Genomic DNA, 57,671 nt, shown 5'->3' with positions numbered 1-57,671 from the left:
TACCACTGGGCGTGCTCGACCTCGTCCCGATCAGTGCGGGCGAGAGCGTCGCGGACGCGCTGCGCAACAGCATCGGCCTGGCCCGGCACATCGACCGGCTCGGCTACCACCGGTACTGGGTCACCGAGCACCATGTGAACCCGAGCACAGCCGGGCTCTCCTCGACCCTGCTGACCGCCCTGGTGGCCGACGCCACCACCCGCGTCCGGGTCGGCTCCGGCTCGTTGCAGCTGGGCCATCGCACCGCGCTGTCCGTAGCGGAGGAGTGGGGCCTGCTCGACACGCTCCACCCGGGCCGGCTGGACCTGGGCCTGGGCCGCGCCGGCTGGCATCCCCCGGCACCCGCCGCCGGCCACACGGAGACCACCGGCGACACCCCGGCCGGACCGGACGTCCCGGCCGGACCGGCCCCCGTCGAGCCGGACGAGCCGCCCGCGCCGTACCCCCGGCTGCGCGGCTCGGACCTGTTCGCCCTGCACCGGCTGCTGCTGCCGCTCAACCCGCTCAACAGCCCCGACTACCTCGACCAGGTGACCGAGGTGGTGGCCCTGCTCGACGGCACCCGCCGCGCCGGTGACCTGCGGGTCCACGCCGTCCCCGGCCACCGGGCCGAGGTGGCGGTCTGGGTTCTCGGCCGCACCGCCGGTGAGAGCGCGGAGGTCGCCGGCCAGCTGGGCCTGCCCTACGCGACGAACTACCACGCGAGCCCGTCCACCACGGCGGACTCCGTCGCGGCCTACCGGAAGGCGTTCCGCGCGTCGGAGAGCCTGGCCCGCCCCTACGTGATCGTCACGGCGGACGTGGTCGTCGGACCCGACGACGAGTCCGCCCGGCGGGCGGCCGTCGGCCACGACCAGTGGAGCCTGGCCAACCGCGTCGGCGAGCCGACCGTGTTCCCCTCGCCCGAGGAGACGTCCGCCTTCCCGTGGGAGCCGGCGGACCGCGAGCTGGTCGCCGACCTGGGACGGAGCCGGCTGGTCGGGACGGCGGAACACGTCGCCGCCGGGCTGCGCGAGCTGCGCGACCGCTTCGACGCCGACGAACTGCTGGTCACGACCACGACCTTCGCCCAGGCCGACCGGCTGCGCTCCTACGAGCTGCTCGCCGACCAGTGGCGCCTCCCGCGAGCCGACTGAGCCCCGGCCCGCTCAGCCCCGGCCCGCGTCGAGCCCCGGCCCGCCGAGCCCCGGCCCGCCGGGGCGCCCGCCCCACCCACCCCACAGATCACCCACGATCACCTTGAGCACCCGGAGCAGTTGAGCCATGAGACGCGGACGCCCGCCAAGACCCCTCCGATCGTTCTGGTCCGCCCGGCGGTTGCGGACCGCGGCGGCCGCCGCGCTGGCCGCGCTGGCGGTCAGCACGGTCGCCGCCTGCGGCGGTTCCACGGCCGCCGACGGGACCGCGCCGGCCGCACAGAGCGGCGGGACCCTCACCGTCCTGTGGCCCGCCGAACCACTCGACCTGTCCACCGACAGCGGCTTCGGGCTACAGATGATCTCCGGGGCGATCGAGCGCCTCGCCGTCTACGACGCCCTGGTCGCGATCACCCCGGCCGCCGAGCTGGACTACCGCCTGGCGAGGTCCCTCGACTCCGACGACTCGCTGACCTGGACGCTGCGGCTGCGGGACGGTCTGAAGTTCAGCGACGGCACCCCGCTGGACGCCGCCGCGGTCCGGGACAACTGGACCCTGCTGGCCGATCCGGCCCGCAAGTCGCCCAGCGCCAAGATCGCGCAGCGGATCGGGTCGTTCACCGTCGTGGACCCGACGACCCTGCGGATCACGCTGAAGGAGGCCGACGGCCAGTTCCCCCGGCTGGTCGCGCAGACCCCGCTGACCTTCATCGGCTCCCCCACCGCGCTGCGCGCCCAGGGCGACGGGTTCAAGACCGCGCCGGTCGGCGCCGGGTCGTTCACCGTCAAGGAGTGGCTGCGCAACGACCACCTGACGCTGGTCCGCAACCCGGCCTCGTCGGTCCAGGCGCACTACGACACGATCGTCGTCAAGTCCGTCCCGGACGAGACGCAGCGTTACAACACCCTGCTCGCGGGGGGCGCCGACATCGCCTTCTCCGCGAACCTGCGTACCGGCATCACCGCGGCCGCGGCCGGGCTGGTCACCGAGAAGGCGTTCAGCGACGGCGGGCTCAACCTGCTGTTCAACGTCACCAAGGCCCCCTTCGACGACATCCGGGCCCGCCGGGCGGTCTCCTACGCCCTCGACGCGCAGGCACTGAACAAGGCCCTGTTCGACGGGACCGCCGCCGTGCCGTCCAGCTTCCTGCGCGACGACTCGCCGCTGCACAGCGACGTGCCGCTGCCCCGCCCGGACCGGGCGAAGGCCCAGGCCCTGTTCGACGAGCTCGCCGCCGCGGGCAAGCCGGTGCAGTTCACCATCATCTCGCCGCTGAACTTCAGCAACGTCGCCGAATGGATCCAGTCCAGCCTCGGCGGCTTCCGGAACGTCAGCGTGAAGGTCGACGCGATGGCCCAGACGCTGCCCGTGCTCCAGGGCGGCTTCCAGGCCACGCTCACCGGCACCCCCCGGTTCGTGGACCCCTACCCGCAGCTGGCCCTGAACCTGGGCACCGGCGGCTCGAGCAACTACGGCAAGTTCTCCGACCCGGCCCTCGACGCCGCGCTGCGGGAGGGGCAGCAGTCCCGGGACACCGCCGACCGGGTTCGGGCCTACGAGACCGCGCAGCGGATCATCGCCGAACAGCTGCCGCTGGCCGGCCCGCTGTACCGCCTGCCGGGGCAGTACCTGCACTCGTCCAAGGTCTTCGGCGAGGGCAAGCTCCCGATCATCAACGACGGCGTGCTCGACATCACCAAGCTGACCGGGGCTGGGTGATCGGATGAGTCAGCGCCGCGGCGGCACGGCCGTCCAGCTGGTCGTGCCGAGACTGCTGCGGGCCGCCGCGGTGCTGCTCCTGGTCGGCCTGGGGGTCTCGCTGCTGCTCGAACTGACCCCCGGCGACCCGGCCTTCGCCCTGCTGGGCGATCAGGCCAGCGCCGACCAGATCTCCGCCGTCCACCGGGCACTGCACCTCGACGACCCGTTCGCCACCCGTTACTGGCACTGGATGAGCGGGGTGGTGCGCGGCGACTTCGGCACCTCGTACCTGACCGGCGAGCCCGTCCTCACCTCGGTGGGGCAGCGGATGCAGGTGACCGGCGAGCTGGTGCTGCTCGCCCTCGCCGTGGCGCTGGTCATCTCGGTGCCGGTCGGGGTGCTCACCGCGCACCGGGCGGACGGTTGGGCGGACCGCTCCTGGTCGATGGCCTCCTCCGCGCTGATCTCGACCCCGCCGTTCGTGCTGGCGCTGTTCCTGGTCTACCTGCTCGCGCTGCAGGTCGGCGGGCTGCCCGCCACCGGCTGGGTGGCGCCCGCGGACAGCCTGGGCGAGAACCTGCGGCACGCCGTCCTGCCGGTGACCACGCTGGCCCTCGCCCTGGTGCCCACCTACTCGCGGATGCTTCGCGCGGACATGATCGCCACCCTCCAGGAGGACTTCATCCTCACCGCCCGCTCCCGGGGGCTGCCCGTCCGCCGCATCCTGTTCCGGCACGCGCTGCGGCCCTCGTCGTTCTCCCTGGTCACCCTGACCGGCCTCAGTGTCGGGCAGCTGATCAGCGGGGCGGTGGTCGTGGAGGTCCTCTTCGCGCTGCCCGGGATCGGCCAGCTCGTCGTCACCAGCGTCGTCGCGAAGGACGTGCCGGTGGTCCAGGGCGTCGTGATGTTCATGGCGGTCGTGTACTGCGTGGCCACCGCGGTCACCGACGTGCTCTACGGCCTGCTCGACCCGCGGGTCCGGGTGCGGCCCGCATGACCGACACCAGCGCGGACCTCACCGGTGCGGGTGTCATTGGTGCGGACCTCACCGGTGCGGGCGTCACCGGTGCGGCCACGGCCGGCGCCGGCCCGGGGGCGGTCGGACCGGCCGGCTCCCGCCGGGACGTCTCCCTCGTGCTCGCCCTCGCCTGGATCGCCCTCGTCGTGGCCGCCGCGGCGCTCGCCGACGTGCTGCCGCTGCGCCCGTACGGGGCGATCGTCCCCGGCCTCGACGCGCGGACGCCGCCCGGCTGGGCCGCGGAGTTTCTGGGCACCGACGCCATCGGCCGCAGTGTGGCGTCCCGGGTGGTCCACGGCGCGCGGGAGTCGCTGATCGTCGGGGTGGGATCGACCGCACTGGCGATGGCCGCCGGGCTGATGGCCGGGCTCGCCGCCGGCTTCTTCCGGCGCTGGCTGGACACCGCGATCAGCCTGGTCCTCGACGCCCTGCTCGCGGTGCCCGCCCTGGTGCTGCTGCTGGCGGTCGCCTCCGTCGGACGGCGCGGCACCGGCACCGTCGTCCTCGGCCTCGCGCTCGTGGGGATGCCGAGCTTCGCCCGGCTGGCCCGCGCGAGCACGCTGGCGTTCGTCGACCGCCCGCACGTCGAGGCGGCGCGGGCACTGGGCGCGGGACCGCTGCGCATCCTGCGCCGCGACCTGCTACCGGAGGTCGTCCTGCGGGTCGCGCCGTTCGCCTTCGTGTACCTGGCGTTCGCGGTCGTGGCCGAGGCGTCGCTGAGCTTCCTGGGCCTGGGCGTGCCCCCGCCGACCCCGAGCTGGGGCGGGATGATCAACGATGGCCGACCGTACCTGCAGGGCGAGCCGTTCCTGGTGTTCGTCCCCGCCACCTGCGTGTTCCTGACGGTGGCCGCGTTCACGACCGTCGGGGACCGGGCCCGCCGCCGCTTCGACACCGGCGTCTCGGGGCTGCGATGACACTGCTGACCGCCCGGGACGTCACCACCACGCTGCCGACGCCGGCCGGCCGGCTGCGCGCCGTCGACGGGGTCTCCTTCACCCTCGCCCCCGGGGAGGCCCTCGGGATCGTGGGCGAGTCCGGCTCGGGCAAGTCGATGCTGGCCCGCACGCTGATGGGCCTGGCCCCGCCGAGCGCCCACACGACCGGCTCGGTGTCCTTCGCCGGCCGTGACCTGCTCACCGCCGGTCCCGCGGAGCTGCGGGAGGTGCTCGGCTCCGGCATCGCGATGGTGTTCCAGGACTCGGCGACGTCCCTGAACCCGGTGACCCGGATCGGGCGGCAACTCACCGAGACGCTGCGGCTGCGCCGCGGGCTGGACCGCCGCCGGGCCCGTGAGCAGGCCGTCGACCTGCTCCGCCGGGTCGGCATACCCGACCCGGCCCGGCGGGCCCGCAGCTACCCGCACGAGCTGTCCGGCGGGATGCGCCAGCGGGCCTGCATCGCGCTCGCCATCGCCTGCGGACCGCGGGTGCTGCTCGCCGACGAGCCGACCACCGCCCTGGACGTCACCGTCCAGCGCCAGATCCTCGACCTGCTCGCCGGCCTGCGGCGCGGCGCGGGCATGGGACTGGTCCTCATCACCCACGACCTCGCGCTGGTCGCCGGCCGGACCGAACGGCTCCTGGTCATGTACGCCGGACGGGTCGTGGAGACCGGGCCGACCCGGGCGGTCATCCGCGGCCCGCGCCACCCGTACACCGCCGCGCTGCTCGCCTCGATCCCCCGCCTGGACCGGCCGGGCCACAGCCGGCTGGCCACGATCCCCGGCCGGCCCGCCGCGGCCGTGGACCCCCGCCCCGGCTGCCGGTTCGCGCCGCGCTGCCCCCGGGCTCAGGCCCGCTGCCGGCGGGAGGACCCCGACCTCGGGTCCGCGGGTCCGGACCCGGGGTCCGCAGACCCCGGGGGGCACCGCGCGGTCGCCTGTTTCCACCCCCTCGACCCCCTCGACAGCCCGCCGCCCGGGCCGGACATCCCGCAGGAGTCGTCGTGACCGAACCGGACGTCCTGCTGCGGGTCCGTGACCTCATGGTGGAGTACCGCGCGCCGGGCCGGGGAACCGTGCGGGCCGTGAGCGGGGTCAGCTTCGACGTGCGGCGCGGGGAGACCCTCGGGCTCGTCGGGGAGTCCGGCTGCGGCAAGTCGTCGACCGCGCGGGCCGTGCTGATGCTGCGCCGCCCGAGCGCCGGGCAGGTCGAGTTCGACGGGCAGGAGCTGACCGGGCTGTCGGCCCGGCGACTGCGCCAGGTCCGCCCGCACCTACAGATGATCTTCCAGGACCCGGCGTCCTCGCTGAGCCCCCGCCGCACCGTCGGCGAGATCGTCGCCGAGGGCCTGGCGGTCCACCGGGTCCCGCGCCCCTGGGACCGGCTGGTCGAGGAGGCCCTGTCCTCCGTCGGCCTCGACCCGGCGGCCGTCGCCCGGCGCCGGCCCGCCGAGCTGTCCGGCGGCCAGTGCCAACGGGTCGCGCTCGCGCGCGCCCTCGTGCTCTCCCCCTCGCTGCTCGTCTGCGACGAGCCGGTGTCGGCGCTCGACGTCTCGGTGCAGGCCCAGATCCTCAACCTGCTGGAGGACACCCGGGCCGAGCGCCGGCTCAGCCTGCTGTTCATCGCGCACGACCTCGCGGTGGTCAGGCAGGTCAGCGACCGGGTCGGGGTCATGTACCTGGGCCGGATCTGCGAGCTGGCCCCGGCCGACGACCTCTACGCCCGGCCCCGGCACCCCTACACCCGCATGCTGCTCGCGGCCGTCCCCTCGCTCGACGGCCCGGTGGAGGAGACCGACGGGCCGGAGCCCGGCGAGCTCCCCTCCCCGCTGCGACCGCCGAGCGGCTGCCGGTTCCGCACCCGCTGCCCGCGGGCCCAGTCCCGGTGCGCGGCGGAGCGACCCGCCCTGCGCCCGGTCACCCCCGATCACCAGGTCGCCTGCCACTACCCGGACTGACTCCCGGCCACCCCTGCAGCCCCCCGGAGAAATCACGGGATTAGCCGGCTTTTAGAAGTCGACACAATGCTGAGCTCCCCATCAGCTACCCGGACGCCCGCGGGTGGCGTCGAGCCAGTTTCAGGGGACTTCCTCGACGCCGCTCCGCCGGGCCGTGAAAGGCACGTGATACGCGCATGCGTCACACCCCTTCGGTGCCTGTACTGCCCTCACTGACCGGCATCCGGGCTCCGGCCGCGCTGCTGGTCTTCCTCTTCCACGCCCAGTGGGAGAACCATTACATCGGCGGCGACACCGGTGACACCATCTCCGACATCATCGACCGCGGCGGAACATGGGGGCTGGGCCTCTTCTTCGCGCTGAGCGGCTTCGTCCTCGCCTGGACGGCGAGCGCGAACGACACCGTGGTGGGCTTCTGGCGCCGGCGCGTCGTCAAGGTCTTCCCGAACCACCTGGTGACCTACGCCCTGGCCCTGGTCATCGTGCTCTCCAGCTCGCAGTCCGTCCCGCTGGACCACTGGCTGCCCAACCTGTTCCTGGTCCAGACCTGGGTACCGGACGTCGCCCGGGTGGTGTCGCTGAACGGCGTCTCCTGGTCGCTGTCCGCCGAGCTCTTCTTCTACCTCTCGTTCCCGTTCCTGCTGGCGGCCATCAACCGGATCCGGGACGAGCGGCTCTGGCTCAGCACCGGCGTCGTGGCCGCGCTGATCATCGGGGCGACCTTCTTCTCGTACTACGTGATCTCCGATCAGCCGCGGCTGATCGGGTTCGGCGGCGACGACTACTCCTACAACCAGATCTGGTTCATCTGGTTCTTCCCGCCGGTCCGGGGACTGGAGTTCGTCCTCGGCGTGCTGCTCGCGAAGCTCGTGCTCGCCGGCCGCTGGCGCCCGATCGGCCTGCCGGCCGCGGTGGGGTTCTCCGTCGCGGGCTACCTCGTGTCGACGTTCGCGGTGCCCTACCTGTTCGGGGTCAGCGGGGTCGCGACCCTGTGGACCGCCCCGCTGCTCGCCGAGCTCGCCCTGGCCGACGTCGAGAAGAAGCGCTCGTGGGTACGTCACCCGGTGCTGGTCTGGTTCGGTAATCTCTCCTTCGCCTTCTACATGATCCACTGGCTGGTCATCGGCCGGGCGACCCACTGGGCCAAGCCCGACCCCTCCCGGTCGGTCGTGGACGGCCTCGGGCTGATCCTGCTGACGTTCGTGGTCTCGCTGTTCCTGGCCTGGGTACTGCACAACTACGTCGAGATGCCCGCGGTCCGGCGCTTCAGCGGCGCCCGCCCGCGGTCCGTGGCGATACGGGCGTACCCGCACGTCACGGTGCCCGCACCGAGCATCCCGGCGCCCGGCACGGCGGTCCCGAACGCACCGGTCCCGAACGGCACGGCTCCGGGTGCCCCGGTGGAGTCGACCGGCATCGCCTGACCGCGACCGCGTCGCCGTGGCCGGTGTGGCGCCCGACCCGTGGGTCGGGCGCCACACCGGCCCTGACAAGGTCCCGTCAGTCGGCGGCGAGGCCGTGCCGCAGCGCCCAGACCTGCTCCTCCTGGGCCCGGCGCGCGGTGTCGAGGTCCAGGTCGCGGAAACCGTGCGCCGCGCCCGCGTAGGCGTGCAGATCGACCGGCACCCCAGCCTGCATGAGCCGCAGCGCGAAGAGAATCCCCTCGTCGCGCAGCGGGTCCTCGCCGCCCACGGCGAGGTAGGTCGGGGGCAGCCCGGTGAGGTCCTCGGCCCGGTTGGGAGCCGCGTAACGGTCCGCCTCGGCCACGCCCTCGCCGAGGTAGAGCCGCCAGCACTGGACGGCGAGCGGGCGGTTCCAGACCGGGGTGTCGACGGCGTCCCGCATGGAGGGCGTGTCCAGCCGGTCGTCCGTGGTGGGCATGACCACGCTCTGGAAACGCACCGCCGGCCCGCCCCGGTCACGGGTGAGCAGCGCCACCCCCAACGCCAGGGTCGCCCCCGCGCTGACCCCGGCCAGGCCGATCCGGGCCGGGTCGGCGCCCAGCTCCTCGGCATGCGCCGCGGCCCACTCCAGGGCGCTGTAGGAGTCGTTGAGACCGGCGGGGAAAGGGTGCTCGGGAGCGAGCCGGTACCCGACCGACACGATCACCGCCCCGGTACCGAGAGCCAGGTGCGCGACGCCCTCGTGAACCATGTCGAGGCTGCCGAGCACGAAGGCGCCCCCGTGCATGTACACGACCAGCGGCAACGGGGACGGCCGGCCTTCGGGGCGGTAGACACGCACCCGGACCTTCACGTCGTCCTCGGAACCGGGAACGAGATGGTCCGTGATGGTGAGCCCGGGGATCGGCGGCAGTTCGTCGATGTGAATCGCCACCCGCCCGAGGCGTTCCTGCCTGACCGCGGCCTCCAGGTCGGTGATGGTTCCCTTGTTCGGCGCCGGCGCCGACGTCCTCGTCATTCCGCGCTCCTCGTTCCCTGTTTTTCGATCCGCCTGGTGATGGCCCGACCCGGCGCCAGAATCAATCGACGCCCACCGCGGGACAAACGTCGATGTCGACCGCCGTCCCGACTGCATGCCGCCCCGGCTCCGCGCCGCCCCGACTTCACGGCAGCCTGTTTTCCGGGACTTCCACCTTATCGCGGACGGCATATGCACCGTTCTGGAACAGAGTTGATTACGCGTCGCCGGCTCGGTGGTCGGGGCCGGGCAGGTCTATTTCGAAGTAGTACGAGTCCGTGCCCGGGCCGCGGCGTTCGTGCCGGTCGAAGCCGACACTCTCGTACAGCGCGACCGCGGCGACGTCGGCGTTGGTCGTCGTCAGGTCCATGTACGTCGCCCCACGCCGGCTCGCGTGCTCCATCGTCGCCGTGAGCAGGATCCGACCCAGCCCGCGTCCCCGCAGCTCGGGCCGGATGTACAGCTCGGCCAGGTAGCACTCGTCGGCGTCGTCCCACAGCGAGGGCCGGAACCGGGCCAGGGCGAACCCGGCCGCGTCGTCCCGGGCCACGTCGTCCCGGGCCGTGTCATCCCAGGTCGTGGACGCCTCGACGAGCAGCACCGCCGTCGCGCCCTGCCCGAGCAGGAGCGCGACCCGGTCCGCGAGCCAGCCCTGTTCGGGCGCCGGCTCGTCGTACTCCGCGTTGAACGCCCGGAGCAGCCGCGCGATCTGCTCCGTGTCGGCGACCTGAGCGACACGGACGCGCGGCGGGCCGCTCGTCGTCATGCCCACCAGGCTATCGACGCGGGCGAGGTCGGCATGGTGGCCGAGCGTCAGCGGGACAGCTGACTCACCGTCTTCAGAGCTGGCCGTGGTTGGGGGGCGGCACGTCGTTGAGGAGGAAGTTCCCGACGTGGTGGTACTTCCAGTCCACCGGGTCGTGGCTGGCGTGGGTGCGGGCGTTGCGCCAGTGCCGGCTCAGGTCATGGCGTTCGTCGGCGGCGCTGGCGCCGGACAGCGCGAACAGATCGCTGGCCACCTCGGCGGCGACCTCGCTGGCGAACGCCTTCGCCTGGGCCACCGCGAGCGAACCGTCGGCTGCCTGCCGCGCGTCCCGCGGGGATCTTCCGATCTCGTGCAACCGGTCGGCGGCCCACCGCAGCAGTTCCTCCGCGGCCCGGACCCGGGTGGCCAGCCGGCCGTAACGCAGAATCGTGTGGGGGTCCTGCGCGGCTGATTCGGCCCAGCCGCCACGCGCGGCCTCGAAGAACGGCCGGGCCCGGGTACGGACGAACTCACCGGCGTCCCGCAGCGCACCGCCGGCGATCCCGACCTGGATCGCGGCGTGCACCAGCTGGGCCCGAGCCCCCAACTGCTGGGGAACCTCGAAGGCACGGTGGTAGGGGACGACCAGCGCGGGGTCGACCAACACGGCCCGCAGGGTCGTCGTGCCACTCACCGTGGCGCGCTGCCCCATGACGTCCCAGTCGTCGTCCACCGAGACGCCGGGGGCGTCGCGCTCGACGAACGCCAGCACCAGGCGGTCAGCCTCGTCGAGCGCGCTCACGCCGATCCACCGCGCGGTGATCGAGCCGGTGCTGTAGTACTTCGTCCCGTCGAGCCGCAGCCCGGCGCCGTCCGGACGGAGCCTGGTGCCGAGTTCCTGTGCGTGTCGACCGCCGCGCTCGGCCAGTCCGCTGCCGAACCGGGCACCGGCGAGGATCTCCGCGAACAGCCGCCGCTGTTGCGGCACCGTTCCCCAGACCGTCAGCACGTCGACGAACAGGAAGTGCCCCTGGGGAACCTGCGCGATGGCCGGATCGACCGCGGCGATCGTGCGGATGACCTCGGCGAGGGTCCCCGGTGGCACCTCCGCGCCGCCGTGCTCGGCCGGCACCGTGATGCCGAGCAGGCCGCTGGCGTCCAGCGCCGCCAGGGCCGCCACCGGCACGGCCGCCGAACGGTCCCGTTCGATCACCGTGTCGGCGATCGACTCGGCGTAGCGCCGCGCCGCGGCGATCGCCTCCGCGCCCGATGTGATCACCGGGATGGCCGTCGTCTCGGCCGCCGGGCCGGTCACCTGGGGCCACCGTCTAAGCCAAGATCCATAAATTTCCTCGATTTCGATGGAGAAAGTTAGAGACAGCATCATGTCACCAATATTATCGATCTTGCAACCGCCCCGTCACCAGCTGCCGGCAGGCCCGGGCCTGCCGGCGGCCAGGCCGGCGCCGAATATCAGCGGTCGCCGGCGAACTTGACACCCAGGTCGTCTGTACGCCCCCGACCCCGCGGTCCTGTGCGGGGCGTGGTCACCGCCGGCAGTGCGGAAGGCCGCCAGCCGCCCGGGCTGACGGATCCCACCGACGTGCTGGAGATCGAGCCTCCCAGGCGTCGGCCCCCGGCAGGATCGTTGTCGTGACGGATCTGCGCACCCGAATTCTCGCCCGTCTGGATCAGCTCGAACAGACCGCTCGCGACGTTCCCGGGGCGTCGATCTGGAACGCCCGGCAGGTCGCGGGCATGACCCGGGTCGCGCCCGCGGTCGCCGAGCACATCGCCCAGTGGAGCCCGGCTCGCGTCCTGCCCTGGACCAGCGGCGCCCGCGAACTCACCGGGCTGCATCACGACGTCGACGGGCGCTGCGCCACCTGCCTCGATGCGTATCCCTGCCCGACCCTGTCGGTGGTCGCCCGCACCCTCGGCATCATCCCGAGTGGTTCAGGCGGCGTGGTCGTGTAGGAGTGCGCGGACCGATTCGGTGAGGTGGAACGGGCCGCCGTCGCGGGTGGTGATCGCGTCGGGGGCCACGTGCCGGGTGGTCTGGGTGAGGTCCGTGGTGGGCTGGGCTCCGGGGTTGAGGGGTGGTGGAGGTGGAGCATGCCGTCGTCGTCGGTGCGCCAGGTGACCCGCCGGGCGGCCTGTGTTCGGGTGCGGTCGTTTGGGTCGGCGGTGGCCTGGCGGAGGCTGCGGGCGAGGCGTTCGAGCTGGCCCGCGGTGCAGTGCAGGGCGTGCTCGAGCCAGAGACGCTCGGTGGCGGGGTCGGCGATCCGNNTGATCGCCCGGACCTTCGAGTAGGAGATCATGCCGTCGGCGAACGCCGCCCGCACCGCGGGGAGGTGTTCGAGGGCGCGGGCGGTGGCGAGGTGTTCGCGGGCGGCACGTAGTCCGATCCCGCAGCGCCAGGACAGCCAGTGCGCGCACGAGCGCAGCCCGACCCCCGACCAGCCGCCGCGTTGGTCGAAGGCAGCGACCAGAACCAGCCAACCGCAGGTCGCGGCGGCGAGCCGGCCCGCCCACCCGCAGATCGCGGCCTCCAGCTCAGCCAGTGGCGCGGTCTGAGCGTCCAGGCCTGGCGGCATGGGATCCAGGCCGGGTGTCGGGCCGGGGGCGGGGAGGGTGTCGGGGGTTGGTGGGGAAGTGGGTGTTGTTCGGTCATGGTGGTCACCGGGCCAGGGGCGTGATCGATCAGCGGACACGGGCAGGCTCGCATCGACCACCGACAGTTCCCGTTCCCCCTGGTCAGAGACCCGCAGGACGGCGGGGCGCCACCGACACCGTCGAGGCCTCCGACATCGGCGATCAGGACGTCACTGATGATCATGGTGTTCCGCGGCGCCGCGGAACATGCGACACCCCGCGAGGCGCTGCTGCCGGTTCCGGTCGATGTTCAGGCGGAGGCGTCGTCCCATCCGCGGGACCGATCCGCGGCTCTTGGTCGAACGTCGTGCGCGGCCTGCCGGAGTCCGGCAGAAACGGCGGTCACGAGGCCCGCCGTGGATGCTTGGGCCCCGGGTGCGGGGCTCTCGGGCACGCGGGGCGCCTGGGTCAACGGTGCGGTGGGCGGCTGACGGAGATCACCGCCGCCGGGGGGATGACCATGGCGACCACCATCATCCCCAGCGCCGCTGGGACGGAGAACAGCCGGACGACCGTCCCCGCCAGAACGAACAGCAGCAGACACACGGCCATGGCGAGGAGGTAGCGGCGCCGCTCCCGCGCGTCCGGGTGGGGAACACCGTCACCGGCCCGGCTGACCGGCCGGCTCGGCGCGGCCGCGGCCCCGGCCGTAGGCGTAGGCGCGGCCGAGCGCGCGAGGCCCAGGTCGTAGGCACGCCGACGGGCGGGATCGCCCAGAACCCGGTAGGCGGCGTGGACCCGCTGGAACGACCGGGGCGAACCGCCCGTGTCCGGATGGGCGTGCCGGGCCGCGCGGCGGTACGCGGCCCGGATCTCGGCGTCGGTCGCGGTGGGGGCGATCCCGAGCGTTTCGTACAACGATCCCTCGTGCACCGTCCACCTCGCCAGACACAGCGGCATCCCGGAGCAGGCTCTACCCACGGTAGACCGCCGGAGGCTTCGAGTGACGGCCGCGATCTGGTCCACGGGTAGGGTTCTGCCCAGATATGCGGCATGTACGGGGGTGCGTGGATGGTGGTCAGCCGGGGGACGCCGCTGCGGGCGGCTGATCCCCGGTCCATCGGAGCGCACGTCCTGGACAATGTCCTCGGCAGCGGTGGGATGGGCCGGGTGTACCTGGCCCACTCGCCGGACGGCCGTCCCGTCGCCGTCAAGATCATTCACGAGCATCTGGCCCGTGACGAGCGGTATCTGGCCCGGTTCCAGCGGGAGGCCAGGATCGCGTGCAGCGTGGCGCCGTTCTGCACCGCGGAGGTGCTGGACTTCGGGGTGTTCGACGGGCGGCCCTACATCGTCACCGAGTTCCTGGACGGGCCGACGCTCGCGAGCGCGGTCGACGAGCACGGGCCGCTGTCCACCACCGACCTGCACCAGCTCGCCGTGGCGATCGCGGCCGCGCTCACCTCGATCCACAGCGCCGGCCTCGTCCACCGGGACATCAAGCCCGACAACGTGCTGCTGTCGAAGACCGGGCCGCGGGTCATCGACTTCGGCGTGGCGCTGTCGCTGGAGTCCGGCTCGCTGCTGACCAGTGCCTCCGACACCGTCGGCACGCCCGCCTTCATGGCACCCGAACAGGCCACGCACGAGACGACGACCGCGGCCGCCGACGTGTTCGCGTGGGGTGGCGTCGTCGCCTTCGCCGGGACGGGTAAGCCACCGTTCGGGATCGCCGCCATACCGGTCGTCATGCACCGGGTGGTGTACGACGAGCCAGGCCTCGACGGCCTGGATCCCCGGCTGCTCCCGCTCGTGCGCGCCGCGATGAGCAAGGATCCGGCCGGCCGGCCGAGCGCCGCCGAGCTGCTCGGCGAGCTGACCGGATCGACGACCCGCCCGATGGCCGAGGTGCTGGCGGCCCGATCGCTCGCGGAGGAGTCGGCGCAGGAGTCACGGGCCGTGGCCCCGGTCCTGACCGTCGCCGGTCTCGGACCGCCCGCGGAGCCACCGCCCGCGGCGTCCCTCGCGTCCTTACGGTCGGCGGCCGTTCAGCCGGCGGGCCCGCAGCGGCACCGCGGGACAGGCCGGCGCGGGAGGGGCCGGCGCCGCGCAGCGGCCGCCGCGGCGGCGACAGCGATGACACTCGGTGTCGCGAGCGTGGCCCTGGCCGTCGTCTACCACCCGACGGACTCCGACCGGGCCACGCCACCGCCCGCCGCCGTGGCCGGAGCAGCTTCGACGGCCACGGTGCCGTCGGCGCCCGGCGTACCGGTCGGCACCCCCACAGCGGTGGGCGTGCCCCCGCAGCCCACCCCGGGTGGCACCGCGTCCGGCGCGCCCTCCCCGCAGGCTTCCGGCGTGGTCGTCGTCACCACGCCCGCGCCGGTGGGTGCCGGCCTCCAGCCATCTGCGGACCCGTCCCGCGCGCAGTACTGGATCGGTGTTCTCGCCACGCTCGACCAGGCCCGGGTGGCCGCCTACGAAACCGTGGACGTCGGCCTGCTGGCCGGGGTGTACACCGCCGGCAGCAGCGCACGGGCCGACGACGAGACCGCGATCCGGTCCATGGCCGCGATCGGCGGGCACGGGCAGGGCGGCCGGCAGGTCATCGAGGCGGTGACGGTGCTGACCGAGACCTCGTCCATCGCGGTTCTGCACTTCCGGTCGCACATGACGCCGTTCGCCGTCGTCGGCGCGAGCGGCGGCGTGGTGAGCCGGCAGCCGGCCACCGGTTCGGTGGTGCAGGAGATCAACCTCGTCGGCACGCCGGACGGCTGGCGGGTCTCACAGGTGACGCCGGTCTGACGGCCTGGTCAGGTGGTCCAGCTGACCACGGCCAGCTCGTCCGCGGCCGTCACGACGAGCCCGTTGCCGCCGCAGGACGGGCACGGGTCGAGCCGGGCGCCGTCATACTCGTGGCCGCAGGCGAAGCAGCGCAGCCGGTCCGCCGCGTGCTCCCAGGAAAGCCGGGTGTTCTCCAGGCAGGTCCCGACGGCGGCGGACCGCCACGCGGCGGTGGCCGAGGCGATGTCGACCCCGGCCGCCGCGGCGAGCACCACCGTCCGTACCGGGGTTCCCGCGCTGGCCTCCGCGATGGCGCTGACCGCGGAGCGGGCGAGGCCGGCCTCATGCATGTCGGGGTACCTGCGCCTTCTCTCCGGTGAGCACGGACTTTCCCGTAGGCACGGACTCTTCGGTACGCACGGACTCTTCGGCCGGCACGGACCAGTCGGCGAGGACGGAGCGGGCCGCGTCGACCAGGGCGTCCACCCGGGATTCGAGCAGGGAGCTCAGGCCCCAGCGTTCGGTGACGGATTCGGGCACGATGCCCACCAGGGCGACGTGCCGGGGGGCGAAGCCGGCGAGCTCGGTGGCGGCCAGCGCGTCGACGAGGCCGATGTCGTGGGCGGTGGCGCGCACGCCGTGGCCGCGGCGGACGTCCCCGTCGGGGATGACGACGACGTCGCCGGGCCGGCCGTGGGCGGTGGAGACGGCGTCGAGGACGAGGACCGCGTGCCGGCCGGCGAGGTAGGGCATGAGCATCAGCCCGAGTGTCCCGCCGTCGAGGACGTCGACCCCGGGGATCGGCGGCGCGCCGAGCCGCCGGGCGGCGACCACGCCGACGCCGTCGTCGCCGAGCAGCTCGTTGCCGATCCCGAGGACCAGGACCGGGGCGCCCGTCGAGGTGGTGCTGTCCCGGAGGTCGGCCGGCCCGGTCACAGATGGTCCTTCGGCAGGTGGTCCTTCGGGAGGAACTTGTGACCGGAGAAGATCGAGGTCAGGACGCCGGTGCCCTCCACCCGGTCGACCAGGATGGCGCTGTAGAGATGGTGGATCATGAAACCCCAGGTGAGCCACATGATCAGGTGATGGACCAGCCGGAGCGTCGGCAGCGACACCACGTGGAGCAGCCAGCCGGTGAGCCAGGCCGCCCAGCCGGTGCCCTCCACCCCCCACAGCACCAGGCCGGTGACGATCTCGACTCCGAACATCGTGTAGAGCACGGTGTAGGTGAGGCCGGCGAGCGGGTTGTGGCCGATGACCGGGGGCGCCTCCCGGGAGAGGAACGTGTAGAAGCGCACCGACGGGACGATCTGGCCCAGCCGTTCCCGGGTGCTCGGTATCCACTCCGTCCACCGGGACCAGAGGTTGGGCGAGCGGAGGTGCCAGATGACCCGGGCCAGGATGAGCGCGATGAAGACGTACGCGGCGACCTTGTGGATGCTCCTCGTCCAGCTCACCCAGTAGACGTGGCCGCCCGGGTGGATGTCCGGGTTCCCGATGAGGTAGCCGGTGACGGACAGCGTGACGAGGTCCAGCACCAGCAGCCAGTGGATGAGGCGGACCGGAAGATCCCAGACCCGGAACCGGACGAGCTCCGCGGGGCCGGTGTGGCCGGCCGGCTCGGCGTGCCCGGTCCGCGGGACGGGGGCGGTCGTGCTCACTGGACCCGCACCTCGATGATGTCGCGGCCCTCGGCGTCGTAGAGGTGCGCCGCGCAGGCCATGCAGGGGTCGAAGGAGTGCAGGGTGCGCAGGATCTCCAGCGGCCGTTGCGGATCGGCGACGGGCGTGCCGACCAGCGCGGCCTCGTAGGCGCCGGGATTGCCGGCCGCGTCGCGGGGGCTGGCGTTCCAGGTGGTGGGCACCACGGCCTGGTAGTTGCGGATCCGGCCGCCCTCGATGACGACCCAGTGCGACAGCGATCCGCGGGGGGCCTCGTGGAAGCCGACACCGAGCAGGGTGCCCTCCGGCCAGGAGGTCGGGCGCCAGCGCCCGGTGTCGGCGACGGCCAGGTCACCGCCGGCGACGTTGTCACGCAGCCGGTTGACCAGTTCCAGGGAGTACTGCGCCATCAGCCTGGTCTCCAGGCCGCGGGCCAGCACCCGGCCGAGGGTGGACATCAGCGCCTCGGGCGGCAGGCGCAGGGCGTCGAGCGCGCCCTGCACGAGCGGGCGGATGCGGGCGTCCCCGGAGGTGTAGCCGACGAGCATGCGGGCCACCGGGCCGACCTCCATGGCCGCCCCCTGGTAGCGCGGCGCCTTCAGCCAGGTGTACTTCCCGGCGACGTCGAGCTGCTCGAAAGGGGGTTCGGGACCGGTGTACTGCGGGGTCGTCTCACCCTTCCAGGGGGGCAGCGCGGCACCCGGGTCGTCGTAGCGGAACCACGAATGGGCGACGGACTCGGCGATCCCGGACGGGTCGAAGGGTTCCGGCTTCGCCGCCAGGTTCCCGTTCCGGATTATCCCGCCGGGGAAAAGGCCGTCCCGGGGTGGCCGGGCGATACCCGGCGGCGACAGGGAATAGTCCCCGAACACCATGTAGGAGCCCAGGCCCCGACCGTAGGTCGTCCACTCGGGATAGGCGGCGCCGATCGCCTGCAGGTCGGGCAGGAAGACCTGTTCGACGAAGTCGAGGCCCCGCTGCAGGATCTGCGCCACCTCCTGCAGCGTGTTCGCGTTGATGGCGTCCTGGCTGTTGAGGTCGATCGGGGACGCCATTCCGCCGACCACGTAGGTCTGCGGGTGCGGGTTCTTTCCACCGAGCAGGGCGTGCACCCGGATGTACTCCCGCTGGAAGTCCAGCGCGTCGAGATAGTGGCTGAACGCGATCAGGTTCAGCTCCGGGCTCAGCCGGTAGGCCGGATGGCCCCAGTAGCCGTTGGTGAACGGCCCGATCTTCCCGCTTTCGAGAAAGACCTTGAGCCGGGTCTGCACCGAGGCGAACAGGCCGGCGGTGGACCGCGGATAGTCGGAGATGGACTGGGCCAGCGCCGCGGCGCGGGCCGGGTCGGCGGCGAGCGCCGCGGTCGGGTCGACCCAGTCCAGGGCCTGCAGGTGGTAGAAGTGGACCACATGGTCGTGCACGCACAGTGATGTGGCGATCAGATCCCGCAGCAGCCGGGCGTTCAGCGGCGGGACGGCGCCGACCGCGTCCTCCACCGCCCGCACCGAGGCCAGCGCGTGCACCGAGGTGCACACCCCGCAGATCCGCTGCGCGAACAGCCAGGCGTCCCGGGGGTCCCGGCCGGTCAGGATCGTCTCGATGCCGCGCCACATCGTCGAGGACGCGTAGGCCTCGGTGACCTGACCGCCGTCCACCTGCACCTCGACCCGCAGGTGGCCCTCGATCCGCGACACCGGGTCGATGACAAGCCGACTCATTCCGCTTCGCCCGTCTCTGCGTCGGTGTGTGCCTTGCCGATGGGCGCTTCGTGGTCGGCTGTGGCCGCCGTGTCGGCCGTGGCCGCCGTGTCGGCCGTGGCCGCCGTGTCGGCCGTGGCCGCCGTGTCGGCCGCGTCTGCCGCCCGGTCCCGCGCGGCCTGCTTCTCGTGGTGCGCGGCGACCCGGTGCTGGACGACCTTGCCGACGCCGTGCGCCGCGAAGCCGGTCGCGGTGGCCGCCAGCACCCCGACGCCGATCTTGTCGGCGGTGAGGTCGAAACCGGAGGTCGCCACGTGCGGCAGCCGGTCGTAGAAGGGGGACATCGTGTCCCAGAAGCCCGGTTCGGAGCAGCCCACGCAGCCGTGCCCGGCCGCCACCGGCCAGGACGTCCCCCCGTTGAACCGGACGCTGGGGCAGTTGTGGAAGGTGCTCGGCCCCTTGCAGCCCAGCCGGTACAGGCACCAGCCCTTGCGGTGGCCGGCGTCACCCCACTGCTCGGCGAACTCGCCGGCGTCGAAGTGGCCGCGGCGCTGGCAGGTGTCGTGGATGCGCTCGCCGTAGGCGAACAGCGGCCGGCCGAACCTGTCCCGCGCCGGGAACTCACCGAAGGTGAGCTGGTGGACGATGGTGGCGGTCAGGTTGTCCGCGTTGACCGGGCAGCCGGTCAGGTTCACCACCGGGACCCCGCCGACGACGTCCTCGACCCGGACCGCGCCGGTCGGGTTCGGCCCGGCCGCCGGAATCCCGCCGAAGGCCGAACAGGTCCCGACATTGATGATGCCGGCCGCACCACGGACCGCCGCGCGCAGGATTTCCTCGGCCGACTTTCCGCCGACCGTGCACGCCCCGGGAATTCCGGTCGGAATGGAGCCCTCGACGACGACGAGGTGCCCGCCCTTCGCCACCGCGTCGTCGCGGGCCTTCTCCGCGGCCGTGCCGGAGGCCGCCATCACCGTCTCGTGGTAATCGAGCGAGATCATGCCCAGAATCAGGTCCGCGGCCGACGGATTACGCGAGCGCAGGAATGCCTCGCTGTCACCGGCGCAGTCCTGGAATTCCAGCCAGATCACGGTGGGACGGTCGACCTTGTCCAACGCGTAGGCGACCTTGGGCGCCAACTGGGCCGGCAACGCGAGCGTCGCGGTGATGCCCGCGCAGAATTTCAGGAAGGACCGCCGGTCGACCCCCGCGTCCGCCAGCCGGGCGGACAACGGCCGGCCGGTTTCGCTCGTCATGCGAGTGGACGTTAGTGCGCGCCTTGGTGCCGGACGGCAGCCTCATCGCCTCGGCCGCGGGAGTCCGTACGAGCCGATCGGACGGGCCGGACGTCCCTTGCCGCACCTGACCGTCGCACCGGAGACTGGCCCAGCATGTGCCTCGGGATACCCGGCCGGATCGTGGCGACCGTCGACGTCGCCGGCCTGCTCATGGGCACGGTCGACTTCGACGGGCTCACCCGCGAGGTCTGCCTCGCCTACGTCCCCGACGCGCGGGTCGGGAACTACGTCATCGTGCACGTGGGGTTCGCCATCAGCCTGGTCGACGAGGCCGAGGCGCACCGCACCCTGGAGATGCTCCGTTCGATGGGCGCCTCGCTGGAGGCCGAGCTGTGAGATACCTCGACGAGTACCGTGACCCCGCCCTCGCCCGGCGGCTGCTCGACGAGATCCACACGACGGCCATCCGGCCCTGGACCCTGATGGAGGTCTGCGGCGGCCAGACGCACACCATCGTCCGTCAGGGCATCGACACCCTGCTGCCGGCGGGCCTGCGGATGATCCACGGGCCGGGCTGCCCGGTGTGCGTGACCCCGCTCGAGCTCATCGACAAGGCGCTGGCCGTCGCCGCCCGGCCCGAGGTCGTCTTCACCTCCTACGGCGACATGCTGCGGGTACCCGGAACGGGGACCGACCTGTTGGCTCTGCGTGCCCGCAGCTGCGACGTCCGCGTCGTCTACTCCCCGCTGGACGCGGTCCGGCTGGCCGAACGGCACCCGGACCGCCAGGTGGTCTTCTTCGCGGTCGGCTTCGAGACGACCGCGCCGGCGAACGCCATGGCGGTGCTGCGCGCCCACCAGCTCCGGCTGCCCAACTTCAGCGTCCTGGTCAGCCACGTGCTCGTCCCGCCGGCCATGACGGCGCTGCTCGACGCGCCCGACCGCCGGGTCCAGGGCTTCCTCGCCGCCGGCCACGTCTGCGCCGTCATGGGCTGGACGGAGTACGAGCCCATCGCGCACCGCTACCAGGTGCCCGTCGTCGTGACCGGCTTCGAGCCGCTCGACCTGCTCGAGGGCGTCCTGATGGCCGTCCGCCAGCTCGAGGCGGGCCACGCGCGGGTGGAGAACCAGTACGCCCGGGCCGTGCACCGCGACGGCAACGTTCGCGCGCGGGAGGCCATCCGCCGGGTGTTCCGGGTGTGCGACCGCGCCTGGCGCGGCATCGGCACCATCCCGGACAGCGGCCTGGCCCTGGCCGACGAGTTCGCCCGTTACGACGCCGAGACCCGCTTCGACGTCGCCGGTCTGACCGCCCGGGAGCATCCGGCCTGCATCGCCGGTGACATCCTCACCGGCGCCCGCGAGCCGACCGACTGCACCGCCTACGGGGCGGCCTGCACCCCGCGCACCCCGCTCGGCGCGCCGATGGTCTCCACCGAGGGCACCTGCGCCGCCTACCACTCCGCCGGCCGTGCGGCCGGCCCGTTCCCCGTCGTGCTCCCCGCCCCCGTGAGGTCGTCGTGACCACCGTTGACCCCGCCTTCGCCAGCTGCGCGCTGCCCCGCGTCGAGACCGAGCGGGTGACGCTCGGGCATGGCAGCGGCGGCCAGCTGTCCGCCGAGCTGCTCCGGGACGTCCTGCTGCCCGCGCTCGGCGCGGGCTCGGCCCTGGGCGCGCCGGGCGCGGGCCGGCCCTCCGGCGGGGTGCTCGAGGACGCCGCCGTGCTCGACGTCGACGGCGTCGCCCTGGTCACCAGCACCGACGGGTTCGTGGTGAGCCCGCTGTTCTTCCCCGGCGGGGACATCGGCACGCTCGCCGTCCACGGCACCGTCAACGACCTGGCCATGATGGGCGCCACGCCGCTCGCCCTCACCGTCGCCTACATCATCGAGGAGGGCTTTCCCCTCGACGACCTGCGGCGGATCATCACCTCGGTCGGTGCGGCCGCGGCCGCCGCCGGGGTCCCGGTCGTGACCGGTGACACCAAGGTCGTGCCGCGCGGCGCCGCCGACGGCATCTTCGTGACGACGTCCGGCATCGGCCGCCGGCTGGCCGCCGCGCGGGTCTCGGCCGCCTTCGCCCGCCCCGGCGACACGGTGCTCGTCTCCGGGCCTATCGGCGCGCACGGCACCACCGTGCTCTCCGCGCGGGAGGCCCTCGGCTTCGAGGCCGACATCGCCTCCGACACCCGCCCGCTGCACCGTCTCGTCCAGGCCATGGTGGAGCGTCGCGGCGGCGACCTCCACGTGATGCGCGACCCGACCCGCGGTGGGGTGGCGTCGGCGCTCAACGAGATCGCCGCGGCGTCCGGTGTCGGTGTCGAGATCGACGAGGCGGCGCTGCCCGTGCCGCCGCTGGTCGCCGCCGCCTGTGACCTGCTGGGCCTCGACCCACTGCACGTCGCCAACGAGGGCTGCCTGGTCGCCGTCGTCGCGCCCGAGGCCGCCGACGAGATCCTGGCCGTCATGCGCTCGCGCCCCGAGGGCCGGCACGCCACCCGCCTGGGCGACGTCGTCGCCGGCCACCCCGGCCGGGTGGTCCTGCGCACGCTGCTGGGCGGCACCCGGCTCGTCGACATGCTCATCGGCGAGCAACTCCCCCGCATCTGCTGACCTGCGGCGTCACGTTTCCGTGGCGGAGTCAACATCTATCTCCACTGGGAAGAATCTGGTATCACCCTCGAAAGAGCAGCGCTCCCCTCGTGGCGAACCGTTGTTCTCCCTGGGGGGCGGTCCTGGTGCCGGACAGGCGGAGGGGCCGTCGTGACATGCGCGCGGGCCGGCAGGCCCACGCACAGAGCACACGGAGGACCAGATGTACCCAGCCGACTTCGCGACGCTGACCCCGGACAAGCCCGCTGTGATTCTCGCCGGTGGTCCCCACGGGCAGGAGAGGATCCTGACCTACCGTGAGCTCGTCGAGGGCTCCAACCGGCTGGCCCGGTTACTCGTCGACTCGGGCCTGCGCCCGGGTGACCGCCTGGCGATCCTCGCCGAGAACCACCTGCGCTACTTCGAACTGGTGTGGGCCGGCCTCAACTGCGGCCTCTACATCACCCCGGTGAACTCGCACCTCACCCCGCCCGAGGTCGCCTACCTGATCAACGACAGCGGGGCTCGGGCGCTGATCAGCAGCCGGGCACTCGCCGAGGTCGCCGAGGCCGTGGTCCCCGAGACCCCCGGGGTCGCCCGGCGGCTGATGCTCGACGGGGGCTCCGAGCACTACGAGGATCTCGACGCCGCCACCGCCGGCTTCTCCGCCGAGCCCAGGAACGACGAGATCCGGGGCACCTTCATGCTCTACAGCTCCGGAACGACCGGCCGGCCCAAGGGAATCCAGTTCCCGCTGCCGGACTGGCCCGCCAGCGAGGGCGACGCCCCGCTCCTCCCCGGCGCCCGCGGGGCCTTCGGCTTCGACGCCGAGGCGGTCTACATCTCCCCCGCGCCGCTTTACCATGCCGCCCCGCTGCGGGTGTCCGCGCTGATGCACAGCGTCGGCGGGACGGTCGTCGTCCTGCCGAAGTTCGACGCCGAGGGGGCCCTGCACGCGATCGAGCGGTACCGGGTGACCACCTCCCAGTGGGTCCCGACGATGTTCGTCCGGATGCTCAAGCTGCCCCCCGAGGTCCGCGACCGCTACGACCTGTCGAGCCTGCGGATCGCCGTCCACGCGGCCGCGCCGTGCCCGGTCGAGGTCAAGCGGCAGATGATCGAGTGGTGGGGCCCGATCATCTTCGAGTACTACTCCGGCTCGGAGAACGTCGGCAGCACCGGGCTGACCAGCGAGGAGTGGCTGGCGCACCCGGGGTCGGTCGGCCGCCCGCAGGGCGGCGTGCTGCACATCTGCGGCGAGGACGGCGCGGAGCTCCCGGCCGGCCAGGACGGCGCGGTCTACTTCGAGGCCAAGGGCGCGGGCTTCAGCTACCACAACGACCCGGAGCGGACCAGAGCCGTCAGCCACCCCGACCACCCGGGCTGGCGCACCCTGGGCGACATCGGCCACGTCGACGAGGACGGCTACCTCTACCTCAGCGACCGCAAGGACTTCACGATCATCGCGGGCGGGGTCAACATCTACCCGCGCGAGATCGAGGACGTCCTGGTGGTGCACGACGAGGTGGTGGACGTCGCCGTGTTCGGCGTGCCGCACCCCGAGCTCGGCGAGCAGGTCAAGGCCGTCGTCCAGCCGGTGCGGATGGCCGACGCCGGCGACGAGCTGGCCGCCCGGCTGCTGGAGCACTGCCGCACCAGGCTCGCGCCGTTCAAGTGGCCACGGTCGATCGACTTCGTGCCCGAACTGCCCCGCCTCGACAACGGAAAGCTCTACAAGAGGCCGCTGCGCGACGCCTACTGGGCCGCCGAGTCGTCCCCCGCCACGCGTTAGCCCGGTGTCGGCCGCGCTCCGGCCCTACCTCGACAGCATCACCATCCGCACATCGAACGACCCGGGCCAGCGGTACAACACACTGATCAGCGGCGGCGCCGACGTGGTCATCGACATGGTCGTCTGGTCGGCGAACTTCATCGACCCGGACCCACGGCTGTGGACGGCGTTCCGCGGCGACTCCCGCGGTCTTCACCGTCCGCGCGAACCCGAGCGTCATGGCCGCCGAGAACGTCGGCGGCCTCAGACGCGTGAGCCCGACCTCAGGCACCTGAGGTGGACGTCACCGCGGGCTGGGCCGCCTGCGGCGACGTCCGGCGCGGTTCCGGGACCGTGACGGCCGCCTTCGCCGCCGCCCGGCCGGGGATGCCGAGAGCCAGCAGGCCGGCGACCAGCGCGGCGCCGGCGCCGATCAGGTAGCCGACGTGCAGGCCGGCGAGGGAGGGCACCCGGGTCGAGCCGAACGGGATGGTCATGTTCGCCAGGACCACACCGATCACCGCGCTCGCCCCCGTGGTTCCGATGGAGCGCATCAGGGTGTTGATGCCGTTGGCCGAGGCGCCCTCGGAGGCCGGGACGGACTGCATGATCAGAGTGGGCATCGACGCGTACGCCAGCGCGACACCGGTGCTGATCACGCAGCTGACAAGAAGGACTCCCAGCGGGCTGCCGGTGAGGCCGAGCGCGAGGCAGTAGCCACCGGAGATCACGGCCGAGCCGATGAGGAGTGAGGTCCGCGGTCCGCGGGCGGTGATCAGCCGGCCGGCGAGGGGCGAGACGGCCATCATCACCAGCCCCACCGGGGCCATCCACAGGCCGGTGGCGAGCAGCGACTGGCCGAGCCCGTGCCCGGTGGCCTTCGGCAGCTGCAGCAGCTGCGGGTTGATCAGCGAGTTCGCGTACATCGCGAAGCCCAGGGCGACGGAGGCGATGTTCGTCAGCAGGACGGGGCGCCGGATGGTGGTGCGCAGGTCGACGAGGGGCGCCTCGGCGCGGGTCTCCCACCAGGTCCAGGCCACGAGCAGGGCCGCGGCCAGGCCGCCCAGGCCGAGGGTGGTGGTGCTGGTCCAGCCCCAGGTGCCACCCTTCGACACGGCGAGCAGCAGCGCGACGAGCCCGCCGGAGAGCAGGATCGCCCCGGGCAGGTCGAACCGGCCCGTGCCGCGCACCGGCGACTCGGGAACGACCCGCCAGATCAGCACCATCAGGGCGATGACGGCGACGGTCGCGCCCCAGAACAGCATGTGCCAGTCCGTCTGCTGGGCGACGGCTGCGGCGAGCGGCAGGCCGAGCGCGCNNCCGATNCCGAGCGAGGAGCTCATCAGCGCCATGGCGGGGATCAGCCGCTTCGCCGGCAGCAGGTCACGCATGATGCTGATGCCCAGCGGGATGATCGCGAGCCCGAGGCCCTGCATCGCCCGGCCCACCAGCAGCGGCACGAGCGAGCCGCTCAGGGCGCACACCACCGAGCCGCAGGCGAGCGCGGTGCCGGCGACGAAGACCATGCGCCGCTTGCCGTAGAGGTCACCGAGCCGCCCGTACACCGGGTTGGCGACGGACGCGGTGAGCAGGGTGGCGGTGATCGCCCAGGAGGCGTTCGCCGAGCTCGTGTGCAGCAGCGACGGCAGCGTCGGCAGCAGCGGCACCATCAGGGTCTGCATCATCGCGACGACGACGCCTATCCCGCCCAGGACGGCGATGATCACGTTGACGCGCGAGTCGTCCACCTGTCGGCCGGGGCGGTACCACCGCTGTCGGCGCTGGAGGTCATGGCCCCCTCCTTACTTATTTGTACTATACATATGTATGTATCATACATACCTGCCGAATGTCAGTGCACGACGGAGCGGAACCGGTCACACTCGCGGGCCGGCGGCGGTCAGGACTCGATGCCCAGGTACTTCTCGTAGATCTCGTCCGCGCCGAGGTCCGCCGCGGCACCCCGATGGATGATCTCGCCGCGGCTGAGGATGTAGACCGTCGTGGCGAGATCGAGCGCGCGTTGCACGTACTGCTCGACCACGACGAGCGACACCCCGCGTTCGACCAGTCGCCCCAGGAGCTCGAAGATCGTGTCGACGATCAGGGGGGCGAGCCCGAGGGACGCCTCGTCCACGACCACGAGCTTCGGGTTGGTGACGTAGGCCCGCGACAGGGCGAGCATCTGCTGCTCGCCGCCGGACATGCTCCCGGCGGTCTGCCGCAGCCTGCCCTTGAGTGCGGGGAACAGCTCGACGACCTCAGCCACCGCGTCCGCGCCGCCGGCGCGGGCCTGGATGGTGATGTTCTCCCGGACGGTGAGGGAGGGGAAGATCCCCCGGCCCTCGGGTATGTGGCACACGCCCAGCCGGGCGTACCTGTGGGGCGCGGCCCCGGTGACGTCCCGGCCGTCGACCTCGATCCGGCCGGACCGCGGCCGGACGAATCCGGTGGCGGTACGCAGCAGTGTCGTCTTGCCGGCGCCGTTGGGGCCGAGCAGCGCCACGACCTCGCCGTCCCCGACGGTGAGGTCGACGTCGCGCAGGACGGTCGTCTGGCCGTAACCGGCGGTGACCGAGCTCAGGGTCAGCATCGCCGGCTACCTCCGCGGCTGGAGCGGGGCGCTCCGGTCGGTCGACGGGGCGTCCTGAGCGTCCACGGGAACGGCCACGCCGCCGAGGTACGCGCTGCGCACCCGGTCTGAGTTCTCCATCTGGACTGGAGTCCCTTCGAAGATGGGTTGCCCGAAGTCGAGCACGTAGAGGTAGTCGCAGATCTCCCGGACCAGGGTCATGTCGTGCTCGACGAGCAGGACGCCGCAGCCCCGTTCGCGGACCACGGTCCGCAGCACCTGGCCGAACTGTTCGGTCTCGTGGCCGTCCAGCCCGGAGGAGGGCTCGTCGAGCAGCAGCATGTCGAACGGGCCGGCGAGGGCCCGGGCGAGCTCGACCAGGCGCCGCTGCCCGATCGGGAGCAGCCCGACCTGCAGGTCGGCGATCCGGGTGGTGCCGGTGAGCGCGAGCGACTCGTCGACGACCCGCGCGATGACCCGGTTGGCCCGCCGGGAGCCCACCAGGTGGGTGAGCGGGTTAGCGCCGGCCAGGGACGCCTCGCGGCCCAGGGCGACGTTCTGCCGCACGGTCAGGCTGTTGAACAGCTCGGTGCGCTGGAACGTCCGCCCCAGCCCGTGCCGGGCTCGGCTGGCGGGCCCCTCCCCCGTGACGTCGGTGCCGTGCAGGAGGACCTCGCCGGAGCTGGGCCGGAGCAGGCCGCTACAGGCGTTGAAGGTGGTCGTCTTGCCGGCGCCGTTCGGCCCGATCAGACCGGTGACGGCTCCGGGCCGGGCCCGCAGGGTCACCCCGTTCACCGCGTGCACGCCACCGAAGCGGACGGACAGGCCGCGGACGGTCAGGCCGTCCCCGGCGGGCGCCTCCCGGCGGGGCGAGGACTGCTGGCGGGCCGCGTCCGCGGTGACCGGGATGTCCGGGGCGCCGGGGGCATCGGGGGTCTCGGGGGCTGATCGGCCGCCCAGCCGGTTCAGCAGGGTCTGCAGGCGGGCGGGGGTGACGCCGCCTCGGGTACCCCACGCGGCGGTGGCGGCGCCGAGCCCGAAGAGCAGGTTGAGCACGGTGCTCGTGTTCTGACCGGTGATGTAGGCCGGGAGCACGCTGTAGCCGACCGCCGCGACGAGCGCGTACCACGGGTCACCGATGGTCACGATCACCACCAGCGCGACGAGGGTCAGCGAGCTGAACGACGGGTAGTACGTGCCGACGCCGAAGTGGAACAGCATCGCGTTGAGCGCCCCGGCCAGGGAGGCGATCGCGGCGGTGAGGCAGAAGACGATCACCTTGAGCACGCTCGAGGTCGTCCCGTGGGTCTCCAGGGCGAGCGGCGAGTCCGCCAGCGCCTCGAGCAGGCGGCCCAGCCGACCGTGGCCGATCGCGGTGATGACGCCCGCGACGAGCACGGTGATGACCAGCAGCAGGTAGTAGAAGCCCTTGTCGCTGGACAGGTCCAGCCCGCCGAGGGAGAAGACCGGCCGGGGCGCCTCGATGCCCAACGCGGACTGGCTGAACATGAAGTCCCGGGTGTAGAAGACCTGCTCGGCGAGGATGCCCAGCCCGAGCGTGGCCAGCGCCAGGAACACCCCGGACACCCGCACGGCGGGAATCGAGATCAGGGCACCGACCGGGATGGCGACCAGGGTCGCCAGGACGAGCGCCGGCAGCCACGGCATGCTGGCGGAGAAGTGCCCGAAGGCGGCCGCGCCGACCGCGGCGAACGCCAGGTGGCACAGCGAGATCTGGCCGGAGCGCCGGACGAGGAGCCCCAGCGACAGGAACAGCATGATGTTGATGAGCGCGGACGACCACACCGCGATGTGACCGGACTGGATCGTCGGCACCAGGCCGAGCAGGACGATCGCGATCGCGAACGTCGTCAGCCGGATCCGGACCGGGGCCCGGTAGGAGCGCCGGGTGCTCAGCACGGCCGTCAGGCGGCGCTGCGCGAGCAGGCGACGGGGCAGCACGATGAGGGCCACGAACAGGATCACGAACGGCAGCGCGGGCGGCAGGCCGCCGATCCAGGTGACGGTCGCGGAGTACTTGTCGACCAGCGAGCTGGCGATGCCCACCACCAGGCCGCCGGCGAACGTCAGCGGCAGGTTGCTGAAGTAGCCGATGGCGGCGGCGCCGAAGGCCGCGAACACGATCGTGGTCAGGGTGACGCCGTCGAGGTCGTGCGACGGTGCCAGCAGCAGCCCGGCGACACCGGCGAAGACGCTGCCGATGACCCAGGCCCACCGGCGGATCAACACCGGGTCGTCGCCGCTCATCGACACGAGCTCGTGGTTGTCGACGACGCCGCGCATGACGATGCCGAACCGGACCGACCGGAAGAACCAGTAGAGCCCGGCGGCCGCCACCGCCGACAGCAGGAAGAGAATGATCTCCTCCCAGGTGACGTTCACCCCGACCAGCCGGACCGTGTCCTGCGGCAGGAAGTGGGGGAAGGTCGGCGGGTTGATCGGGTGCCACAGCAGCCCGACGCTCGACACGGCGAGGATCAGCCCGACGGTCGCGACGACTTTGATCGTCTCGCCGGCCCCGCCGAGCGACCGGGCCAGCAGCTCCAGCACCAGGCCGAGCGACGGCGCGAACACGAGCAGCGAGACGGCCGCCGCGAGCGGCCAGGGCCAGCCGTGATCGACGTTCAGGAAATAGAAACAGAACGCGACGAGCGTGGCCACCGCTCCGTAACCGAAGTTGAAGATACCCGACGTCTTGTAGGTGAGCACCAGACCGATTCCAGCGAGGCCGTAGACCGCGCCGGTCGCGAGACCGATGACGATGAAGGGCAGGAAGTCGTTCACGAAAGCCTCGGCTTCATATCCGGATCGACACGACGGGTAGGCCGCGGGGGCCCGGTGCGCGAACACCGGCCCCCCGCGGCCTCGGAACCCGCGGTTAGGAGGACTTGTCGCAGACGAGCTTCCCGTCGTCCACCAGCAGCGCCTTTCCGTCCTGCAGGCGGGCGGTGAACGAGCAGTTGACCGGATTCGCCTGACCGGCCTTGAAGGTCAGCGGCGCCGACCATCCACCGAGGTTGTCGTCCTTCACCGAGGTGAAGCCCTTGGTCAGGATCTCGGCGGACAGCTCGTCGTTCGCGCCGGCGCCCGAGGCCCTGACGGCACTCTCGATGAGCAGCCCACCGGTCCACGCCTGGGAGGCGAAGGTGCTCCAGGTCCTGTCCTCGCGCAGGCCCGGGTAGTACTTGTCGAGCACGGTGTTCATCGCCCGTGCCGGAGGCTGGTCGACGAAGAACGGGAGGATGGGGAACGTCATCCAGAGGTGGTCCTTCAGCCCTGGCGTGTCGGCCAGGGCCAGCTGGAAGCCCGTTCCCGCCTCGAGGAAGCTGGGGTTGTAACCCTGGCGGTCGCAGTCCGTCGCCACGTTCTGGAGGATCGACGCCGAATGGGCGATATAGAGCGCGTCGACATGTGCCTGCTTGGCGGCGACACACTGCGCGGTGTAGTTGGCCGCCGTCGCCGAGATGGACGCGCTGTAGGCGACCGGGATTCCCTGCCTGTCACCGGCGGCCTTGATTCCCGGAACCGTTTCCTGACAGCTCGGTGACTCGGCGCAGTAGAGAATGCCGACGTTCTTCGCCCCCGCCAGCTTGGCCGTGGCGATGACCGAGAACGGCAGGGCGCTCGCGGTCTGGCCCGAGGCGTAGGCGTTCGGGTACTTGATGAACAGCGAGGAGTTCAGCTCTCCGCCGACGACCGGGATCTTCGCCGCCGCGGCGGCCGCGCCCCAGGCCGCGTCGAGCGGGGTCAGGTCGAGAATCACGTCGACCTTGGCGGAGATCAGTGCCTGCGCCTTCGTGACCGAGGTCCCCGGGTTGCCGGCGTCGTCGTACTTCGTGAGTTCGACGGGATGGCCGTTGATGCCACCGGCGGCGTTCACCGACTTCGCCCAGGCCTCGGTGACCTTGCCGGCCGCGTCGATCGTCTTGCCGAACGAGCCCGAGCAGCTACAGATCACGCCGACCTTCACCGGCGTGCCCGAGGGCCTGACACCGCCGGAGCCGTCCGTGGTGGCCGAGTCGCCCGACGACGAGTCGCCGCACCCGGCGGCGATGGTTGCGACGGCTATGAGCATCGCGATCATGATCTTGCGTAAGTGCATGTCTCTCCCCAGGTCCGACGGATCCGGCCGTCGCGGTGGGCGGGAGCGTAGTGAATGTGTGCTCACTCTGCAAGACCTGGAGATTGACGCGGATCACCGCTGGGACTGCGCCAGCTGGCGATCCATCCGATAAGTGGGCACTCGCCCCGCTCTCGAGAGCGCCACCGACGCCCTCGACAGCGACGCCCTCGGTGGCGTCGCCGTGATGATCCGCAACGACGACGAGGGCCGGCGGTCGGACCGGTCACCACGACCGGTCCGACCGCCGACCCTCGGCACGGGGACAGGTTCCCCGCAACCGTCGGCCCCGCCCCGGCCCGTACGGGCCGGGCGCCCGCTCAGACGGTGAGAACGGTGGCCGCGGCCGTGCCCGGGGCGCCGTAGACCTGGGCGAACCCGACTCGCGGGTTGCCGGCGACCTGGCGGTCGCCCGCCTGGCCACGCAGCTGGCGGACCAGCTCGTGCACCTGGCGGAGCCCGGAGGCGCCGATCGGCTCACCGTTGGCGATCAGGCCACCGTCGGTGTTGACCGGCAGCGGGCCGTTGATCTCGGTCGCGCCCTCGGCGAGCAGCTTCTCCTGCTCACCGTCGGCGCAGAAGCCGCACTCGGCCATGTGGATGATCTCCGCGCCGGCGTCGGTGTCCTGGAGCTGGATCACGTTGACGTCCCCGGGGCCGACGCCGGCGGCCTCGAAGGCGGCGCGGGCGGCGTAGACGGTCGGCGCGACGTCCTCGTCGACCGGCGCGAAGGTGCTGTGCACCTCGTAGGCGCCGAAACGGCGGGTGCGGATCTCCGTGGCACGCAGGTAGATCGGCTGCGAGGTGAACCGGTGCGCGATGTCGGCGCGGCACATGATGGCGGCGGCGGCGCCCTCGTCCGGCGAGCAGAACATGTAGTGCGTCAACGGGTAGTTGAGCATGGGCGAGCCGAGGATCTCCTCCTCGCTCAGCGGCTTACGCCGGAAGGCGTTCGGGTTGAGCACGCCGTTGCGGTAGTTCTTGGCGGCGACCTTCGCCAGTGTCCGCTGCGAGATACCGTGCTCGTGGATGTAGCGGTTGGCCTTGATCCCGAAGAACTGCGTGGTGACGAACTGGCCGTTCTCGGCGTACCACGCCGGCAGGCCGAGCATCGACGGGTCGGCGGTGAACGCGCCGCGCGGGTGCTTGTCCATACCCACGGCGATGCCGACGTCGTACTTGCCGAGCCGGATCGTGTCGGCGCACAGCTGGATGGCGCTGGCCGCGGTCGCGCAGGCGTTGAACACGTCGGTGAACGGAATGCCGGTCAGCCCGACCAGCCTCGTCACCGCGTCCGGGTTGGCGACCTCCAGGCTGCCGCCGACACCGAACTGGATGTCCTTCCACTCGACCCCGGCGTCCTTCAGCGCCAGCTGGATCGCGTCCGCGCCGAGCTCCATGGCCGACTTCTCGAAGCGACCGAAGGGATGCAGGCCCACGCCGATGATGGCGACGTCGTTCATCTCGATGGTTCCTCTCTGGCTCGTGCGGCGTGGGGTCAGGCTGGCGCGAAGGCGAACGTGACCACTTCGTCGCCGTCGGTGTCGGTGTAGAACGGCACCATCGTCAGCTCGACGTCCATGCCGAACCGCAGCTTCTGCGGGTCGGCCTCGGTGAGCCGGCCCTCGACGCGGATCACGTCGCCGAGCTGGACCAGCCCGACGCCGAACGGCTTGAAGGTCTTCGCCGTCTCCCCACCGGCGTAGGGCAGCTTCGGGACGAAGCCCTGCGTCGTCCACGCGATGAGGGTGCCGCGGCGGGGCAGCAGCTCGTCGGTCATCTTGTCGCCGCTGCACCGGGGACAGAGGGCCTGGGTGGGGAACGTCGTGGCGCTGCAGTCGCCGCAACGGCTACCGATGAGCTGCGGCTGCTCGTCGGGCCAGGTCGAGATCTCGGGCGCGAGCGCCTTTTGCATACTTTTGCTCCTTCTTGCGGCCGACGACCTGTTCGTCCTAGGAGTATCCATCATGGCCGGGAGCCGGCGCCTCGGGAGCGATGGCCGGGCGCGCTCCGGGGCCGGCGGGACCAGCGTGGGCCGGCCGGGGACGCCACGCACCAGTATGATCCGCCCACGGGTGGGCAGCTCGATCGAAACAGCTGTGCCAGTGTGATCGGCACAGCTGTACCGATGATCCGCCGCCAGACAGGCCCGCCGTCACCGCCGGAACGGCCGCCATCCACCGGACTTGTTCACCTGTATTTCAGATTGCTTCTGCATACAACCATCCAGTACACGGTAATCTGCCGAAAGGCTGATTGTTATTGCATTCATGGGCGATTTTGGGTGACGGAGCTAATGACTGAACTGGCCAGCAGCGACCGGGTCGGCGTCATCATCCCGGAGCAGGATCCGCGCGGCCCCCGCCGGCGGCTGTCCCAGTTGTTCGACCCCGGTTCCTGGAATCCGACTCCCGCGGCCCCGGGCGGGCGCGTGCTGGCCGGCCGTGGGCGGATCGGCGGCCGCGATGTCATCGCGTTCTGCACCGACGGGACCCAGATGGGCGGGGCGCTCGGCGCGCAGGGTTCCCGGCAGATCGTCGCGGCCATCGACGAGGCCGTCCAGGCGGGCTGCCCGGTGATCGGGCTCTGGCACTCCGGCGGGGCCAGCCTCGCCGAGGGCGTCGAGGCGCTCGACGGCATCGGCCAGATCTTCGCGGCGATGATCCACGCCTCCGGGAAGGTGCCGCAGATCTCGGTGGTCCTCGGACCGGCCGCGGGCGGCGCCGCCTACGGGCCCGCGCTGACCGACGTCGTGATCATGGCTCCGGCGGGCCGGGTGTTCGTGACCGGTCCCGATGTCGTGCGCACCGTGACCGGTGAGCAGATCGACATGGAGGGACTCGGCGGGGCGGACGCGCACGGCCGCCGCTCCGGGGTCGTCCACGTGGTGGCCCGTTCGGAGAGTGACGCCTACCTGCGGGCCCGCCGGATCACCTCGCTGCTCGTCGACCCGGGGCGGATCGACCTCGACGCCATCACCGCCGACGAGATCGCGGCCGACCGGCCCGACCCGCGGGCGCTGCTGCCGGAGCGGCCCCGCCGGGCCTACGACGTCCGGCCGTTGGTGCGCGGTCTGCTCGACGGTCCCGCCGGTCCCGCCGGGACGGGCGCCGACCTCGAGGAGTTCGAGGAGTTCGAGGAGCTCCAGCCGCGCTGGGCGCCGAACATCGTCATCGGTCTCGGCCGCCTCTACGGCCACAGCGTCGGCGTGATCGCGAACAACCCGATCCGCAAGGGCGGCTGCCTGGACTCGCTGAGCGCGGAGAAGGCCGCGCGGTTCGTCCGCCTGTGCGACTCGTTCGGGATCCCGCTCCTCGTCCTCGTCGACGTGCCGGGCTACCTGCCCGGCGTGCGCCAGGAATGGGACGGCGTGGTGCGCCGCGGCGCCAAACTGCTCTACGCCTTCGCCGAGGCGACCGTCCCCCGGGTCACCCTGGTCACCCGCAAGTCGTTCGGCGGGGCGTACATCGCGATGAACTCCCGGTCGCTCGGCGCGACCGCCGTCCTGGCCTGGCCGGAGGCGGAGGTCGCCGTCATGGGGGCCGAGGCCGCGGTCGGCATCCTGCACCGGCGGGCGCTCGCGGCCGCCTCCGAGCAGGAGCGCCCGCGGGTGCTCGCCCGGCTCGTCGACGAGCACACCCGTACCGCCGGCGGTGTGGAGCGGGCGCTCGGGCTCGGTGTCATCGACGCCATCATCGACCCGGTCGACACCCGGACCAGCCTCGCCCGCGCCCTCGCCGCCGCCCCGGCCCGCCGCGGCCGGCACGGCAACATCCCGCTCTAGGACGACCGAGCCGGGCGCCACCGGTTCCCTCCGAGTGGCGCCCGGTGGCTCAGATCGTCAGCGTGAGCAGCTGGTCGGAGATCAGGTTGATGACGGCCGTCTGGTGGTTGGCGAGGTAGAAGTGCCCGCCGGGGAAGACCCGCAGCTCCGAGGGCCCGGTGGTGTGATCGGCCCAGGCTCGGGCCTCGTCGAGGGTCACCTTCGGATCCTGGTCGCCGGTCAGCACGATGACGGGGCAGTCGAGGCGCGGCCCCGGCGTGTACCGGTAGGTCTCCGCCGCCCGGTAGTCGCCGCGGATCGCCGGCAGGATCGACTGCAGCAGCTCCAGGTCGCCGAGGACCCGCGAGTCGGTGCCGCTCAGCTTCTTCAGCTCGCCGATCAGCCCCGCGTCACCGAGCTGGTGCACGGTCTCGTGCCGGTGCCGGGACGGCGCGCGCCGCCCGGAGGCGAACAGCGTCGCCGGGGCGAGGCCGAGCCGCTGCTTCATCCGGACGGCGACCTCGAACGCCAGCGTGGCGCCCATGCTGTGCCCGAAGAAGGCCAGCGGGCGGTCCAGCAGCGGCCGCAGCGCGGTGAACGTCTCGTCCGCCAGTTCGGCGATGGATGTCAGGCACGGCTCGTGCCGCCGGTCCTGCCGGCCCGGGTACTGCAACGCCAGCACCTGCAGGGTGGGCTGCAGGGCGGCCGAGACGGGATAGAAGAAGCTGGCCGAGCCCCCGGCGTGCGGGAAGCAGACCAGCGTCATCTGGCCCTGCGGGGTCTGGCTCGGTGGGGCGGAGTGGAACCGGCGCAGCCACAGGCTGTCGTCGGCCGGCGCGGTGGTCATCGCGGACGTCCCTTCGTTGGGGCTGGTCTCGTGCGGGCGGTGGCCGGGCCGGCCCGCTCAGTCGGGCCGGCCGGGTCGGCTAGGCCTGGCCCAGCAGCCAGTCGTGCACCAGGCCGGCGGTGGTGACGGCGTGCTCGTCCATCAGGGAGAAGTGATGGCCGGGCGCGTCGAGCGCCGTGTGCGGCTGGGTCCAGGTGGAGCGCCAGTCGTCGTCGGCGGGAGTGCCGGGCATCGGCTCGCTGGCCCGCAGCAGCAGGGTGGGGGCGTCGATCGCGGTGGGCGTCCAGTCTCCGAAGAGCTGGAAGTAGGCGCCCATCGCGGTCAGCCGGTCGTCCTCCAGCGGCGCGTACGAGTCGTCGTCTGCCGCCATGCCGCCGGTGAGCGCCGGCTGGATCCGGGCCAGCGCGGCGGCGTCCTGCTTGTAGATGTCGATGAGGACCAGTCCGCGCGGCCGGGCACCGCGCCGCTCCAGCTCGGCGGTGACGGCGTGCGCGAGCATGCCGCCGGAGGAGTGCCCGAGCAGGACGATCGGCGCGTCACCCAGCTCCGCCTGGATCGCGTCGGCCTGCGCCTGGATCACCGCGTCGACGGAGGCCGGCAGCGCCTCGTGCCGGGCGAAGCCCGGCACCGGCAGGACGCTGACGTCGCGGGTGTCCCGCAGCCCGTTCGCGAACCGCATGTACTCGTGCGGCCCGGAGATGGCGAGGATCGACGGGATGCAGACCAGGCCCGGCCGGGTGTCGCCCTTGGCCATCCGGAGCAGGCCCAGTGGGCGTTCCAGCTCCCGGCCGGAGCCGAACGTCGGCCGGAAGCTGGCCGCCGACATCAGCAGGTGCAGGAACTCCTCGGTGCGGCCCGCCTCGGCGGCCTGCCGGAACATCGCGGCGAACGTGGTGGAGCCGCCCCCGCGCTGCGCTTCACCCCCGCGCTGCGCACCGGCGGCACCGGCCGGGCCGGCCTCGCCGCCGCTGCGCCCGGCGAGCTGGGTGTCCAGGTGGGCGACGATCTTCTCCAGGGTGGGATGGTCGAACAGCAGCGTGGTGGGCAGCCGCAGGCCGGTGGCCGTCCCGAGCCGGTTGCGCAGCTCGACGGACGTCAGCGAGTCGAACCCGAGCTCCAGGAACTGGCGGTCGGGGGCGATGTCGTCCGGGGAGCCGTGGCCCAGGATGGCGGCCGCCTGCCGGCGGACCAGGTCGGTCAGGGCCGCCCGGCGCTCGGCCGCGCCCAGGCCGGCGAGCTGGCGCTGGAAGGCTCGCAGCGCCCGGCTGCCCCCGCCGCCCTGAGCCTGGCCGCCCGCGCCCGGGACCAGCCCGGCGAGCAGCGGTGGCAGCAGCCCGGTGGGGGCGGCGGCCCGCAGCGCCGCGTGGTCGAGCGCGATCGGCACCAGCAGGGACGTGTCGCCGGCCAGTGCCGTGGCCAGCGCGGTGTCGAACACGGCGAGGCCCTGCCTCGCGGTCAGCGCCACGATGCCGCCGTGGCGCATCCGCTCGCGCTCACTGTCGGTCAGGCCGGCCGTCATGCCGCCGTCGGACTCCCACATGCCCCAGGCCAACGAGAGTGCGGGAGTGCCGTCGGCGCGCAGCCGGGCGGCGAAGGCGTCCAGGAAGGTGTTCGCCGCCGCGTAGTTGCCCTGGCCGGTGTTGCCGAGGACGCCCGCCAGCGAGGAGTAGACGACGAACGCGGACAGCTGCCGCCCGGCGGTGGCGGCGTGCAGGTTGAGCACGGCGTCGACCTTGGGGCGCAGCACCCTGGTGAGTCGTTCGGGGGTCAGCGAGTCGAGCAGGCCGTCGTCGAGGACGCCGGCGGTGTGCACCACCGCCGACACCTCCAGGTCGGCCAGCGCCACCGTCACCGCGTCACGGTCGGCGACGTCGCAGGCGTCGAGCCGGACCCGGGCGCCGGCCTCGGTCAGCTCCTCGACCAGCTCGGCCGCGCCGGGCGCCGCGCTCCCCCGCCGCGACAGCAGCAGCAGGTCACGCACCCCGTGGACGTCGACGAGATGGCGGGCGAGCAGGGCACCGAGGGCACCGGTCGCACCGGTGACGACCACCGTGCCGGTCCCGAAACCGACCGCCGGGCCAGTGCTGCCGGCGGTCGGGGCCGGCGGGCGGGCCAGCCGTGGCGCCAGCACCGCACCGCCGCGGACCGCGGCCTGCGTGATGCCGGCGGCCACCACGCCGGGCAGCAGATCCCAGCCGTCGGCGTCGAGAGCTGGGCCGAGGTCGACGAGGTGGATGCGGTCGGGGTTCTCCGACTGCGCCGCCCGGACCAGTCCCCACAGCGCCGAACTCGCCAGGCCTTCGACCCGCTCGCCCGCAGCCGCGGCGACCACGCCGGCGGTCACCACGACCAGCCGGCCCTGCGCCCAGCCCGGATCCGACAGCCAGCCCCGCAACACCCGAAGCAGCGTCACCGTGCGGTCCCGCACCATCGCCGCGTCCAGACCGGCGACAGCCGGCGCGGTGGGGTCCTCGGGTGTGGCGGTGCAGTCGAGCACCAGGACGGCGGCCGGCTCCGGCAGCCCCGAGTCCGCCGCGTCGAGGGTGATCCGGGTCCAGCCGGTGGCCTCGGCGGGCTCCACCGGCCGTGGCACCCAGTCGAGCACGTACAGCGCGTCGCCGCCGGTGGTCCGCGCGGCCGGGAGCTGGTCAGGTGCGACCGGTCGCAGGGTCAGCCCGTCGACCTGCCCGACCGGCAGGCCGGATCCGTCCGCGAACGTCACCTGTACCGTGCCGCCCGCACCGGCCGTCTCACCTGTGCCGGCCGCGTCTCCCGCGCCCACCGGGGCGAGCCGGACCCGCAGCAGGCCACCTGCCGCCTCGAACAGGCGGACCCCGGTGAAGGCGAAGGGCAGCGCCAGGCCGCTCAGCGACGGCAGCACCGAACCGGTCGCGACAGGGTGCAGCGCGGCGTCGAGCAGGGCCGGGTGGACGGCGAACCCGTCCACCGGCTCGTCGACCGCCACCTCGGCGAACACCTCCTCACCGCGCCGCCACATCCGACGCAGCCCCTGGAACACCGGGCCGTAGCCCAGACCCATCTCCGCCAGCCCCTCGTACAGACCGGTCAGGTCGACCTCCGCACCACCAACCGGCGGCCAGGTGATCAGATCGGTCTCCTCCGGCACGACGTCGGTGTGTGCGGCCAGCGTGCCGGTCGCGTGCAGGGTCCAGGGGCCGGCGGCGCCGACGCGCGAATGCACCGTCACCGGACGGCTCCCGTCGTCGCCGCCGTCGGTCTCCGGGTCGTCGTGGCCGCCGGCGATGTCCCCGACGGTGACGCGGAGCTGGACGGAGCCGCGCTCCGGGAGCGGCAGCGGGGTCCGCAACAGCAACTCGTCCAGCACGGGCAGGCCGAGCCGGGCGCCGGCGGACAGCGCCAGCTCGACGAACGCCGTGCCCGCGAGCAGCGGCTGGCCGGCGACCGCGTGGTCGGCCAGCCAGGGCTGGCGCGCGGTGGACAGCGTGCCGGTGAACACCGTCGCCGCCGAACCCGGCACTTCGATCACCGCGCCGAGCAGCGGATGGCCGGTTCCGGTCAGCCCCAGCTCGGTGACGTCCCCGCCGCCGCCGGTGGCCGGCCGCGGCCAGTAGCGGGTCCGCTGGAAGGCATACGTGGGCAGTTCCACCTTCCGGGGCTGCCAGCCGCCGCACAACGCGGCCCAGTCCACGTCCACGCCCTGCACCCACGCTGTCGCGAGCCCGCGGCAAAGCTGTTCGGCGTCGTCATGGTCGCGGCGCAACGAACCCAACACCACCGGCTCGTCGAACCCGTCAGCCTCCAACGTCTCCGCGACCGCGACCGTCAACACCGGATGCGGACTGATCTCCACAAACGTCGTGAACCCCTCCCGGGCCAACCCACTCACCGCCGCGGAGAACCGCACCGGACACCGCAGATTCCGATACCAGTAATCGGTATCCAACACCGCGCCATCCACCCAGTCCGCCGTCACCGTCGACAACATCCGCACCTCACCCGGCGCCGACGTCACCTCACCCAACAGCTCATGGAAACGACCCTCATGCGGATCCAACGCCGCCGAATGCGACGCGAACCCACCCGCCACCGACCGAACCCGAACCCCCTCCGCCTCAAGACCAGCGACAAACGGCTCCAGCAACGCCACCGAACCACTCACCACCACCGACGACGGACCGTTCACCGCCGCGACGGAAAGCCCCTCCGGCAGCCGGCGCAGGATTTCCTCCTCGGCCGCCGCGACCCACACCATGTCCCCCGGACCCTCCAACTCGCTGAGGATCCGACTGCGCGCCACCACGATCCGCATCGCCTCCGACAGCGACAACACCCCCGCCACACACGCCGCCGCGATCTCCCCGTGGGAATGACCCACCACCGCGTCCGGACGAACCCCCGCCGCCCCCCACACCCGCGCCAACGACACCATCACACTGAACAACACCGGCTGCACCACATCGAGCCGCTCCAACGCCACCTCGTCACTCAGCGTCTCCCGCAACGACCAGTCCACCTGCCCGGACAACACCGCCGCGCACTCCTCCATCGCCGCCGCGAACACCGGCGAGCACTCCCACAACCGCACCGCCATCCCACACCACTGCGGACCCTGACCCGGGAACGCGAACACCACCTTCCGCCGTACCGCTCCCGGTCCGGACACGACCGACGGCGCGTCGGCGCCCTCGGCCAACGCCGCGAGATCCGACAGCAGGCCCGACCGGTCACCCGCGCCGCCGAGGACGACCGCCCGCTGGTCGAACACCGCCCTCGTCGAGGCCAGCGAACCGGCGACGTCCACCACATCGAGACCGGGCCGGTCGGTCACATGCCGACGCAGCCGCTCCGCCTGCGCCCGCAGCCCGGCCCCCTCCCGCGCCGACAACACCCACGGCACGACAACCGCGTCAGCCAACAACACCGGCCCGGCCGCCGCCGCAGTGGCGTGGCTTGTGCCCACGCCTGTCTCCGCCGCGGGCCCCTCGGACCCGGAACCGGTGGGTGCGAGCTCGGTCTCCGCGGGTGCCTGCTCGAGGATGACGTGGGCGTTGGTGCCGCTGATCCCGAACGCGGAGACCGCCGCCCGGCGCGGACGATCCGCCTCTTCCGGCCACGGCATGGACTCCGTCAGCAGCGACACCGCACCCGCCGACCAGTCGACGTGCGGCGTCGGCTCGTCCACGTTCAACGTCGCCGGCAACGTCCCGTGCCGCAACGCCTCCACCATCTTGATCACACCCGCCACACCCGCAGCCGCCTGCGTGTGACCGATGTTCGACTTGATCGACCCCAACCGCAACGGACGATCCACCGGCCGGCCCTGCCCGTAGGTCGCCAACAACGCCTGCGCCTCGATCGGATCACCGAGCGTCGTGCCCGTCCCATGGGCCTCCACCGCGTCGACATCGGCCGAGGTCAGGCGCGCGTTCGCCAGCGCCTGGCGAATCACCCGCTGCTGCGACGGGCCGTTCGGCGCCGTCATACCGTTGCTCGCGCCGTCCTGGTTCACCGCACTGCCGCGAACGACGGCGAGCACCGGATGGCCGAGCCGCTGCGCGTCGGAGAGCCGTTCGAGCAGGAGCATTCCCGCGCCCTCACCCCACGCGGTCCCGTCCGCGGCGCCGGCGAACGACTTGCAGCGGCCGTCGGTGGCCAGGCCCCGCTGCCGGGAGAACACGACGAACGTCCCCGGAGTCGCCATCACCGTCACACCACCGGCCAGCGCCATCTCACACTCACCGCCGCGCAGCGCCTGCACCGCCAGATGCAACGCGACGAGCGAGGACGAACACGCCGTGTCCACGCTCACCGCCGGGCCCTCCAACCCGAACGTGTACGAGATCCGACCCGACGCCACACTGCCACCCGTCCCGATGAAATCCCCCATCCCGTCCGGGGAACCCATCAGCACCATTCCGTAGTCGTCGTACATCGCGCCCACGAACACACCCGTACGAGAACCCCGCAATGCCGACGGCACCAGCCCGGCGCTCTCAAACGCCTCCCAGGACGTCTCCAACAGCAACCGGTGCTGCGGGTCTATCGCCAACGCCTCCCGCGGACTGATCCCGAACACACCGGGATCGAACTCCGCCGCGTCATACAGGAAGTTCCCCTGACGCACATACGTCGTCCCGGGACTGTCCGGGTCAGGGTTGTAGAGGCCCTCCAGATCCCAGCCGCGATCCCGCGGGAAGTCGCCGAGACTGTCCCGGCCGGTCGCCACCAGGGACCACAGGTCCTCGGGCGAGCGGACCCCGCCGGGGTAGCGGCACGCCATCCCGACGATCGCGATCGGCTCCTCGGCACCGGCACCCGAAGAACCCGCCAGCGCCACCGGCGCCACCGGCGCCGTCCCCGCCAACTCGTCGGCCACGAACGCCGACAACACGGCCACGTTCGGATAGTCGAACACCAACGTCGACGGCAACCGCAACCCCGTCGCCGCCACCAACCGGTTCCGCAACTCCACCGCCGTCAACGAATCAAAACCAAGCTCCTGAAACGCCCGGTTCGCATCCACCTCATCCGGACTCCCATAACCCAGAACACCCGCCACCTGACCACGCACCAACTGCCGCACCGCCACCAACCGCTCCACCACCGGCAACACCGCCAACCGCCGACCAAACGCCCCCGACGGCCCACCCCGCCGCACCCCCACACCCGGAACCAACCCAGCCAGCAGCGGCGGGACGAGGCCGGCCGCGGCGGCGGGCCGCAGTGCGGCGAGGTCGAGAACCAGCGCGGCGACGACCGACTGGCCGGTGTCCAGGGCGGCGTCGAAGGCGGCCAGGCCCTGGTCCACGGTCAGCGGCAGCACCCCGCCGCGGCGGATCCGCTCGCGCTCGCGGTCGTCGAGCGCGCCCATGCCGCTGTCGCTGTCCCACAGTCCCCAGGCCAGCGACAGCGCGGGAATGCCGTCCGCACGCAGGCGGGCGGCGAAGGCGTCCAGGAAGGTGTTCGCCGCCGCGTAGTTGCCCTGACCGGCGTTGCCGAACAGACCGGCCAGGGAGGAGTACAGGACGAACGCGGTCAGGTCGCGGCCGGCGGTCGCGGCGTGCAGGTTGACCACCGCGTCGACCTTGGCGCGCAGGACGGTGTCGAGCCGCTCCGGGGTGAGGGAGGTGAGAACGCCGTCGTCGAGGACACCGGCGGTGTGCACCACCGCGGAGACGTCCACGCCTGCCAGCGCCGCGGCCACCGCGGCGCCGTCCGCGACGTCGCAGGCGAGCAGCCGCACCCGGGCGCCTGCCTCGGTCAGTTCCTCGACCAGCTCGGCGCCCCCGGGCGCCGCCGGCCCCCGCCGGGACAGCAGCAGCAGGTCGCCGACCCCGTGGGTGGCGACGAGGTGACGGGCGAGCACGGTGCCGAGCGTCCCCGTCGCGCCGGTGATGACCACCGTTCCGGCGCCGAACCGGATGGCCGGCGGGCGCGCGACGGCCAGGCCGTCGCCGTCGGTAGCAGCTGCCGACGCCTCGGCCGGGGCGTCCTGCGTCGTCGGGGCAGGGTTCGGCGTGGGCTGGACGACGGCGGCGGCTGGCAGGCGGACGAGGCGGGGGGCGAGCAGCCGGGTGCCGCGGATCGCGGCCTGCGGCGGTCCGGCGGCGACGACCGCCGGGAGCAGGTCGCTGCCGTCGGCGTCGGTGTCGATCAGTTGGATGCGGTCGGGGTTCTCCGACTGTGCCGAGCGGACCAGGCCCCACAGGGCCGCGTCCGCCAGGCCGGGGACGGATTCGCCGGGACCGGCCGCGATCGCGCCGCGGGTCGTCACGACCAGCCGGCTGTCGGCCCAGCCCGGCTCGGCGAGCCAGGCCTGGATCAGGGACAGCAGCGCGGCCGTCCGCCGCCGCACGAGCGCGGCCGTGAGCCCGCCGGCCCCTGGATCGTCGGACGTCAGGTCCTCGGCCAGGAGATCCCGGGCGCTCGGTTCGAGGGCGGTGGCGGTGTCCACCAGCAGGACCGGGGCCGGCTCGGGCAGCGGGTCGCCGAGACGCACCGACACCCAGCCGGGCTGCCCACCGCCGGCGGCGGAGGCCGGACGGTCGATCCATTCGACGCCGTAGAGCAGGCGGTCGGCGGCACCGGCGGAGAACTGCTCCGGCGACAGCGGGCGCAGCGTCAGGCCGGCCACCTGGGCGACCGGCAGGCCCGTAGCGTCGGCGATCGACATCCGCACCGTGTCGGCGCCGCCGGTGAGCTCGATGGCGACCCGCAGGGTGCTGCCGGCCGCGCCGAGCAGGCGGACCTCGGACAGGGCGAACGGCAGCCGGACGCCGCCCTCGGCGGGGAACAGGCCGCCGGCGGCGATGGCGTGCAGGGCCGCGTCCCAGAGCGCCGGGTGCAGGTGGAAGCCGTCCGTCGGCTCCGGCGTGGCGACCTCGGCGAACACCTGGCCGGCCCGGCGCCAGGCCCGGCGCAGGCCGCGGAAGGCCGGCCCGTAGCCGAGGCCGGCGTCGGCGAGCACGTCGTAGAGGCCGTCGAGGGGCAGCTCGTCGGCGCCGCGCGGCGGCCACACGACCAGGCCCCCGTCGTCGGACGAGCCGGCCGCGCTGTCAGAGCCGGTGGAGCCGTCAGAGCCGGCGGCGTCGTCGGCGCTGGCGTCGTTCGGGGCGAGCGTGCCGGTGGCGTGGACCGTCCACGGCTCGTCGTCGCCGTCCAGGGTCTGCGAGTAGACGGTCAGCGCGCGGCGGCCGTCCTCGCCGGGGGTCGCCACGGCGACCTGGAGACGCACTCCGCCCCGCTCCGGCAGCATCAGCGGGACCCGCAGGACCAGCTCGTCCAGGACGGGGGCGCCGACCCGCTCGGCGGCGGTGAGGGCGATCTCGGCCAGGGCGGTGCCGGGCACCACGTAGCGGCCCATCACCCGGTGGTCGGCGAGCCACGGCTGATCGGCCAGTCCGAGCCGGCCGGTGAGCAGCATGCCGTCGCCGTCGGCGCGGGTCACCGCCGCGCCCAGCAGCGGGTGCGCGGTCGCCACCTGGCCCATGCCGGCCGGGTCGCCGCTGGCCACCGCGCGCAGCCGCGGCCACAGCGGCACCTGCTGGAAGGCGTAGGTCGGCAGGTCGACGCGGGTGGCGCCGGTGCCGGCGAACACCGCCCGCCAGTCGACGTCGAGGCCGTCGACGAACAGCTGGCCGACCGCGGCGAGCAGGGTGGCGGGCTCGTCGCGGTCGCGGCGCAGGGCCGCCACGGCCAGCACCCGGCCGGCCTCGTCGGCGCCCGCGGCGCTCGCAGCACCCCCGGGGCTGTCGGCGGGTTCGGTCGCGGTGCTGTCGGCGACCATGGCGGTGAGGATGCCGTCGGGGCCCAGTTCGAGGATGCGGGTCATGCCCTGGGCCGCCATCGTCACGGCGGCGTCGGCGAACCGGACCGGCTGGCGGACCTGGTTCACCCAGTAGCCCGGGTCCGACCAGGTGCCCGGCCGCACCACCGCCCCGGTCACGGTCGACACCCCGGGCAGCGACGGCTCCCGCAGCTCGACGCCCGCCACCACGGTGGCGAAGTCGGCCAGCATCGGCTCCATCAGCCGGGAGTGCGCCGCGTGGCTGATGGCCAGCCGGTTCGTCTTCCAGCCGAGCGTCGCCGCCAGCTCGGCGGCCGCGACGATCGCGTTCTCCAGGCCGGAGAGCACCACCGAGGTCGGCCCGTTCACGGCGGCGACGTCCAGGGTGAGGCCCGCGGACCGGACCGCGGCGACCACCTCGGCCTCGGGGGCACGCACGGCGAGCATCGCCCCGCCGGCGGGCAGCGACTGCATGAGGCGCCCCCGGGCCGCGACCATCGCCGCGGCGTCAGCCAGGTCCAGCACGCCGGCCGCGTACGCAGCGGCGATCTCGCCGGTCGAGTGGCCGGCAACCAGCTCGGGGTGGACACCCCACGAGCGGACCAGGGCCAGCAGACCCACCTCGACGGCGAACAGCGCCGGCTGCGCGTAGCCCATCTGGTCCAGCGGCGCCGGGTCGGCGCCGTCGACGACGGAGCGCAGCGGCCGGTCGAGGTGCTTGTCGAGCAGGTCGCAGACCTCGTCGAAGGCGGCGGCGAAGACCGGGAACGTGTCGTACAGGCCCCGGCCCATGCCGAGCCGCTGCGCGCCGTGGCCGGTGAAGACCACCCCGAGCCGGCCCGCGCGGACCACTCCGCGTGCCGTGGCGGGCGCGTCCCCGTCGGCCGCGAGCGTGGCCAGCGCGGTGGACAGGGCGGCGGCGTCCGGGGCCAGCACGACCGCGCGATGCGACAGCGTCGCCCGGGCCGTCAACGACCAGCCGAGGCTCGCCAGATCCGACTCGGGCAGGGCGCGAAGATGCGCGCCCAACCGGCCCGCCTGACCGGCGAGCGCGGCCGGCTCCGCGGCCGAGAGCACCACCGGCACCACCGGCAGCTCCACGAGCGCCGCGCCCGGCGCGACCGGGTTCGCCCTGCCCGGGTCGCCTGTGACCAGGCCGCCCGGGCCCGGCTCCGCGGTGGACGGGTCGGCGGCGGTCGGGGCTTCGAGGATGACGTGCGCGTTCGTACCGCTGATCCCGAACGACGACACCGCCGCCCGCCGCGGCCGATCCGCGCCCACCTCCCACGGCTGGTCCTCGGTGAGCAGCTCCACCGCGCCGGCGTCCCAGTCGACCTTCGAGGACGGCTCGTCCACGTGCAGGGTGCGCGGCAGCACGCCGTGCCGCATCGCCTGGACCATTTTGATCACACCGGCGACGCCGGCCGCGGCCTGGGTGTGGCCGATGTTCGACTTGACCGACCCCAGCCACAGCGGCCGGTCGGCGGGCCGGTCCTGACCGTAGGTCGCCAGCAGCGCCTGCGCCTCGATCGGGTCGCCGAGTGTCGTGCCCGTCCCATGGGCCTCGACGACGTCCACGTCGGCGGTGCCCAGCCGCGCGCTCGCCAGCGCCTGGCGGATCACCCGTTGCTGCGACGGGCCGTTCGGCGCCGTCAGGCCGTTGCTCGCCCCGTCCTGGTTGACGGCGCTGCCACGGACGACGGCGAGCACGGGGTGGCCGTTGCGCTGGGCGTCGGAAAGGCGCTCGACGAGGAGCATGCCGGCGCCCTCACCCCAGCTGGTGCCGTCGGCGGCGTCAGCGAAGGACTTGCAGCGGCCGTCGGCGGCGAGGCCGCGCTGGCGGCTGAACTCGATGAACGCGGCCGGGGTGGACATCACGGTGACGCCGCCGGCCAGTGCCAGGTCGCACTCGTGGTTGCGCAGCGCCTGGGCGGCGAGGTGCAGGGCGACCAGCGACGAGGAGCAGGCGGTGTCGATGGTGACGGCCGGGCCCTCGAACCCGAAGACGTAGGCGACCCGGCCGGAGACGAGGCTGGTCGCGCCCGCGGCGCTCTGGTAGGCCTCGGTGAACTCGGCCGCCTGCTGCATGATCGCCGCGTAGTCGCTGGACAGCACCCCGGCGAACACCCCGGTGCGGCTGCCGCGCAGGTCGGTCGGGTCGATGCCGGCCCGCTCGAGCGCCTCCCAGGAGATCTCCAGCAGGAGCCGCTGCTGCGGGTCCATGACGAGGGCCTCGCGCGGGCTGATGCCGAAGAAGTCCGCGTCGAAGTAGGGCGCCCCGGCGACGAAGCCGCCCTCGCGGGAGTAGGACGTCCCGGGGTGGTCGGGGTCCGGGTCGAACAGCGCCTCGAGATCCCAGCCGCGGTCGGCCGGGAAGGGGCTCACCCCGTCGCGGCCCTCGGCCAGCATCCGCCACAGCTCGTCCGGGCCGTCGACGCCGCCGGGCAGCCGGCAGCCCATCCCGACGATGGCGATCAGCTCGTCGCCCGCCGATCCGGCCCGCGCCGCGGTGGACGTCCCGCCGGGGGCGAGCGCGGTCCCGGCCGCACCGGCCAGGGCGTCCCACAGGTGGCCGGCGAGCGCGGCCGGGGTCGGGTAGTCGAAGGTCAGCGTGGCCGGCAGCCGCAGGCCGGTCGCCGCGGCCAGCCGGTTGCGCAGTTCCACGGAGGTCAGCGAGTCGAAACCCAGCTCGTTGAACGCCCGCCCGGCGGGCACGGCCTCCCCGGAGGCGTGGCCGAGCACGGCGGCGACCTGGCCCCGGACCAGGTCGAGCAGCAGCCGGTCCTGCTGGGCGCGCGGCCGGCCGGCGAGCCGGGCGAGCAGCGCCGGGCCGGCTGGGCCACCCGCGCTGGCCCGGCGGGTGGCCGACCGCGGGCCCTGGACGAGCCCGCGTAGCAGCGGCGGCAGTCCCGGATCGCCGTGGCGGGCACGCAGCACGGTGCTGTCCAGCCGGACCGGGACGAGCAGCGCGCGGTCCGGCCCGACCGCCGCGTCGCAGGCGGCGTCGTAGGCGGCGAGGCCCTGCTCCGCGGTGAGCGCGCCGATGCCGCCACGGTTCATCCGCGCCCGGTCGAGGTCGCTGAGCGCGCCGGCCATGCCGGTGGCGGTGTCCCACATCCCCCAGGCGAGGGACGTCGCCGCCAGGCCGCGGGCCCGGCGGAACGCCGCGAACGCGTCGAGGAACGTGTTGGCCGCCGCGTAGTTCGCCTGCCCCGCCGTGCCCAGCAGACCCGACACCGACGAGAACAGCACGAAGGCGTCGAGGTCATGCTCCAGCGTCGCCTCGTGCAGGTTGACGACCGCGTCGACCTTCGCCCGCAGCACCGTGTCCAGCCGCGCCGGGGTCAGCGAGCCGACCAGGCCGTCGTCCACCACTCCCGCCACGTGCACCACGGCCCGGACGGGTACCCCGACCAGCGCCTGGTCCAGTTCGGTGCGGTCGGCGACGTCGCAGGTCAGCAGCCGCACCCGGGCGCCGGCCTCGGTCAGCTCCGACCACAGCTCCGGCGCCCCCGGCGCCGACGACCCGCGCCGGCTCAGCAGCAGCAGGTCCCGCACACCCCGTTCGTGCACCAGGTGGCGCACCAGCAGCGACCCGAGGCCACCGGTCGCCCCCGTCACCACCACCACGCCGTCGGTGGGCGCGTCCTGCGCGGACGTCTCCTGCGCGGTCGCGGCATCCGCGGACGGCGGTTCCGCGGAACCGCCGTCCGCGGGCACGGGAGTCGCGGGAACCGGGGTCGGGTCGGCGGTCACCCGCACCAGCCGCGGCACGGTGACCGTGCCGCCGCGGACGTGTGCCTGCGGCTCGGCGGCGGCGACGAGCGCCGGCAGGACGGCCCGGGAGGCCGGGTCACCGTCGACGTCGGTGATCGTGATCCGCCCGGGGTGCTCGCTCTGCACGGACCGCAGCAGCCCCCAGACCGCCGCGTGCGTCAGGTCGGTCACCGTGGCGCCGGCCGGGCCGGCGATCGCGCCGGCGGTGGTCACGACCAGGCCCGTGTCGGCGAACCGCCCGTCGGCCAGCCAGCGCTGGACGAGCGCGAGCATCCGCCGGGTCGCCGCGCCGACCGCCCCCGCGTCGACGGGGCGGTCCGGGTCGTCGGCGGCGGCGTCGGGCGGGCAGTCCACGACGAGGACGGCCGGCGCCGGCTGGCCGGCGTCGACCCGCGCGGCGAGCGCGTCGAGATCCGGGCAGACCTCCGATGGCAGACCCGCGGCCGGCTCGGCGCCGAGGAGGACCCAGCCCTCGTGCGGCGCGTCGGTGGTCGGCAGGTGCGGGTCCACCCAGTCGACGCCGAACAGCGACTGCCCGCCGCCCTCCGTCGACGCGCGGACCTGGTCGTCGGTGACCGGCCGCAGCGCCAGCGACCCGACGGTGACCACGGCGGCACCGGTCTCGTCCATCGCGACCAGGCCGACCCGGTCGGCGCCGGTCAGCGTCAGGCGCACCCGCAGCGCGGCGGCGCCGACCCGGTGCAGGTCCACGCCGCTCCAGGCGAACGCCATCCGGGCCTGGTGGCTCCCGGGCGCCTCGGCGAGCGCGACGCCGTGCAGCGCCGCGTCGAGCAGGGCCGGGTGCAGCCGGAACCGGCCGGCCTCGACGGACTCGCTCTCCGGCAGGCTCACCTCGGCGTAGACGTCGTCGCCGAGCCGCCAGGCGGCCGTCAGGCCGCGGAACGACGGGCCGTAGCCGAAGCCGACGTCGTCGAGCCGGTCGTAGAACCCATCCAGGGGCAGTGCCACCGCACCGGCCGGCGGCCACGCGGCGACGTCGGCGAGATCGGCCGGGGCGGCGGGGTCGGCGGGCTCCGCCGGGACGTCAGCCGCCGGCGCGAGCAGGCCGGCGGCGTGCAGCGCCCACGGCTCGTCGGCGAGCGCCCCCTCCGGCCGGGAGTGGATGGTCACCGGACGGCGGCCGTACCCGTCGGCCGCGCCGGTCACCACCTGGAGCTGGACGCCGCCGGTGGCCGGGACGAACAGCGGTGCCTGGGCGGTGAGCTCGTCGAGCACCGGCGTGCCGACCTGCTCGCCGGCGCGCAGCGCGAGCTCGACCATGGCGGTGCCGGGCAGGACGGCCGTGCCGAGCACCGTGTGCTCGGCCAGCCAGGGGTGGGTCGGCACGGACAGCCGGCCGGTGAACACCGTGCCGTCGGCATCGGCGAGCGCGACCACCGCGCTGATCATCGGATGGTCGGTCGCGAGCTGGCCCAGGCCGGCGGCGTCGGTGAACGCGGCGGCGTCCGGCCGCGGCCAGTAGGTCGCGTGCTGGAAGGGATAGGTCGGCAGGTCGATCCGCTGGCCGGCAGCGCCCGCGTACAGGGCGCTCCAGTCGACGGTGGCGCCGTGGGTGTGCAGCCGGGCCAGCGTGGTGAGCAGGGTGCCCACCTCGTCCCGCTCGCGGTGCAGGACGGCGGCGCACAGCCGGCCGGCCGCGCCGGCCGGCGCGGCACCGTCCGCCGTGGCCCCGGGCAGCGGGTCACCGAGGAGCGCGTCGAGCGCGTCCTCGGTCATCGCGGTGAGGGTCGAGTCCGGGCCGAGCTCCAGGAACCGGATCGTCTCCAGCCCGGCCAGGGCGGCGACGGCGTCGGCGAAGCGGACCGGCCGGCGGACCTGCTCCACCCAGTAGGCGGGGTCGGTCCACTCGCCCGGCCGCACCGCCCGGCCGGTGACGGTGGACACCGCGGCCAGGGTGGGCTCGGCGAAGCGCAGCCCACGCACCACGGTCTCGAACTCGGCGAGCATCGGGGTCATCAGCGACGAGTGGAAGGCGTGGCTGACCCGCAGCCGGCTGGTCCGCCAGCCGCGCGCGGCGGCGAGCCCGGCGAAGGCGTCGACCGCGCCGGCCGGGCCGGAGACGACGACCGCCCGCGGCCCGTTGACCGCGGCGATGTCTAGCGGCCCCGCGCCGCCCTCGCCCGGGGCCGTCATGCCCGCGAGCACCTCGGCGACCTGCTTCTCGGTGGCCTGCACGGCGATCATCGCGCCGCCGGCCGGCAGCGCCTGCATCAGCCGGCCGCGGGCGAGGACGAGCGTCGCGGCGTCGGCCAGGTCGAGCACGCTGGCGGCGTGCGCGGCGGCCACCTCGCCGATCGAGTGGCCGGCGACCGCGTCCGGGGTGATCCCCCAGCCGCGCAGCGTCTCCAGCAGGGCGACCTGCAGCGCGAAGATGGCCGGCTGGGCGTAACCGGTGCCGTCGAGCCGCGCCGGCTCGTCGAGCAGGACGGTGCGCAGCGGCCGGTCCAGGTGCGGGTCGAGCTGCGCGCACACCCGGTCGAAGGCCGCGGCGAACTCGGGGAACCGGGTGTAGAGGCGCTGTCCCATTCCCGGGCGCTGGCTGCCCTGGCCGGTGAACAGCAGTGCCAGCCGGCCGCGGGCGGCGACCCCCCGGGTCAGGCCGACGCCGGCTTCGTCGACGGCGAGCGCGGCGAGCGCCTGGGTGAGCGTCTCGCGGTCGTCGGCGAGCACGACGGCCCGGTGCTCGAACACGGCGCGCCCGGTGGCGAGCGACCAGCCCAGGTCGGCGGGGTCGAGCTGCGGGCGGTCCTGGACGTGGGTGAACAGCTGCTGGGCCTGCGTCCGCAGCGCGTCGGCGTCCCGCCCGGACAGCACGACCGGCAGCGTCCCGCGTCGGTCCGACGCCGGTTCCGCGGCGCCGTCCGGTTCCGCGGAACCGGACGGCTCGGCGTCCGCCGGGGGCGCCTCTTCGATGATCATGTGGACGTTGGTGCCGCTCACGCCGAACGAGGAGACGCCGGCGCGGCGCGGCCCGGCGGCCCGCGGCCACGGCCGCGCCTCGGTGAGCAGCCGCACGGCGCCGGCGGACCAGTCCACGTGCGGGCTCGGCTCGTCCGCGTGCAGTGTCCTGGGCAGGATGCCCTCGCGCATCGCGAGGATCATCTTGATCACCCCGGCGACGCCGGCGGCGGCCTGGGTGTGCCCGATGTTCGACTTCACCGAGCCGAGCCACAGCGGCCGGTCGGCGGGCCGGTCCTGGCCGTAGGTGGCGAGCACCGCCTGGGCCTCGATCGGGTCGCCGAGGCGGGTGCCGGTGCCGTGGGCCTCGACGACGTCCACGTCGGGGACGGCGAGGCGGGCGTTCGACAGCGCCTGGCGGATCACCCGCTGCTGCGACGGGCCGTTCGGCGCGGCCAGGCCGTTGCTGGCGCCGTCCTGGTTGACCGCGCTGCCGCGGATCAGGCCGAGCACCGGATGGCCGAGCCGGCGGGCCCGGGAGAGCCGTTCGAGCAGCAGCAGCCCGACGCCCTCGGCGAGCCCGAAGCCGTCGGCGGCGGCGGAGAACGCCTTGCAGCGCCCGTCGCGGGCGAGCCCGCGCTGGCGGCTGAACTCGGTGAACGCGCCGGGGGTGGTCATCACGGTCACGCCGCCGGCCAGCGCCAGCCCGCACTCGTCCTGGCGCAGCGCCTGCGCGGCGAGGTGCAGCGCGACCAGCGACGACGAGCAGGCGGTGTCGATGGTGACGGCGGGCCCCTCCAGCCCGAGCGCGTAGGAGACCCGGCCGGAGATCACCGCCGCGGTGGTGCCGGTGACGAGGAAACCCTCGGCGGACTGCGCGGCGCCGCCGAGCAGCCGGGTGTAGTCCTGGTTGTTGGAGCCGACGAAGACGCCGGTGCGGCTGCCGCGCACCGTGGTCGGGTCGATGCCGGCCCGTTCGAACGCCTCCCAGGCCACCTCGAGGACGTGCCGCTGCTGCGGGTCCATCGCGAGGGCCTCGCGCGGGCTGATGTCGAAGAAGGCGGCGTCGAACTCGCCGGCACCGGCGAGGAAGCCGCCCTCGGAGACGTAGGTGGCACCGGGCTGGTCGGGGTCGGGGTGGTTGAGCGCGTCGAGATCCCAGCCGCGGTCGGCGGGCGGGCGGGCGATGCCGTCGCGGCCCTCGTGCACCAGGCGCCACAGGTCGTCCGGCGAGGCGACGTCGCCGGGGTAGCGGCAGGCCATGCCGATGATCGCGATCGGCTCCTGGTCGGCCGACTCCGCCTCGCGCAGCCGCTCCCGCGTCTGGTGCAGATCGGCGGTCACCCGCTTGAGATAGTCAAGGAGTTTCTCTTGGTCCACCATCTCGAAGCCTCACCAGGGTCGGTCGGACGAACAGGGCACGACCCGTTCGCCCTTCAGGTCGCCGGGAACTGCACGATCAGCCTGCGGCGGCGGGCGGCCGGCCTTTTGCCGCCCGCTATACCGGCGACACGAGGGAATGGCGCCCACAGGGATTCTGGGACCACTACTGTCCAGCCGAAACTATTCAGGGGAACCCCACCCGACAACCCCTAGGGTGCCCCTAGCAATCAATGCGGGTAGCGGTCAGGAAATACCAAGCTCATTGTCGATGAAACTGAGGATTTCATCCGCGCTGGCCGCCTGGAGCCGGTCCGCCACGGACGGCGCGGCCGTCTCGTCCTGGGAGTCGTTCCACCTCGCCAGCAGCCCCTGCAGCCGCATGGTTATGCGCATCCGGGCGGCGGTGTCGTCGGCACCGGCGGCTGCCAGCGCGTCCTCGATCTGGTCCAGGCCGGCGAGAACGGTTTCCGCGGCATTCACCGCACCGTCACTCAGACCGGCCCGGACGAATTGCGCGACGGCCGACGGCGAAGGATGGTCGAACACCACCGTGGCCGGAAGGACAAGCCCGGTGGCCGCGTTCAGCCGGTTCCGGAAATCTATCGAGGTGAGCGAGTCGAAGCCGAATTCCTTGAACGGCCGGGCGGCGTCGATCGCCGCCGGGTCGGCATACCCCAGCACCGCGGCGGCATGCGCCTGGACGAGCTGCACCAGGATCTGCTCGTGCTCGCCGGCCGGCGCCGCGGCCAGCCGGCGGCGCAGCTGCGCACCCGCGTCGGCACCCGCCGCCGGGTCGGCCGCCGCCCCGGCGGCGCGCAGCCGCCGGACGGCCGGCAGGTCCTCGATCAGCGGCCGGCGCCGGGCGATCCCGAACGCGGGCGCGAACACCGCCCAGTCGACGTCCGCGACGGCGAGGAACGTCTCGCCCGCGCCGACCGCCTGCGCCAGCGCGGCGAGCGCCGCCGCCGGGTCCATCGCCCGCAGCCCGCGCCGGCGCATGTACTCCTCGCCGCCGATCGCCGCGGCCATCCCGGCGCCGTCCCACAGGCCCCAGGCGATCGACGTCACCGGCAGGCCGCGGCGGCGGCCCTGCTCGGCGAGGGCGTCGAGGGCGGCGTTGGCGGCGGCGTAGCCACCCTGGCGGGCGCTGCCCCAGACCCCGGCGTTGGACGAGAACAGCACCACCGCGTCCAGCGCCGCCGCATCCGGGGGCTCCGGGGCGAGCAGGTCGAGCAGGTGGGCGGCGCCGGTGACCTTGCCGGAGCGGGTCCGCGCCAGTTCGTCCGGGGTGATGTCGGCCAGCGGGGTCAGCGGCAGCACGCCGGCCGTGTGGAAGACCGACCGGACCTGCTCGCCGGCCGCCGCGAGGCCGGCGAGCAGGTCGGCGAGCGCGGCGCGGTCCGCGGTGTCGCAGGCGGCGATCGTGACCCGGGCGCCGAGCCCGGTCAGCTCCGCGCGCAGCTCGGCCGCGCCCGCGGCGGACGCACCCTGCCGGCTGGTGAGCACCAGGTGCTCGGCCCCCGCCGCGGCCGCCCACCGGGCGACATGACCTCCGAGCGCGCCGGTACCACCGGTGACCAGCACCGTCCCGCGCGGCCGCCAGTCAGCCGCCGCCGGGGCGGCGGATGCCGGGCCTTCGGCTGCCGATGCTGCCGGAGTCGTGGGTGCCGAAGTCGGGGCTGCCGGGGCCGGGGCCAGGCGGCGGGCCAGGATTCCGGTGCCGCGGACGGCGATCTGGTCCTCGTCGTCGAGCCCGGCGAGGACAGCGGCGATCCGTTCGCCCGCCCGGGTGTCGAGCGCCGCCGGCAGGTCGAGCAGGCCGCCCCAGCGCTCAGGATGCTCCAGGCCGATGACCCGGCCGATCCCCCAGACCTCCGCGGGGGCGACCGCGGCGGGCGGGTCGGCGGCGAGGGCCGCGACCGCGCCCTGGGTGACGATCCACAGCGGGACGTCCAGGCCGGCGTCACCGAGCGCCTGCGCGGCGAGCAGGGTGCCCGCCACCATGGGCACGGCGGCATCCGCCGGCTCACCGAAGTCCACCGCGCCGTCGGTCGGTGTGGCACGTGGGAGGGCCAGCAGGGAGAGCACGCCGACGGGCGGGTCCTGGGCGGTGCCGCGCCCGCGTAGCCGCGCGGCCAGCTCGGCGCGGTCGAGGCCGCCGTCCAGCACGAGCCGCTCCGGGTGGGCCCCGTGCCGGCGCAGCAGGTCGGTCAGCGGGCCCGCCGCCGCCGTGTTGTCCGCCGCGACGAGGACCAGCCAGGTGCCCGGGAGCCGGGCCGGTTCCGGCTCGGCCAGCGGACGCCAGGCCATCCGGTAGCGCCAGGCGTCGAGCCGGGAGCGTTCGCGCTGGCCGCGCCGCCAGGTCGCCAGCGCCGGCAGCACGCCGTCGAGCGCACCCTCCTCGAGGCCGAGCTCGGCGGACAGGCCGGTCGCGTCCCGCGCCTCGACCGCGGTCCAGAAGCTCTCCTCGGCGCCGCCGTCCGGGCTGGCGGGCGCGGGGTCGTCGCCGGTGAGCCCGTCGGTGAGCCAGAAATGCCGATGCCGGAACGCGTACGTCGGCAGCTCGGGCAGGTCGCGCGCCGGCCGTCCGGGGAAGATCGTGGACCAGTCGACCGGTAGCCCCTGGACGTACGCCTCGGCCAGCGAGCGGGCCTGCCGGGCCGGGCCGTCCTCGCCGCGGCGCAGCGTGCCGAGCACGGCCGCCTCGACGCCGGCGGCCTCGACCGTCTCGCGCAGCGGGACCATCAGCACGGGGTGTGGGCTGACCTCGGTGAAGTGCCGGAACCCCGCCGCCAGCAACCGCTCCGTGGCGGCCGCGAACAGCACCGGCCGGCGCAGGTTCTCATACCAGTAGCCCCCGTCGACCCCGGCGACCACCGGCTCACCGGTCACCGTCGAATACCACGGCACCACCGGCGCCCGGCCCTCGACATCAGCCAGCTCCTCGCCCAACCGCTCCCGGACCGCCTCCACCTGCGGCGAATGCGACGCNTAATCCACGTCGATCACCCGGGCCCGCACCTCCCGACCCGCACACCACCCNACCAGCCGCTCCACCGCGTCCCGCTCACCGGCCACCACGACCTGACCCGGACCGTTCACCGCAGCCACGCTCACCCCGGGCCAGTCACCCAGCCATTCGGCCGCGGTCCGCGCCGAAACGCTCACCGACGCCATCGCGCCGACCCCGGCCAGTTCCCGCAGCGCGGCCGACCGCAACGCGACGACCTTCGCCCCATCCCGCACCGACAAAGCCCCCGCCACCACCGCCGCCGCGATCTCCCCCTGCGAATGCCCCACCACCGCCGCCGGCACCACCCCGAACGACCCCCACCACCCCGCCAACGACACCATCACCGCCCACAACAACGGCTGCACCACCTCCACCCGATCCACCACCGCACCCGCACGCAACAGATCCACAGCCGAGAAATCAACGAACTCCGCCAGAGCCGCGTCACACTCCGCCATCCGCGCCGCGAACACCGGCGACGCCTCCAGCAAAGAAGCCGCCATCCCCGCCCACTGACCACCCTGACCCGGGAAGACGAAAACCACACCACCGGCCGGGCCGGCGATGCCCGAGACGACGTCGGCGGAAGGGACGCCCTCGGCCAGCGCGCGCAGGCCGGCCGGGTCCAGGGCTACCGCCCGGTGTTCCAGCGCGGCCCGGCGGGTCAGCGCCGCGCCGACCGCCGCCGGCGGCAGGTCCGGGTGGTCCCGCAGGAACGCCGCCAGCCGCGCGGCCTGGGCGCGCAGCGCCGCCGGCTCCCGGGCGGCGAGCGGCAGCAGTGCCGCCGGCCCGCCACCCGTGGACGACGCCGTCCCGGCCGGGCCGACGCCGACGCCGACGCCGACGCCGACGCCGACGCCGACGCCGTCGGCCGCGGGGTCGTCCGCGGGGTCGGGCTGTTCGAGGATCACGTGGGCGTTGGTGCCACTGATGCCGAACGAGGAGACGGCGGCCCGGCGCGGGCGGTCCATCTCCGGCCAGGCACGCTCCTCGGTCAGCAACGCCACCGTCCCCGGCGACCAGTCGATGTGCGGTGACGGCGCGTCCACGTGCAGCGTCCGCGGCAGCACCCCCGCCCGCAACGCCATGATCATTTTGATCATGCCGGCCACACCCGCGGCCGCCTGCGTGTGGCCCAGGTTCGACTTCACCGAGCCGAGCCAGAGCGGCCGGTCGGCCGTCCGCTCCCGCCCGTAGGTGGCGAACAGCGCCTGCGCCTCGATCGGGTCGCCGAGCCGGGTCCCCGTCCCGTGCGCCTCCACGACGTCGACGTCGGCGGCGCTCAGCTGGCCGTCGGCGAGCGCGGCGCGGATCACCCGCTGCTGGGACGGGCCGTTCGGGGCGGTCAGCCCGTTGCTGGCACCGTCCGAGTTCACCGCGCTGCCCCGGACCACGGCCAGGATCCGGTGCCCGTTGCGGCGGGCGTCGGACAGCCGCTCGACCAGGAGCGCGCCGACGCCCTCGGACCAGCTCGAACCGTCGGCGGCGGCGGCGAAGGGCTTGCACCGGCCGTCCGCCGCCGCCGCGCCCTGCCGGCCGATCTCCACGAACGTGCCGGGGTTCGCCATCACCGTCACCCCACCCACCAACGCCATCTCACACTCACCAGCCCGCAACGCCTGCGCCGCCAGATGCAACGCCACCAACGACGACGAACACGCCGTGTCCACCGTCACCGCCGGACCCTCNAGACCAAACGAATACGCCACCCGCCCCGACACCACACTCC

32 protein-coding genes and 1 pseudogene (1 of these 33 running past the window's edge) are annotated in these 57,671 nt (G+C 73.6%); 14 read left to right on the top strand and 19 right to left on the bottom strand.

What is annotated here, in order from left to right:
- The 7 genes from B056_RS0115515 to B056_RS0115480 all read left to right on the top strand — a co-directional run.
- Window positions 1-1,136, top strand: the 3' portion of a protein-coding gene (locus B056_RS0115515; RefSeq protein WP_026239744.1) for an LLM class flavin-dependent oxidoreductase. Its footprint begins 40 nt before the window's first position; only the last 1,136 of its 1,176 coding nucleotides appear in the window; the start codon falls outside the window, past its left edge; the stop codon is at window positions 1,134-1,136.
- A gap of 181 nt (window positions 1,137-1,317) precedes the next feature.
- The gene (locus B056_RS0115505) at window positions 1,318-2,856 is read left to right on the top strand and encodes an ABC transporter substrate-binding protein (RefSeq protein ID WP_018502784.1); all 1,539 of its coding nucleotides are present in this window, start codon (window positions 1,318-1,320) and stop codon (window positions 2,854-2,856) included.
- Between the two features lie 4 nt (window positions 2,857-2,860).
- Window positions 2,861-3,835, top strand: a complete 975-nt coding sequence (locus B056_RS0115500) for an ABC transporter permease (protein ID WP_018502783.1) — start codon at window positions 2,861-2,863, stop codon at window positions 3,833-3,835.
- Entirely contained in the window at window positions 3,832-4,773 is a 942-nt protein-coding gene (locus B056_RS0115495; RefSeq protein WP_018502782.1) for an ABC transporter permease, read from the top strand. Before B056_RS0115500 ends, B056_RS0115495 begins: the two co-directional genes overlap by 4 nt.
- A complete protein-coding gene (locus B056_RS0115490) occupies window positions 4,770-5,807 on the top strand; it encodes an ABC transporter ATP-binding protein (RefSeq protein WP_018502781.1) in 1,038 nt (345 codons plus the stop codon). The genes B056_RS0115495 and B056_RS0115490 overlap by 4 nt, the downstream gene beginning before the upstream one ends.
- Window positions 5,804-6,757 (top strand): ABC transporter ATP-binding protein, encoded by a 954-nt coding sequence (locus tag B056_RS0115485; RefSeq protein WP_018502780.1) that lies wholly within the window; start codon window positions 5,804-5,806, stop codon window positions 6,755-6,757. The genes B056_RS0115490 and B056_RS0115485 overlap by 4 nt, the downstream gene beginning before the upstream one ends.
- Window positions 6,758-6,951: 194 nt before the next feature.
- The gene (locus B056_RS0115480) at window positions 6,952-8,181 is read left to right on the top strand and encodes an acyltransferase family protein (protein WP_018502779.1); all 1,230 of its coding nucleotides are present in this window, start codon (window positions 6,952-6,954) and stop codon (window positions 8,179-8,181) included.
- Window positions 8,182-8,257: 76 nt separating this feature from the next.
- On the opposite strand, the gene B056_RS0115475 is transcribed toward B056_RS0115480, so the two are convergent.
- The 3 genes from B056_RS0115475 to B056_RS0115465 form a co-directional block, all read right to left on the bottom strand.
- Window positions 8,258-9,178 carry an alpha/beta hydrolase gene (locus B056_RS0115475; protein WP_018502778.1) on the bottom strand — a complete coding sequence of 307 codons (921 nt, stop codon included), beginning with the start codon at window positions 9,176-9,178 and terminating at the stop codon, window positions 8,258-8,260.
- 217 nt (window positions 9,179-9,395) lie between these two features.
- The gene (locus tag B056_RS36650) at window positions 9,396-9,944 is read right to left on the bottom strand and encodes a GNAT family N-acetyltransferase (RefSeq protein WP_018502777.1); all 549 of its coding nucleotides are present in this window, start codon (window positions 9,942-9,944) and stop codon (window positions 9,396-9,398) included.
- A gap of 73 nt (window positions 9,945-10,017) precedes the next feature.
- A complete protein-coding gene (locus B056_RS0115465) occupies window positions 10,018-11,238 on the bottom strand; it encodes an SfnB family sulfur acquisition oxidoreductase (RefSeq protein ID WP_018502776.1) in 1,221 nt (406 codons plus the stop codon).
- Between the two features lie 338 nt (window positions 11,239-11,576).
- Here B056_RS0115465 and B056_RS0115460 point away from each other — a divergent pair, with 338 nt between their 5' ends.
- Window positions 11,577-11,900, top strand: a complete 324-nt coding sequence (locus B056_RS0115460) for a DUF6221 family protein (protein ID WP_018502775.1) — start codon at window positions 11,577-11,579, stop codon at window positions 11,898-11,900.
- Between the two features lie 128 nt (window positions 11,901-12,028).
- Here B056_RS0115460 and B056_RS36645 read toward each other — a convergent pair.
- Both B056_RS36645 and B056_RS0115445 read right to left on the bottom strand, forming a co-directional pair.
- Window positions 12,029-12,597, bottom strand: a pseudogene (locus B056_RS36645) (DUF222 domain-containing protein); the annotation flags it as partial.
- Window positions 12,598-12,986: 389 nt separating this feature from the next.
- Window positions 12,987-13,451, bottom strand: a complete 465-nt coding sequence (locus tag B056_RS0115445) for a DnaJ domain-containing protein (RefSeq protein WP_035751609.1) — start codon at window positions 13,449-13,451, stop codon at window positions 12,987-12,989.
- A 138-nt stretch (window positions 13,452-13,589) separates the two neighbouring features.
- On the opposite strand from B056_RS0115445, the gene B056_RS39465 reads away from it, so the two are divergent.
- Window positions 13,590-15,323 (top strand): serine/threonine-protein kinase, encoded by a 1,734-nt coding sequence (locus B056_RS39465; protein ID WP_051105637.1) that lies wholly within the window; start codon window positions 13,590-13,592, stop codon window positions 15,321-15,323.
- An 8-nt stretch (window positions 15,324-15,331) separates the two neighbouring features.
- Here the strand turns inward: B056_RS39465 and B056_RS0115435 are convergent, their stop codons facing one another.
- The 5 genes from B056_RS0115435 to B056_RS36630 are packed head-to-tail and all read right to left on the bottom strand — an operon-like array spanning window position 15,332 to window position 19,916.
- Window positions 15,332-15,652 carry a hydrogenase maturation nickel metallochaperone HypA gene (locus tag B056_RS0115435; protein WP_018502770.1) on the bottom strand — a complete coding sequence of 107 codons (321 nt, stop codon included), beginning with the start codon at window positions 15,650-15,652 and terminating at the stop codon, window positions 15,332-15,334.
- A complete protein-coding gene (locus tag B056_RS36635; RefSeq protein ID WP_018502769.1) occupies window positions 15,645-16,238 on the bottom strand; it encodes a HyaD/HybD family hydrogenase maturation endopeptidase in 594 nt (197 codons plus the stop codon). The genes B056_RS0115435 and B056_RS36635 overlap by 8 nt, the downstream gene beginning before the upstream one ends.
- Window positions 16,235-16,963 (bottom strand): cytochrome b/b6 domain-containing protein, encoded by a 729-nt coding sequence (locus tag B056_RS0115425; RefSeq protein ID WP_018502768.1) that lies wholly within the window; start codon window positions 16,961-16,963, stop codon window positions 16,235-16,237. Before B056_RS0115425 ends, B056_RS36635 begins: the two co-directional genes overlap by 4 nt.
- Window positions 16,960-18,681, bottom strand: a complete 1,722-nt coding sequence (locus B056_RS0115420) for a nickel-dependent hydrogenase large subunit (protein ID WP_018502767.1) — start codon at window positions 18,679-18,681, stop codon at window positions 16,960-16,962. Before B056_RS0115420 ends, B056_RS0115425 begins: the two co-directional genes overlap by 4 nt.
- Window positions 18,678-19,916: a hydrogenase small subunit gene (locus B056_RS36630; RefSeq protein ID WP_018502766.1), complete on the bottom strand. Its 1,239-nt coding sequence runs from the start codon at window positions 19,914-19,916 to the stop codon at window positions 18,678-18,680. The genes B056_RS0115420 and B056_RS36630 overlap by 4 nt, the downstream gene beginning before the upstream one ends.
- A 135-nt stretch (window positions 19,917-20,051) precedes the next feature.
- Here B056_RS36630 and B056_RS0115410 point away from each other — a divergent pair, with 135 nt between their 5' ends.
- The 4 genes from B056_RS0115410 (at window position 20,052) to B056_RS0115395 (ending at window position 24,280) form a co-directional block, all read left to right on the top strand.
- Window positions 20,052-20,294, top strand: a complete 243-nt coding sequence (locus B056_RS0115410; protein ID WP_018502765.1) for a HypC/HybG/HupF family hydrogenase formation chaperone — start codon at window positions 20,052-20,054, stop codon at window positions 20,292-20,294.
- Entirely contained in the window at window positions 20,291-21,421 is a 1,131-nt protein-coding gene (gene hypD / locus B056_RS0115405) for a hydrogenase formation protein HypD (RefSeq protein WP_018502764.1), read from the top strand. Before B056_RS0115410 ends, hypD begins: the two co-directional genes overlap by 4 nt.
- Window positions 21,418-22,509 carry a hydrogenase expression/formation protein HypE gene (gene hypE / locus B056_RS0115400; protein ID WP_018502763.1) on the top strand — a complete coding sequence of 364 codons (1,092 nt, stop codon included), beginning with the start codon at window positions 21,418-21,420 and terminating at the stop codon, window positions 22,507-22,509. The genes hypD and hypE overlap by 4 nt, the downstream gene beginning before the upstream one ends.
- A 202-nt stretch (window positions 22,510-22,711) precedes the next feature.
- A complete protein-coding gene (locus tag B056_RS0115395; RefSeq protein WP_018502762.1) occupies window positions 22,712-24,280 on the top strand; it encodes an acyl-CoA synthetase in 1,569 nt (522 codons plus the stop codon).
- A gap of 263 nt (window positions 24,281-24,543) precedes the next feature.
- On the opposite strand, the gene B056_RS36625 is transcribed toward B056_RS0115395, so the two are convergent.
- The 6 genes from B056_RS36625 to B056_RS0115360 form a co-directional block, all read right to left on the bottom strand.
- Window positions 24,544-26,007, bottom strand: coding sequence for an MFS transporter (locus tag B056_RS36625; RefSeq protein ID WP_018502760.1), 1,464 nt, complete (start codon window positions 26,005-26,007; stop codon window positions 24,544-24,546).
- 152 nt (window positions 26,008-26,159) lie between these two features.
- Window positions 26,160-26,852, bottom strand: coding sequence for an ABC transporter ATP-binding protein (locus tag B056_RS0115380; RefSeq protein WP_018502759.1), 693 nt, complete (start codon window positions 26,850-26,852; stop codon window positions 26,160-26,162).
- 6 nt (window positions 26,853-26,858) lie between these two features.
- Complete coding sequence (locus B056_RS0115375; RefSeq protein ID WP_018502758.1) at window positions 26,859-29,636, bottom strand: branched-chain amino acid ABC transporter permease/ATP-binding protein; 2,778 nt, start codon at window positions 29,634-29,636, stop codon at window positions 26,859-26,861.
- Between the two features lie 94 nt (window positions 29,637-29,730).
- Window positions 29,731-30,954, bottom strand: a complete 1,224-nt coding sequence (locus B056_RS0115370; RefSeq protein ID WP_018502757.1) for an ABC transporter substrate-binding protein — start codon at window positions 30,952-30,954, stop codon at window positions 29,731-29,733.
- 338 nt (window positions 30,955-31,292) lie between these two features.
- Window positions 31,293-32,435: a thiolase family protein gene (locus tag B056_RS0115365; protein ID WP_018502756.1), complete on the bottom strand. Its 1,143-nt coding sequence runs from the start codon at window positions 32,433-32,435 to the stop codon at window positions 31,293-31,295.
- Window positions 32,436-32,470: 35 nt separating this feature from the next.
- Complete coding sequence (locus B056_RS0115360; protein ID WP_018502755.1) at window positions 32,471-32,887, bottom strand: Zn-ribbon domain-containing OB-fold protein; 417 nt, start codon at window positions 32,885-32,887, stop codon at window positions 32,471-32,473.
- A 381-nt stretch (window positions 32,888-33,268) separates the two neighbouring features.
- On the opposite strand from B056_RS0115360, the gene B056_RS0115355 reads away from it, so the two are divergent.
- Entirely contained in the window at window positions 33,269-34,756 is a 1,488-nt protein-coding gene (locus B056_RS0115355) for an acyl-CoA carboxylase subunit beta (protein WP_018502754.1), read from the top strand.
- Between the two features lie 49 nt (window positions 34,757-34,805).
- Here B056_RS0115355 and B056_RS0115350 read toward each other — a convergent pair whose 3' ends face one another.
- The 3 genes from B056_RS0115350 to B056_RS36615 all read right to left on the bottom strand — a co-directional run.
- A complete protein-coding gene (locus B056_RS0115350; RefSeq protein ID WP_018502753.1) occupies window positions 34,806-35,582 on the bottom strand; it encodes a thioesterase II family protein in 777 nt (258 codons plus the stop codon).
- Between the two features lie 79 nt (window positions 35,583-35,661).
- On the bottom strand, window positions 35,662-52,929 hold the full coding sequence (locus B056_RS36620; protein WP_018502752.1) for a type I polyketide synthase: 17,268 nt from the start codon (window positions 52,927-52,929) through the stop codon (window positions 35,662-35,664).
- A 243-nt stretch (window positions 52,930-53,172) separates the two neighbouring features.
- Window positions 53,173-57,671: type I polyketide synthase (locus B056_RS36615; RefSeq protein ID WP_035751612.1), on the bottom strand; the 4,499-nt coding region annotated here is incomplete at its 5' end.

The sequence above is a fragment of the Parafrankia discariae genome (genome assembly GCF_000373365.1).
Lineage (GTDB): Bacteria > Actinomycetota > Actinomycetes > Frankiales > Frankiaceae > Parafrankia > Parafrankia discariae.
This window is presented reverse-complemented; position numbering and strand designations above follow the sequence as displayed.

Excerpts from the sequence above, each read along its gene's own strand:
- B056_RS0115500 (WP_018502783.1), top strand. The coding sequence starts at position 2,861 with ATGAGTCAGCGCCGCGGCGGCACGGCCGTCCAGCTGGTCGTGCCGAGA.
- B056_RS0115495 (WP_018502782.1), top strand. The coding sequence starts at position 3,832 with ATGACCGACACCAGCGCGGACCTCACCGGTGCGGGTGTCATTGGTGCG.
- B056_RS0115490 (WP_018502781.1), top strand. The coding sequence starts at position 4,770 with ATGACACTGCTGACCGCCCGGGACGTCACCACCACGCTGCCGACGCCG.
- B056_RS0115475 (WP_018502778.1), bottom strand. The coding sequence starts at position 9,178 with ATGACGAGGACGTCGGCGCCGGCGCCGAACAAGGGAACCATCACCGAC.
- B056_RS36650 (WP_018502777.1), bottom strand. The coding sequence starts at position 9,944 with ATGACGACGAGCGGCCCGCCGCGCGTCCGTGTCGCTCAGGTCGCCGAC.
- B056_RS39465 (WP_051105637.1), top strand. The coding sequence starts at position 13,590 with ATGGTGGTCAGCCGGGGGACGCCGCTGCGGGCGGCTGATCCCCGGTCC.
- B056_RS0115435 (WP_018502770.1), bottom strand. The coding sequence starts at position 15,652 with ATGCATGAGGCCGGCCTCGCCCGCTCCGCGGTCAGCGCCATCGCGGAG.
- B056_RS0115420 (WP_018502767.1), bottom strand. The coding sequence starts at position 18,681 with ATGAGTCGGCTTGTCATCGACCCGGTGTCGCGGATCGAGGGCCACCTG.
- B056_RS36630 (WP_018502766.1), bottom strand. The coding sequence starts at position 19,916 with ATGACGAGCGAAACCGGCCGGCCGTTGTCCGCCCGGCTGGCGGACGCG.
- B056_RS0115410 (WP_018502765.1), top strand. The coding sequence starts at position 20,052 with ATGTGCCTCGGGATACCCGGCCGGATCGTGGCGACCGTCGACGTCGCC.
- B056_RS0115395 (WP_018502762.1), top strand. The coding sequence starts at position 22,712 with ATGTACCCAGCCGACTTCGCGACGCTGACCCCGGACAAGCCCGCTGTG.
- B056_RS0115380 (WP_018502759.1), bottom strand. The coding sequence starts at position 26,852 with ATGCTGACCCTGAGCTCGGTCACCGCCGGTTACGGCCAGACGACCGTC.
- B056_RS0115370 (WP_018502757.1), bottom strand. The coding sequence starts at position 30,954 with ATGCACTTACGCAAGATCATGATCGCGATGCTCATAGCCGTCGCAACC.
- B056_RS0115365 (WP_018502756.1), bottom strand. The coding sequence starts at position 32,435 with ATGAACGACGTCGCCATCATCGGCGTGGGCCTGCATCCCTTCGGTCGC.
- B056_RS0115360 (WP_018502755.1), bottom strand. The coding sequence starts at position 32,887 with ATGCAAAAGGCGCTCGCGCCCGAGATCTCGACCTGGCCCGACGAGCAG.
- B056_RS0115355 (WP_018502754.1), top strand. The coding sequence starts at position 33,269 with ATGACTGAACTGGCCAGCAGCGACCGGGTCGGCGTCATCATCCCGGAG.
- B056_RS0115350 (WP_018502753.1), bottom strand. The coding sequence starts at position 35,582 with ATGACCACCGCGCCGGCCGACGACAGCCTGTGGCTGCGCCGGTTCCAC.
- B056_RS36620 (WP_018502752.1), bottom strand. The coding sequence starts at position 52,929 with ATGGTGGACCAAGAGAAACTCCTTGACTATCTCAAGCGGGTGACCGCC.